The organism is Planctomycetaceae bacterium (assembly GCA_041398825.1).
In the GTDB taxonomy this organism is placed as follows: Bacteria; Planctomycetota; Planctomycetia; order Planctomycetales; family Planctomycetaceae; genus F1-80-MAGs062.
Window position 1 is genome coordinate 57672 of sequence record JAWKTX010000018.1, and the last position, 57671, is coordinate 115342.

Annotated in this window: 40 protein-coding genes and 1 tRNA gene (2 of these 41 cut by a window edge); 20 read left to right on the forward strand and 21 right to left on the reverse strand. The window is 54.4% G+C overall.

Annotation, left to right across the window (positions count from 1 at the left end):
* Positions 1–725, reverse strand: the start of a protein-coding gene (locus R3C20_23765) for a sulfatase (protein MEZ6043526.1). The gene continues 841 nt to the left of window position 1, outside the view; only the first 725 of its 1566 coding nucleotides appear in the window; the start codon lies at positions 723–725; the stop codon falls past the left edge of the window.
* 280 nt (positions 726–1005) lie between these two features.
* Here R3C20_23765 and R3C20_23770 point away from each other — a divergent pair, with 280 nt between their 5' ends.
* From R3C20_23770 to R3C20_23790, 5 genes are all read left to right on the forward strand, one after another.
* The gene (locus R3C20_23770; protein ID MEZ6043527.1) at positions 1006–1791 is read left to right on the forward strand and encodes a DUF3365 domain-containing protein; all 786 of its coding nucleotides are present in this window, start codon (positions 1006–1008) and stop codon (positions 1789–1791) included.
* A 30-nt stretch (positions 1792–1821) separates the two neighbouring features.
* A complete protein-coding gene (gene uvsE / locus R3C20_23775; protein MEZ6043528.1) occupies positions 1822–2922 on the forward strand; it encodes a UV DNA damage repair endonuclease UvsE in 1101 nt (366 codons plus the stop codon).
* Positions 2923–3335: 413 nt separating this feature from the next.
* Complete coding sequence (locus R3C20_23780; protein ID MEZ6043529.1) at positions 3336–7766, forward strand: PQQ-binding-like beta-propeller repeat protein; 4431 nt, start codon at positions 3336–3338, stop codon at positions 7764–7766.
* A complete protein-coding gene (locus R3C20_23785; GenBank protein ID MEZ6043530.1) occupies positions 7766–8764 on the forward strand; it encodes a GNAT family N-acetyltransferase in 999 nt (332 codons plus the stop codon). The genes R3C20_23780 and R3C20_23785 overlap by 1 nt, the downstream gene beginning before the upstream one ends.
* 57 nt (positions 8765–8821) lie before the next feature.
* The gene (locus tag R3C20_23790; protein ID MEZ6043531.1) at positions 8822–10252 is read left to right on the forward strand and encodes a DUF1501 domain-containing protein; all 1431 of its coding nucleotides are present in this window, start codon (positions 8822–8824) and stop codon (positions 10250–10252) included.
* 231 nt (positions 10253–10483) lie between these two features.
* Here the strand turns inward: R3C20_23790 and R3C20_23795 are convergent, their stop codons facing one another.
* Together R3C20_23795 and R3C20_23800 are read right to left on the reverse strand one after the other, a co-directional pair.
* The gene (locus R3C20_23795) at positions 10484–11788 is read right to left on the reverse strand and encodes a hypothetical protein (GenBank protein ID MEZ6043532.1); all 1305 of its coding nucleotides are present in this window, start codon (positions 11786–11788) and stop codon (positions 10484–10486) included.
* Between the two features lie 38 nt (positions 11789–11826).
* Positions 11827–12999, reverse strand: coding sequence for an endo-1,4-beta-xylanase (locus R3C20_23800; protein ID MEZ6043533.1), 1173 nt, complete (start codon positions 12997–12999; stop codon positions 11827–11829).
* 513 nt (positions 13000–13512) lie between these two features.
* Here R3C20_23800 and R3C20_23805 point away from each other — a divergent pair.
* Complete coding sequence (locus tag R3C20_23805) at positions 13513–14391, forward strand: phosphoribosylaminoimidazolesuccinocarboxamide synthase (protein ID MEZ6043534.1); 879 nt, start codon at positions 13513–13515, stop codon at positions 14389–14391.
* 285 nt (positions 14392–14676) lie between these two features.
* A complete protein-coding gene (locus R3C20_23810; GenBank protein ID MEZ6043535.1) occupies positions 14677–15672 on the forward strand; it encodes a sugar phosphate isomerase/epimerase in 996 nt (331 codons plus the stop codon).
* 217 nt (positions 15673–15889) lie between these two features.
* Here R3C20_23810 and cysS read toward each other — a convergent pair whose 3' ends face one another.
* The 5 genes from cysS to R3C20_23835 all read right to left on the reverse strand — a co-directional run bounded on the left by cysS (position 15890) and on the right by R3C20_23835 (position 22716).
* Entirely contained in the window at positions 15890–17398 is a 1509-nt protein-coding gene (cysS, locus tag R3C20_23815; protein ID MEZ6043536.1) for a cysteine--tRNA ligase, read from the reverse strand.
* Positions 17399–17762: 364 nt separating this feature from the next.
* Positions 17763–18881, reverse strand: coding sequence for an aminopeptidase (locus R3C20_23820; GenBank protein MEZ6043537.1), 1119 nt, complete (start codon positions 18879–18881; stop codon positions 17763–17765).
* A gap of 90 nt (positions 18882–18971) precedes the next feature.
* On the reverse strand, positions 18972–20579 hold the full coding sequence (locus tag R3C20_23825) for a hypothetical protein (GenBank protein ID MEZ6043538.1): 1608 nt from the start codon (positions 20577–20579) through the stop codon (positions 18972–18974).
* A 134-nt stretch (positions 20580–20713) separates the two neighbouring features.
* The gene (locus R3C20_23830) at positions 20714–21397 is read right to left on the reverse strand and encodes a class I SAM-dependent methyltransferase (GenBank protein MEZ6043539.1); all 684 of its coding nucleotides are present in this window, start codon (positions 21395–21397) and stop codon (positions 20714–20716) included.
* Positions 21398–21474: 77 nt separating this feature from the next.
* Positions 21475–22716 (reverse strand): glycosyltransferase family 2 protein, encoded by a 1242-nt coding sequence (locus R3C20_23835; GenBank protein ID MEZ6043540.1) that lies wholly within the window; start codon positions 22714–22716, stop codon positions 21475–21477.
* Between the two features lie 370 nt (positions 22717–23086).
* Between R3C20_23835 and R3C20_23840 the strand changes: the two genes are divergently transcribed.
* Both R3C20_23840 and R3C20_23845 read left to right on the forward strand, forming a co-directional pair.
* Positions 23087–24283: an MFS domain-containing histidine kinase gene (locus tag R3C20_23840; protein ID MEZ6043541.1), complete on the forward strand. Its 1197-nt coding sequence runs from the start codon at positions 23087–23089 to the stop codon at positions 24281–24283.
* Positions 24280–25017, forward strand: coding sequence for a response regulator transcription factor (locus R3C20_23845; GenBank protein MEZ6043542.1), 738 nt, complete (start codon positions 24280–24282; stop codon positions 25015–25017). The genes R3C20_23840 and R3C20_23845 overlap by 4 nt, the downstream gene beginning before the upstream one ends.
* Before the next feature lie 41 nt (positions 25018–25058).
* On the opposite strand, the gene R3C20_23850 is transcribed toward R3C20_23845, so the two are convergent.
* Positions 25059–25838: a TatD family hydrolase gene (locus tag R3C20_23850; protein MEZ6043543.1), complete on the reverse strand. Its 780-nt coding sequence runs from the start codon at positions 25836–25838 to the stop codon at positions 25059–25061.
* A 353-nt stretch (positions 25839–26191) separates the two neighbouring features.
* On the opposite strand from R3C20_23850, the gene R3C20_23855 reads away from it, so the two are divergent.
* The 9 genes from R3C20_23855 to R3C20_23895 all read left to right on the forward strand — a co-directional run bounded on the left by R3C20_23855 (position 26192) and on the right by R3C20_23895 (position 40209).
* Complete coding sequence (locus tag R3C20_23855) at positions 26192–30019, forward strand: hypothetical protein (GenBank protein ID MEZ6043544.1); 3828 nt, start codon at positions 26192–26194, stop codon at positions 30017–30019.
* A 163-nt stretch (positions 30020–30182) separates the two neighbouring features.
* Positions 30183–31760: a response regulator gene (locus R3C20_23860; protein ID MEZ6043545.1), complete on the forward strand. Its 1578-nt coding sequence runs from the start codon at positions 30183–30185 to the stop codon at positions 31758–31760.
* Positions 31761–31780: 20 nt separating this feature from the next.
* Positions 31781–32566, forward strand: coding sequence for a nickel pincer cofactor biosynthesis protein LarB (larB, locus tag R3C20_23865; GenBank protein ID MEZ6043546.1), 786 nt, complete (start codon positions 31781–31783; stop codon positions 32564–32566).
* A 204-nt stretch (positions 32567–32770) separates the two neighbouring features.
* Positions 32771–34411, forward strand: a complete 1641-nt coding sequence (locus R3C20_23870) for a glycoside hydrolase family 43 protein (GenBank protein ID MEZ6043547.1) — start codon at positions 32771–32773, stop codon at positions 34409–34411.
* Between the two features lie 352 nt (positions 34412–34763).
* Positions 34764–35705 carry a reverse transcriptase family protein gene (locus R3C20_23875; protein ID MEZ6043548.1) on the forward strand — a complete coding sequence of 314 codons (942 nt, stop codon included), beginning with the start codon at positions 34764–34766 and terminating at the stop codon, positions 35703–35705.
* Positions 35706–35769: 64 nt separating this feature from the next.
* Entirely contained in the window at positions 35770–36750 is a 981-nt protein-coding gene (locus tag R3C20_23880) for a DUF3472 domain-containing protein (GenBank protein MEZ6043549.1), read from the forward strand.
* Between the two features lie 257 nt (positions 36751–37007).
* A complete protein-coding gene (sppA, locus tag R3C20_23885) occupies positions 37008–38771 on the forward strand; it encodes a signal peptide peptidase SppA (GenBank protein ID MEZ6043550.1) in 1764 nt (587 codons plus the stop codon).
* An 8-nt stretch (positions 38772–38779) separates the two neighbouring features.
* Positions 38780–39637: a sulfurtransferase gene (locus tag R3C20_23890; GenBank protein MEZ6043551.1), complete on the forward strand. Its 858-nt coding sequence runs from the start codon at positions 38780–38782 to the stop codon at positions 39635–39637.
* The gene (locus tag R3C20_23895) at positions 39634–40209 is read left to right on the forward strand and encodes a 2OG-Fe(II) oxygenase (GenBank protein MEZ6043552.1); all 576 of its coding nucleotides are present in this window, start codon (positions 39634–39636) and stop codon (positions 40207–40209) included. The genes R3C20_23890 and R3C20_23895 overlap by 4 nt, the downstream gene beginning before the upstream one ends.
* A gap of 400 nt (positions 40210–40609) precedes the next feature.
* On the opposite strand, the gene R3C20_23900 is transcribed toward R3C20_23895, so the two are convergent.
* From R3C20_23900 to R3C20_23910, 3 genes are all read right to left on the reverse strand, one after another.
* A complete protein-coding gene (locus R3C20_23900) occupies positions 40610–40975 on the reverse strand; it encodes a DUF2200 domain-containing protein (protein MEZ6043553.1) in 366 nt (121 codons plus the stop codon).
* Between the two features lie 365 nt (positions 40976–41340).
* Entirely contained in the window at positions 41341–42252 is a 912-nt protein-coding gene (locus R3C20_23905) for an SMC-Scp complex subunit ScpB (protein MEZ6043554.1), read from the reverse strand.
* Between the two features lie 27 nt (positions 42253–42279).
* On the reverse strand, positions 42280–44052 hold the full coding sequence (locus R3C20_23910) for a hypothetical protein (protein MEZ6043555.1): 1773 nt from the start codon (positions 44050–44052) through the stop codon (positions 42280–42282).
* Between the two features lie 298 nt (positions 44053–44350).
* Here R3C20_23910 and R3C20_23915 point away from each other — a divergent pair, with 298 nt between their 5' ends.
* The gene (locus R3C20_23915) at positions 44351–44497 is read left to right on the forward strand and encodes a hypothetical protein (protein MEZ6043556.1); all 147 of its coding nucleotides are present in this window, start codon (positions 44351–44353) and stop codon (positions 44495–44497) included.
* Positions 44498–44827: 330 nt separating this feature from the next.
* Here the strand turns inward: R3C20_23915 and R3C20_23920 are convergent.
* Both R3C20_23920 and R3C20_23925 read right to left on the reverse strand, forming a co-directional pair.
* Positions 44828–44901 (reverse strand) — tRNA-Asp (locus tag R3C20_23920).
* A gap of 99 nt (positions 44902–45000) precedes the next feature.
* Positions 45001–47148 carry a hypothetical protein gene (locus tag R3C20_23925; GenBank protein MEZ6043557.1) on the reverse strand — a complete coding sequence of 716 codons (2148 nt, stop codon included), beginning with the start codon at positions 47146–47148 and terminating at the stop codon, positions 45001–45003.
* Positions 47149–47594: 446 nt separating this feature from the next.
* On the opposite strand from R3C20_23925, the gene R3C20_23930 reads away from it, so the two are divergent.
* Complete coding sequence (locus tag R3C20_23930; GenBank protein MEZ6043558.1) at positions 47595–48695, forward strand: CobW family GTP-binding protein; 1101 nt, start codon at positions 47595–47597, stop codon at positions 48693–48695.
* A gap of 176 nt (positions 48696–48871) precedes the next feature.
* Here the strand turns inward: R3C20_23930 and R3C20_23935 are convergent, their stop codons facing one another.
* From R3C20_23935 to R3C20_23965, 7 genes are all read right to left on the reverse strand, one after another.
* A complete protein-coding gene (locus R3C20_23935) occupies positions 48872–50152 on the reverse strand; it encodes an O-acetylhomoserine aminocarboxypropyltransferase/cysteine synthase family protein (protein MEZ6043559.1) in 1281 nt (426 codons plus the stop codon).
* Between the two features lie 311 nt (positions 50153–50463).
* Positions 50464–51369 carry a Spy/CpxP family protein refolding chaperone gene (locus R3C20_23940; GenBank protein ID MEZ6043560.1) on the reverse strand — a complete coding sequence of 302 codons (906 nt, stop codon included), beginning with the start codon at positions 51367–51369 and terminating at the stop codon, positions 50464–50466.
* A gap of 245 nt (positions 51370–51614) precedes the next feature.
* On the reverse strand, positions 51615–52292 hold the full coding sequence (pgsA, locus tag R3C20_23945) for a CDP-diacylglycerol--glycerol-3-phosphate 3-phosphatidyltransferase (GenBank protein MEZ6043561.1): 678 nt from the start codon (positions 52290–52292) through the stop codon (positions 51615–51617).
* 118 nt (positions 52293–52410) lie between these two features.
* A complete protein-coding gene (gene rimO / locus R3C20_23950) occupies positions 52411–53826 on the reverse strand; it encodes a 30S ribosomal protein S12 methylthiotransferase RimO (protein ID MEZ6043562.1) in 1416 nt (471 codons plus the stop codon).
* A gap of 303 nt (positions 53827–54129) precedes the next feature.
* A complete protein-coding gene (locus R3C20_23955; GenBank protein ID MEZ6043563.1) occupies positions 54130–55122 on the reverse strand; it encodes an acyl-CoA desaturase in 993 nt (330 codons plus the stop codon).
* A 103-nt stretch (positions 55123–55225) separates the two neighbouring features.
* Positions 55226–56968, reverse strand: coding sequence for a single-stranded-DNA-specific exonuclease RecJ (gene recJ / locus R3C20_23960; protein MEZ6043564.1), 1743 nt, complete (start codon positions 56966–56968; stop codon positions 55226–55228).
* A gap of 69 nt (positions 56969–57037) precedes the next feature.
* Positions 57038–57671 carry the 3' portion of an amidophosphoribosyltransferase gene (locus R3C20_23965; protein MEZ6043565.1) on the reverse strand. It continues 971 nt past the right edge of the window, so 634 of the gene's 1605 nt are visible here — the last part of the coding sequence; its start codon lies beyond the right edge, outside the window; its stop codon occupies positions 57038–57040.

The window sequence follows — 57671 nt, forward strand, 5'->3', positions numbered from 1 at the left end:
TCGTCCGCGCGTCGGACGGACGAATAGTAATGGGCAAGTTCTTTGTGAACGACAGGGTCATCGAACAGAAAACCGGGAATTGGCGTCTCTTCCGCCGTGAAGACTCGACTGGGGACGTATTCATCCGGAACCGTCTGCCCGCGATTTCCTTCAGCAAAAAAAGGCTTATGCGGATCTGCGATGTTGATCAATAGGCAGAACGGTTTGTTCTGCATGCCAGCTGCCTGAATCCCCTGCCTCGTAGCATCGCCGTAAGATACCGGGTCTTTTGTGTGGCGCTGACGTCCATTCTCTGCCGTATCAAGATTCAAGTCCCACTGATACGGTGAATAGGGTGTTGAGTGTGAGACCTTGTGCCGAATCGCAGTAAAGTAGCCCGCCTGCTTCATCAGGTCGCAGAGAACGGGGTAGCCGGGATTTCGAACCTGGTAAAAGCCCTCGACGCCGTTGTTGTGCGGATAACGCCCGGACCACATAACATTTCGTGACGGCATACAGTTGCCAACCTGCACGTGAGCCATTGTGAACCGAAGACTTTCGGATGCGAGCTTGTCGACATGCGGGCTGGTGTCCGCAAGCCTGCACCCGAAAACCCCGAGCGAATCCGCGCTCATGTCATCGACTGTGATAATCAAAAGGTTCAGACGCTGACTTTGTCCGACAGCGATGCAGGAAAAGAGGAACTGTCCAAGCAGAAAAGCAAGTACGATTCGTGTTGAAAGCATCAGCAAATTTCCTGCGCTTCAGGCAAATGAGGGACGAAAGCCATACGTTGGACGGGCTCTTGATCTGCGGCTTTCCGATCACATTCTGATGGCCAGGTGCCCTTTTCGCCACTCTGCCGGTTAATCCGAAGGATCATTGAGCGGAATTCGAATCATATGGGTGGCATGCATCGAGAATTGTCCTGAGCACAGATGCCCTCTTAGCGAAATCTTTCGTGTCGAGTATCATTCACGGCAGATAGATTCACATCATGGAATTGTGTGCGTGGGACAAAATCAGATGAAACGAGTGCAAAGCGAAATCATGTTGACGGAATCCTCGCCTCTTCGGGGCCAAAGCAGAGTCGTGGTGGCTTTAGCGAACAGCATTCTCCTGTTAGCAATTAGCTGTGGAATAGCAATTGGCTGTGGAACTCGGACGGATACGTCAGGACCCACTGGGGCCCCACAAGCCAGCTCTGAAAGAGATGGGCAAGTCACGACGCCATTCGAACTGCTGACGGAACTGAATGAATCGCAACAGCAACAAAAGGAAATTGCTCTTGCGGCGAAGGATGAATTGTTCAAACGTCTGTCCAATCGCCTGATGGGTGTTCTTCAAAACGATGGAGCCGCGAAGGCAATCGAAGTCTGCCGCGTCGATGCGTCCGCATTTTCGGAACAGGTTGGACATGAGTTTGGGGTAGAAATCGGTCGGACGTCTTTCAAACTCAGGAGCGGTGCAAATCCATCACCAGACTGGGCCAACAAGTTTGTTGAAGACAGAATTGATGAACCTCGTTTTGTGACTTTACCGCAAGACGCCTTTGGAGCGTTCCTGCCGATCATGCTTCAGAAAAAGTGTGAGATTTGCCATGGTCCCGAAGAGCAGATTGCGTCGGATGTCAGGGATGCCCTGAAACTCCATTACCCGAACGACAAAGCAACCGGATTCAGTGAAGGCGATTTGCGTGGATGGTTTTGGATAGAAGTTCCGCGAGACGCCAAACTCCCGTCTCACACATCAGAACAGCCGAAAGCGGAAGCACGAATTCCTCAATCGGGATCACCCACAATAAGGGTATGACGGCAACGAACCACTTCGCCGGGCCTGTGGATGTTGTTACGGATTTTTACTGCCATCATCATCCATGCAGCCATCATCGTCCATGCAGCCATCAGCGTCCGGACTGCCATCAACGTTCAGAATTGCGACCAACGTTCAGAATTGCCATCAATGTCAGAATTGCGACCAGTGACTCGACTGACGCCCGAGGGCGAGCCCAGTTTTGGCGAGCCCCGCTTCGGTCTTTGCTGTATCTTTTCGGAGCAGCCAATTAAGTTTCGGAACACAACGGTCAAGGCCGTGAAGGCGATGAACAGGGATCTGGCTCTGGAAAAACTGTCCGGACTTTGCCTGCACAACGCCGATGCTCTGCAGAAATCACTTCACTTCTGCGCTGAAAATGGCATCGGTTGTTTTCGAATCAACAGTCAGATTCTGCCGGTAAAGACTCATTCCGAATGCGGATACGATATCAGTGAACTTCCGGATGGAAACGAAATCATCCGGCGTTTTCAGGCGTGTGGTGAGTTTGCCGGGACAAATGACATTCGCTTGAGTTTCCATCCCGATCAGTTCGTCGTTCTGAATTCACCGCGCCCGGATGTTGTCGATCGTTCGCTGAGTGAACTCGAGTATCAGGCTGAAGTGGCTGAATGGGTGGGAGCGGATGTGCTGAACATTCACGGCGGCGGAGCCTACGGCAATAAGTCTGAGGCGCTGGGGCGATTTGCCGAATCCCTCAATCGCTTAACAGATCGCGCGAGAAAAAGGCTGACAGTTGAAAACGATGACACGACATACACTCCCGCTGAACTGCTGCCATTATGCCGGGCAGAAGGCATACCGCTTGTCTACGACGTGCATCATCATCGATGTCTTCAGGACGGCCTGACAGTCGAGGTTGCAACAGAAGAAGCCGTCGCCACATGGAATCGTGAGCCAATGTTTCACCTGTCCAGTCCGATGGACGGATGGAATGGGCCAAAACCCGAGCGACATCACGATTTCATTGACTTGAATGATTTTCCGGAATGTTGGCGGCAGAAGAGATTGACGGTCGAAATCGAAGCCAGAGCGAAAGAGCTGGCCGTGCTGAAGTTGATCCGGCAACTTTCTGATGACTCCTCGCATGCGGACGGCGTCATTCTGTGACTGCGTCTGTTGAACGGCTTGCACGTCAGTGAAACGCAAGCCAAGGTCTTCCGCGGCGCATTTCGGAAGCCTGTTCTGACGGGTCATGCAGGGAGCTTGCTTCGGTTGACCTGCAATCTCTGGTGACCGTCGCGAAACCAGCAGAATTTGAAATTTGCAAATCACTGGATGGCAGGCAATTCCACTTTTCACAGCCGGACAATGCGAATACGCTCCATTCGTGCTGCATGACTGGGCCCGCTTTCGGGAATCAGGATTCGTGCGTCGTTTGATCCGGGATCCCTGCGAATCAATCACAGTCATCTCAGCAAACCATTGATGGAACGCAGATGAACAGGCTTTTTCGAACATCTCGACATTTCGCCATTTTATTGTTTGCGGCGAGCATGTTCGGAAGGCAGGAGTTGTGTGCTGTGGCAGCGCAACTCGAGGAAATGAAGTTCGAAGAGCCCACAGCGGCGGCTCATCCGCACGGAGACCTTCAAACGTTGTCCGAGCTCCTGGTGATTGCGAGAGACCGCGACAGGCAATTGCAGGTTCTCGAAGAAAATCTCCAGGCGAATGGCAACAATTCCACCGGGGGGGCCGATCGTCCGTTTCTGGGCCCGGATTCGCTGTCCATTGATTCTGAAACTGGTGAAATCAAGGGACACTACGCCTGGCAGGTACGGCTTCTTCGAAACGCGTCGCCATCTGTGCGTCAGGCATGGGATCGGCGATGGTCGACCAATGCTTCTGTTGCCCTGAACCAGGCTGTCGCTCGACGTGACGCAGGTGCCATCTTATCAGTCGCGCGGAGTTATCCATTAACATCCGCCGGATTTGAAGCAGCACAACTGCTGATGGCACTGTTGATTGAAAAAGGACAGGTGCAGCAGGCATCAATACTGTTGCGTACCTGTGAATCAGTTTACGGTGCAATACCTCCGTTTGAGCGAAGGATGGCAGCCCTTCGACGAGCAATGCAGGAAGTGATGCGGCGTCACGGAAACGGTTCCGCATACGGTCAGCGATACGCAAACGCAGAATTGTTCCCGACTGTATCTGAAACCGATAGTCCACCGTGGCCAGAGCCGGTCTGGACGTGGCGTGGCGACAATCTGCTGTCTTCTGTGCCAGGTATCTCATCCGGGACTCATGTGTCATTTTGTAACTGGCAACCCATCATTTCGGGGGATCGAGTTCTTGTTCGCTCGCCTAAAAAACTGGCCGCGCTGGATCGATCTACAGGTGAGGTGCTGTGGTCGGTCCGATGCGACGTACAGTCAGAAAATACGGAGATGACAACAAGAAGCCGACCGCGCCTCTCGATTGATGAAACAATCCATTTTGATGATCCCCTGATGTCACGAGCGGCCTTCGGAAACTTCACATGCGATGGTCAGTTTGTGTATTTTATCGACGGCTTTGATGCCTCAAATCGCCGTGATCAATACTCCAATTCGCCTCGCAATGCAGATCCGTTTGGTCAACTCAGACTGCAGTTGGGGGGGCAACAGCGATTGCAGTTGATCAATCCTGGTGGGCAGGATTTCCCTTCGGACCTGAATAAGCGCCGCGGCATGGGTATTCGCCTGGTAGCTGTTCAGCTTGATGCAGAACAACGCAGCAACCCGATTGCATGGATTCTGGGCGACCAGAGTTTCCGGTACCGATTCGATTCCGGGGGCACTGAGCATCCAGGCGAAGGAGATCTCCGTGAAAAAGTGGAAGACGACCGACGCGATGCGGTTCAGGCTACAGGAACCGAAGATGTTCATTCCGGAACAGCGACGAATCCGTTCGACGGTCATTCCTTTCTTTCGAGTCCCGTCGGTTACGAGAGTCGGTTGTTCCTGCTGTCGACGTTGAATGCGAATCAGTTGCTGAGTTGCGTTGAACGGACGACTGGGGAGCTCATCTGGCAACAACCGCTGGTGTATCACGAGAGTGAGCCTCTTGCAGGTGTCACCGATATGTCGGCCGCGCAAACGGCATCCTCCCTCCATACGTGGAATGACGACGTCGTCTGCAGTCTCTGGAATGGCATCATTGTTTCCTGTCGACAATCCGACGGGGCGCTGAACTGGGCGACGTGCGTTGTGAATGATGACCTTGGGATAGCGGCAACGCGGCAACGACTGCTGGACGCCGATCAGGATTCGGGGATTGGATTTTTCAGCACGCTGCACGGCGACTTGATGGTGGCTTCCAGTCCCGGTTCAGCGCTGGTTTCGTGCGTGAATGTGGCTGATGGCCATCTACTCTGGCAGGCACCGCGTACGAATTCGCAGACAAAAGGGGCCGATGATCACTATGTCGCAGGAATAACAGACGGCAATGTGGTCCTGGTTGGGAGCCAGCACTGCCGTTCACTCGATCTTCAAAGCGGTATGGAAGTCTGGACGGCAGAAGTCATACCGTCCACGGGGCGCGCGTGGTGCACCGGTGATTTGTGTCTGATTCCGGAATCCAACGGCCGAATTGCTCAGGTTCGTGTTTCCGATGGAACAGTTTATCGTTGCGATCCACGCGTGCTGCCCGGTGGGTTACCACACATCTCCGGTACGGTGACGGGTGATGATCAGTACGTCTACGTGAGCGACACGGTTCAGGTGTCTGCGTTCCTTCGCAATGACGTGTTGCTGCAAAGAATGGAGAAACGGGAAGCTGCTCAGCCAACTCTGACTGACTTTCTGAAGTATGCCCGAAGCCTTGTGCTGGGCGATAAAACGCATGAGGCAATCAGGCTGGCGATTCGTACTTTAGACAGTCAACCTTCAGCTCAGCCCGAAGAGAGTCAACAGCGCGTTCGAGAAGCTCTGGAAACTTTTGCAGCCGAATTAATCCTGTCGACCGCCTATGAGTCTTTCGTGAATCGCGATTCCACATCCGGTCAAACGGATCTGGCCGTTGATGAGGTGATCGGTTACCTGGACTGGCTTCGTCATGTGCGTCTGGCGCGGCAGCACTCCGTTCTGTTTCATTTGCTTGCCGTCGCTTATGGTGTCGAAGAGCTCGATCTGTCCAGGATGCAGAAGAATGGTCGGTGGTTCCGTGACAACGTGACGATGACGGAAAGCTGGCAGATCAGCCCGATGCTGGTCGCGAATGCGATTGAAGGTGATCTGTTCCGGCAACAACAGGAAGCCACTTTCAAGTCATTAGCGCGATCACGACAGAGTTCGGTGGGGCTGCCTGTGACTCCGGCGGATATATCTGTGGCATCGACAATGCTGGCAGATGATGCAGACGCGGCTGAAGAAGTACGGGAATCACTGGCCGACCGAATGCTGCTGCGCGGTGATCTTGCGTCTGCGGAAGTTCTTCTGTTGTCTGAGTCGACAACAGAAGAACCGCAGCATGAAGTCCGTCTGCGCCAACTTCGCTCCTGGCAACCCGCCCTGGAATCCATTCAGAAAGCGAACGGGTTTTCCGAGCAGAATCAACCCGAAGATCAATCGCGTCTGGCAAAATCTTCTCAGGTCACAATTGGTGAAACGCTGCAGTTTCGGACGACCGATGCGATCAGCACTGAGATCGACCAGTCTGTGGGGAGAGCGATGATTCATGGTAGCGTCGAGAACCCGTTTGACCTGCATCGACGCTTTCTGTTCCGAGTCGATCAGTCACAGCTTGTTGTCTCTGGTTACGATCTTACAGATGGAAGCTGTACTGATCGCGTTCATCTTGACATGAAGTATCTGAGCAACGCCTGGAGCACCATATCTCCCCAGAATCCCTCCCTGATTGTTCTTTCAAGTCCCGATTCTGTGGCGGCGATCAGCGTTGTGCGTTCTGGTTCGGCGAAGCTGTTGTGGGATCGACCCATTGACGATCCCGTCCGAGCTTCCTCTCGAATTGAGATCGGTTCGATCGGCCGCGACCATTTGATTGTCCGCTCAGCCTCTCGATTGCATCGCCTGCACCCGCTGACAGGTCAGGTTCTCTGGAGCAACGCGTGCCCTCATTTTGATGGTGGACGGTACATGTTCCGAAATGAACAGATTCTGGGCGATGAAGCCACGACACTTGTCGGCTCGACAGGCGATCGACTTCTAAAACGATACTCAACCGTCGACGGTCGGAGACTTACACCGCTGAAGCTGGATGCCATTGAATTCGAAGGCAGCCTTGTCCTTGGCGGACGGATGCTGTGCCGTCGCGATGGTAGTCACCTTGCACTCATTGATATCACGACACAGCAGGATCTGTTCACGGATCACTCGATTGGTGTCTATGAGACACTTGAACCCGTGATTCGCGCGATTGATCGAAAACGCGCTGTCGCGGTCAGTAATCAGCAGGAGCTGCTGCTGATTGATGTCGAAAAGGCGCAATTGCTGCATCGCATTCCATTCGGTGGCCTGGTGAATACGCGATACATCTTTGGAATGACCGCCTTTCGGCGAAGCGGACGCCTGTTCGTTTGTATTAACGACGAGCAGGAAATAAATCAGCGATTTACCGCGGCCGGACGCCTGGATGATCTTCGTTTGCAATCCGGGACATTGATGTGCATTGATGAAACCACCGGCCGTGTCCTTTGGCATCGCCGAGTCGACCCCTGCGTTGCACCATCAACGCATGATGATCGGTGTCCGTATTTCGTCATGTGGACCTATATGCAGGGCCCACTGCCGGCTTTCAATCAGGGATTTCGAAGCAGACGTATCGAAAGGAAGATGAGACTGCAGGTCGTCAGTATGGAAACCGGGGAATTGCTGGCCGAAGATGCCACGCTGTATCCGGCCAATCCAATTCGCGCCACGTGGGAAGATGACCTGAAACTGCTGAAACTGTACTGCTCCGAATCCATTCTTACGGTTGCAACGAACTCAATCGATGCCCCGGGCTTTCAGTAATGATGGATGACGGAGATCAGACGCCCTGCGATGACAGAGCCCGCCGAAACGATCGAATTCAGATCATTCGAGTCGATCACCTGATGACCACTCTGGCTCGGCTCCGTGGGATCTCAACACCGATTGGCACAGACTTTTCCGGTCTGATTGCTTTGCAGGATGGACGCCCTTCCATTGCGGTCGGCTACAGTTTTGAACCTGACAATACACTTTCGCTGACACTCCCGATCTGGCTGAACAACCACGCCGTGTCCGAACTGAAGGAGCTTATCGGCGAGTGCATCCGAATGGCTTCGGAAGCGGGGCTCAAGGGTGCCCACTGCCTTGCGCCGATTTCTGAATCGTTTCAAATCGAGACGCTCCGTCTTGCCGGATTCAGAAAGGCTGCAACAGTTGTTTCCGTCGCGCGACGTCCTGTTGGAATCCAGTTGAACCACCTCCAGAACCGGGGTGAAAGAGAAACAGATTCAGAGATTGAATGGAACGCTCAACCGCTGTCCCCAAAGATGTTTGCCCAACGAAGCGACGATATTGTTGCGGCTCTTGAAGAAATCCTGTCAAACTCAACAGACCTTCTTCAAATCCCTCGCCCGTCGCCGGATGAACTGGAAGCGGTGTGGGGACAGAAAAATGGAATCGTGGTCACCGGATGCATCGGCAATCACGTTTGTGCTATCGCCTGTGTTTCGCTTAACAACGACCAGTCGTATCTTCGCGGAGAATCGGGCGGAAATACTTTTCCGGCGCCCTTTGCCTGTATTGAGTACATCGGCGTTGTTCCCAAATACCGTCGTCGAAGACTGGGAAGAAGACTGCTGGAAGAATGCGACCGCGTATTTGGTGACTGGATTTCAGAGAACAAATTCGGTTTGCATGTTGGCTCGACGATGGCATTTGTGGACTCTTCCAACGAACCCGCCATGCAGTTCTACGCGCGGTGTGGATTCGTGTCTGTGAATTCTTACAGTTTGTTGTTCATGGACGCTGAAGTGGGATAGCATAGACCACAAGTTACCTGATCGCCTGTTTGTGGCACCGAAGACAGATTGAAACGAATGACCAATCCATCCCTTTTCCCCTGTGGCAGACTGAGTGTCGTTCCGAATCGCCGAGAGATGCTGCGTCGATCCGGCTGTGGTCTGGGAATGCTCGCGCTGGCAGATCTGCTCGGTGGTTCGGCAAAGGCAGAACAGTCTCAGGAAGCCGTCGGCAGTCCGCTACAGCCACGCGAGCCGCATTTCACACCGCAGGCAAAAGCGATTATCTGGCTGTTTATGGAAGGCGCGCCGAGTGCAGTCGACTTGTTTGATCCAAAACCGGAACTCACAAAGAACGACGGCAAACGCGTTGATATCAAAGTGTTCTTCGGTGATCCCGGGCCGCTGATGAAATCGCCATTTCGATTTGATCAATATGGTCAGTCCGGGCAGTGGGTCTGCGAACACTACAGCAACGTTGCCAGACATGTGGACGACATCGCATTTATTAAATCCTGCTACAGCGAATCGGACAATCATGTTCCGGCGCTGTATCAGATCAACACAGGGATTCCCCGCCCCGGGTTCCCATCTGCCGGTTCGTGGATGACCTACGGCCTTGGCAGTGAAAATCAGAATCTTCCGGGTTATGTCGTACTGGAAAACCGTCAGGGCGTGAAGGGGGGGCCTCTTAACTGGGGCAGTGGTTTTCTTCCCTCCAGTTATCAGGGCACTCTGTTTCGATCGCAGGGTTCACCAGTGCTGAATCTGAAACGGCCTGCCGACATCACTGGTTCTGACCAGCGGCGACAGCTCGACCTGATGCGGGAATTCAATCAGAAGCATTTGCAGCACCTTCCGCACGAACGAGATCTGCAGGCACGCATCGAGTCTTTCGAACTTGCATTCCGAATGCAGTCTGAGGCAATGGATGCCGTTGATCTGACGAAGGAAACGGCGGAAACGCAGGAATTATACGGTTTGAATCAGGACCATTCGCGCTACTATGGAAGGAAGTGCCTGATCGCACGGCGACTGATTGAACGCGGTGTGAGGTTTATCCAGGTCTACAGCGACGGCGAATGGGATGCTCACAACAAGCTCACTCAAAACCATATCGGCCATTGCCGCGAAACCGATGTTCCGATCGCTGGTTTGCTGACGGATCTCAAACAGAGAGGTCTTTGGGACGACGTCCTGGTGATATGGGGCGGTGAATTCGGACGGATGCCAGTTTCACAAAGCGGCGATGGCCGTGATCACAATCCCAACGGCTTTCTCACATGGATGGCGGGAGCCGGAATTAAAGGCGGAGTCAGCTACGGTGAGACGGACGAAATTGGCTACAAAGCCGAGGTGAATCCGGTGAGCGTTCATGACCTGCACGCGACAATGCTGCATCTGATGGGAATGGATCACAAGCGACTTACCTGGTTCCACAATGGACGAAACTATCGACTGACCGATGTCGCTGGAAACGTCCTTCAACCAATTCTCCGATCCACTTAATGAATCTGTTCCGATGATGTTGCGGAAAGCCATCCACTCGTAAGACCAGGCAAATGCGCCGGGCATCTTGCCAATTCGGCTCTGGCCGCATTTCATTTCGGTCAGAGCAAGGAGGGCCCGTGACTTTGTGGACAGGATGTATCACGAAGTCTGTTGCAGCTTCCAGACGTTGAAACTGCGTTGCGGCTGCGGCGAACAGTCCGTGAAAATTCGCGGGAACCACGCTGTCGATCAGCGAGCCATCAGCAGAGCAATCGTGACGAATGGATCCCGGATATGTTCGATGATGGCTCCGGACGTGGGGCGGGCGGTGTCAGACAACCAGAATCGCCCCGAAGCCTCATCGACGTGGGCCGTCATGTGAGTTGTTCGCGAATGAGAGTTTCTGTTGATCATCGCTGCCATTTCAGACAATTCGAGTTCACGGCCGGATGGAGTAGTCACACGAAAATGACGATCATCTTCATCAATCATCAGTCTCCATGCCTTTGGTTCCGTTAAGCGTTTGTCATCATAATTCCTGACAACCACAGGTAGTGTTGTTTCCTCTGCCAGCCAGTGGGCCCGGTTGACAATGATCGGGTCGTCAGACAGCACCTGAAGAGGAGTTGAGGTGGCCGGCACCGCCTTCGCAGGAAACCAGCGTCGTACCCATTGACGATAATGCGTTTCGCAATCCACAACGTTGTGATGGCCTGATGTACGGACAGATCTCCCCTGCAACTGGTAATTCAGTGATTCCGGAATCTCAAGAATCAGTTGCTGCCGCGGTGCAGCAGACATTCGACGTGGAATCAGTAAGTTCGCCAGTGAATTATCAGGTTCCGGAGCCGACGCAAGGTGACCAGCCTCATCCGTTTCGTGCCGCAGCACGCGAACAGTGATTCCATGGTCCTTCCACACAACCGGAAGTGGATCTCCGTGCGAATCGAAAGCGTCCAGCCCGGTGTAATCCGGCCCAAAACCAGAACCTGTTACGAAGATTGCCCCGGCGGCAGCTCGCTGCTGGCGGAGTGTTTCGCAGACCGAAGCCGGGGTGCATCGACCCGCATCGATGATATCCAGACCGACTTCACGAAGTATTGCGGTTACCCCCACAAAAATGTCGGGAGAGGACGCTCGGTTGTCGTAACCGACGATGACGAATGCGCTGGCCGCGAACTCCGGGGGGAAGTCCTTTTCGGCATCACTGGATCGGGCGGGCTGCTGGGAAGAGGACACAGGGCCGCCGTTCGCGTCGGCCGTTGTCAACGATTCGGCTAGGACACGAACGATAGGAGCGATCGATTGTCGGGTGAGCTGGTTCAGGTACTGACCGCGAATGCCGTTCTCAGTCCGAATGATTCCCGTGGTTCTCTGAACTCGCACAAAGTGGTTTGTGCGCGTCGTGGAGCCGGAGATCCCCTCATGGTCCGAGCGGGCGTCGCAGAGATCGCATCCCCGCCACCCTGCCGATAGTCTGGCCAGATGGATCGCACGACCGATTGAATCGCCGTTGGGGCAGTTGTATGTCCGATTACCATCGATCGCAGACATGCACCACATCCTTGTCGTTATCTCAGGAGTCGGTCCGACTAAACGCCCCAGTGTGAGCGTCGAGCCTCTTGCAGCATTTCAAGACTCGGCCGATTCGATCCGTCCTTTCGTTTGAGACCTGTTTGGCCATCATCAGAATCCCAGTCTCGCCAGTTGAGGTAGTAGACTCCGGCAACGCGATCCTTGGACAGGCTCATCAGCAACGCCGCCTGTAGCCATTCGGCCTGTTCCGATTCGAAATCGGGGTCATCGCCTTCAAAGCTTCGAGGAACCGTCAGCATGACGTTGATCGGAAGCTGCAATGCCGCCCAGTGGTCCAGCAGTTGAGAGAAGCTCAGACTATCACGTGGCAGTGTCTTTCGAGGCGAATCCTGAATCCGAACGTCCAGGTTGATCTCTGCCAGGTTTACACCGCACCGCCGCAGAGTGTCGGCGAACTGTATCGGTGACAGCCGGTTGCGTGTCTGACTCAGGTACTCTCCCCACGGCTGAATGATGCGCAGGCTGATTTGGACATGTTCATCCACCTGACGTGCTGCTTCGACGGCTCGCACGACCATATTCAATCGTTGTTCTTCATTGAGCTGGCCGACTCCACCACAATTTGCTCCCGCGACAACTTCCCAGTGGCGGATGCGCCCCACATATCGGCCAACGACAGTTTCGACATAGTCGGAGGTGAAGCTCTGAAGATTCACGAGATCGCCGCTCCAGGATTCGAGCCATCCGGGAAACTTCGGCGTCGACAAATCCACGAGCGGGCCTCCCATAATCGACATGCGATGTTCCAGTGCCCATTCGACAAGTGCGTCGGTATGGTCCCAGGTATAGGTCCCGTCACTGGGCTCCAGCTGAGCCCATGGCGTGTCCACCAGTACCGCATTGAACGCCTGCAGAAAAGCCTCCTCATCTTCCGGCACTCGGTCCAGATGGCAACCGAGAAAGACGGGCAGATGGCCCGACCTGGATTTCCGGAATGTCAGCCGCTGTTCGGTGTAATGTCGACATAACAAAACGACCGCTTTTGCGGACATGTCCATCGAAAGCAGGGCTGCCGCTCCTGATGTTTCGGGAGCTTCCGTTCGCAGAACCGCGCTTCGAAATGACCGGTGGGCCTCGTGCATTAACCGATCGAGCTCTTTTGATGTCTGCAACCCGGACGTGGTCCAGGTGAAGTACTGATTGCGAAGCCGGGACAGCTGCCCCCGCAAGTTCCACTTCCAGGTCGTAGGGGCTTGACTGTTCTCGCAGACTGGTCGACTGGACAACCTGAATGTTGCCATCGAAGCCAGGCCAGGGAAGGCGAAGTTGACCGCTTTCCGGCTGCGATCGTTCACAGCGTAACGTGTGGCCGAGCAGAGTCGCCTGGGCAGGTAAGACGCGTCCATCGTACATCAGGAAGTCGATCACAGACAGATCTGACCCGCGCAGCAGCAGGTCAGGTCTGGCGACGCGAAATGTCATCACCCCCATGAACTATCCTTCATCCGGGCTCTTGCCCTTCTCTCCGCAGTGCTTTGTGTTGCTCCCAACCCGTCATCAGTGTCGCTTCCTTTTTTCGACAGCGGGAAGTCTACGATGATGTTGACCAATTGTTCAAACGGTTCCGGGGGTCTAGAATCGCAACTCATGCGAGTCCGCTCAGAAAGCCGATTGGGGCGATGAATCGGTCGCCAGATCGACCCCTCTCCTGCCATTGCGCCTTTTCCTCCGGAATATTGTTGATGACGAACGTCCTGTTGCAGAGTGAATTGCCCGGAATTCCAGTGCGCCGAGGGAAAGTACGCGATGTGTACGACTTTGGTGATCAGCTGCTTTTTGTTGCGACCGACCGAATCAGTGCGTTCGACTACATTCTGCCCAATGGCATCCCCCGCAAAGGTGAGGTGCTCACCCGAATCAGCCGGTTTTGGTTCGATTTGCTGAATGTTCCGAATCACTACGTATCTGACGACCTCCAGTCCCTTCCACTGCCCGAGGGGGTTGATGCGTCGACTCTGGCCGGACGAAGTATGATCGTCCGGAAAACGGACGTCGTGCCGATCGAATGCGTCGTGCGAGGATATTTATCCGGGTCCGGATGGAAGGAATATCAAAAGCAGGGGACAGTTTGTGAACAGAATCTGATTCCCGGATTGCTGGAAAGCAGCCAGTTGCCCGAACCTGTTTTCACGCCAGCCACCAAAGCCGAATCCGGGCATGACGAGAACATCAGTTTTGATCGAATGCAGTCCATCGTTGGGGCGGACCTTGCCAATCGATTGAGGGAATTAAGCCTGCAGATCTACGAAAAAGGCGCTCAACACGCGATAAGTCGAGGCATCATCATTGCGGATACCAAGTTTGAATTCGGGCTGCTGGACGGCGAGATCATACTGATCGACGAAGTTATGACGCCCGATAGCTCCCGGTTCTGGCCTCAGGAGTCGTGGCAACCTGGAATCAATCCGCCGTCGTTCGATAAGCAGTTTGTCCGCAACTGGCTGGAACAGTCAGGCTGGGACAAGAATAGTCCTCCACCGTCGCTGCCGGAGGATGTCATTACCCGAACCGCCGAAAAATACGCAGAGGCCTTCGAGAAGATTACAGGCACGGCATTCTGACAGGTACGGCATTCTGGCAGAGAGCCATCCTGACGACGACGGTTTCGTCTCGGCAGCGTATTGAATACAGGGCGTCGAATACTGCTGCGAACGGCTCGATCCGTTTGATGCAGCACGTCCGTCGAAAACGGTGGCGGTAATGCCGCAGGGGGGATGCTGAGAAATTCAACGTCTTCGCATGACGTCCGGCGGATTGACAATCAACCGAACGCCACGTAGCTTCCCTTTTCAACGCACTGTTGTTCCTCCACCCTATTCATTTCACATCCACTGGAGATCACGATCATGGGACGCCCGGTCACTTTGTTTACAGGTCAATGGGCCGATCTGCCACTCGAAGAACTATGCAAAAAAGCTCGCGAGTTCGGCTACGACGGGCTGGAACTGGCCTGTTGGGGCGACCACTTTGAAGTTGATAAGGCTCTCTCCGACGATTCGTACTGCGCTCACAAACGTGAACTGCTGGAAAAGCACGAACTGAAACTTTTTGCGATTTCCAATCACCTCGTTGGCCAGGCTGTTCTGGACAATATTGATGCTCGCCACAAGACCATTCTTCCTGACTATGTCTGGGGAGATGGAGACCCGGCTGGCGTAAACGAACGTGCCATCGAAGAAATGAAGAACACAGCCCGCGCAGCCCAGAAACTTGGCGTGAGCATTGTGAATGGTTTTACAGGTTCCAGCATTTGGCACCTGATTTACGACTTCCCCCCGACACCAAAGTCAATGTACGACAAAGGATTTGAACTGCTGGCAGAACGCTGGAATCCGATCCTGGATGTCTTCCAGGAATGCGGTATCAAGTTTGCGCTGGAGGTTCATCCAACCGAGATTGCATTCGATATCTACTCGGCAGAACGAGCGCTGGAGGCATTGAATCACCGTGAGGAATTCGGATTCAACTTTGATCCAAGTCACCTGATCTGGCAGGGAGTGGATCCAGTGGAATTCATCCGATACTTTCCTGACCGCATCTACCACGTCCACATGAAGGATGCGTCTGTGACTCTCAATGGCCGGACCGGTATTCTGGGAAGTCACCTGTCGTTCGGGGACCAGCGTCGCGGTTGGGACTTCCGGAGCGTTGGTCGCGGCGGGGTTCGTTTCGAGGAGATCATTCGTGCGTTGAATGCTGTCAAGTACAGCGGACCATTGTCGGTCGAATGGGAAGACAGCGGAATGGATCGCGACCATGGCGCCGCAGAAGCAGCTCAGTTCTGTAAGAACGTTGACTTCCAGCCGTCCGGCAGAGCGTTTGACGCCGCGTTCAGCGAGTAGACGCAACGACGTCACCGATTTGCACTTCGGAATCGCAGCCTGCTGAATGCACCGATGTCTTTGGAAAGCGTTGAGACCGTCCTGGTCGGCATGAAGCTGAAGCTGCGAGAAACATGAAGCTGAAGCTGCGAGAAACTGAGTCCAATGAAGCCCGGCACACGAGCCGGGCTTCATTTTTTTACGCCTGCCATGTCAGGTCGGAGCCAACTGATCATGGTCATGCCAGTCGTTTGGTGGCAACCGTGCCCTCGGGGCTGGTTTTCACATCATACCCGGCAGAATTGATCTCCCCGCGAATCGAATCGGCCGATGCGTAGTCTTTAGCCGCTCGGGCGGCATCGAGTTTCTGGCAGAGCTCCGCAATTCTCGCATCTTCGCCGGTCGACTCTTCTGAACCCCCTGCACCGTCCAGGGGGGCAACTGCCAGGACTTCGTTGATTCGATTCAGCACACCGAGTGCCTGCGCCGGGTCGTCGGGTGTTGACGCAGCCCAGGGCAACACGGCTCCCAGTGCGCCAGCAATATTCAGGTCGTCAGCGAGAGCTTCGGCGAATTCTTTCAGGACGGGGTGTGTGAAATCGACGTCAGCGGCCTTTCCACCGCATGCGGCTTCGAGGCGGCTCCGGAAATCCGTCAACCGTTTCACGGCTCCCGCAGAATCCTGCAGACCTTTCTTCGTGAAGTTCATGTTGGCCCGATAGTGTGATTTGATCAGTTCCAGCCGCAGCACCGCGGGATGAACTTTGATGCCTGTTGCCCGGCCTTCCAGCACGTCGCGAACGGTCCAGAAGTTGCCTTTGCTCTTCGACATCTTTTCCCCTTCGACCATCAGGAAGCGTGCATGCATCCAGAAACGCGCGAAGGAATCGGCGCCAGTTGCTCCTCGTGACTGGGCAATTTCACATTCGTGGTGAGGAAAGATCAGATCTTCACCACCCGTGTGAATATCGATCACATCACGTCCGAGCCGCTTGCGTGCCATGCACGAACATTCGATGTGCCAACCCGGATAACCAGTGCCCCAGGGCGAATCCCACTTCATGATGTGATGACTGTCCGCCTTCCACAGCATGAAGTCCGCCGGATGCCGCTTATTGGCCTGGTCTTCATCGTTGATGCGACCGCTCGCGTTGGTGAGGAGTCGATCCAGTGTATTTCCGCTGAGCTTGCCGTAGTCCGGGAAGCTTTCCACGCTGTAATACACAACACCATCGGGGCCGACGTAGGCGTGCCCCTTCTTGATGAGCTCGCCGATCATGTCCTGCATGGTGTCGATGTTTTCGGTGGCTTTCAGAATATTATCCCGTTCTGATGCGACTTTGACACCAAGAGTCTGAGCATCCTGAAGAAAGGCTTTCATGTAGTAATCGGCGACCTGGTATGGGTCATCAGGATTCTCGACTGCACCCTCAGCGACTTTGCCGGATTTCTTGTCCGCCTTCATTCTCTTGGCGGCGGCTTCCATTTTGTCTTCTCCGCCACCGTCCGCATTACTGTCGTCAGTCATGTGTCCAACGTCCGTGATATTCATCACGTGATGGACGGAATGACCAAAAAACTCAAGCGTTCGTCGGATGATGTCAGCGAACAGAAACGACCGAAAATTTCCGATGTGCGCGAAGTCATAAACCGTCGGGCCACAGCTGTACATACGGATGCAGTCTGCATCGACCGGCTGAAAAGTCTCGGTGTTGTTCGTTAGCGTGTTGTAAAAACGGATTTCCATAACATCCACTCAAAGCTGACCCCGGGGCTGCGTGACATGAACGCACTGACTATCAAACCCATGACAGTCTTGATTGCCCAAAGGTTGCATCACCAGGATGCAGTTTTCTGAAACAGTGTCCTATTCCCGAGTTCGTCCATCGTCGATGGCACGCAGTTGAGAATAATGGATCGCGAATCTCGTGTGCAGTCCGAATAACGACCGCGTTTGCCTGTCTCACCATTTCTCACAGGACTACCACCGGGCAGGCTGCAAAATTCGGCAGATTCAGCCTTCCTGCCGTCTCTGGCGGTCGGTCCGGAAGGCACGCGCAGGTCGGATTGGCGGTGGCAGCTTCCGTCGGTGAGTTCAAAGATGTCGGGGATCAGGCCAAACCGGTGTTCAGCGGTTGTAGTTCTGGCGGAACAAACAGACCGTTGTCTCGAATGAGCTCATCATCGAACCAGATTTGACCACCGCCATAATCCGGGCGCTGGATCAGAACCAGGTCCCAATGGACGCAGCTTCGGTTTCCATTGTCGGCCTCGTCGTAGGCGTTTCCGGGAGTAAAGTGGAAGGATCCCCCAATCTTCTCGTCAAACAGGGTGTCCAGCATCGGATGAAGGATGTGATTGTTGGTTCCGATTGCGAATTCACCGATGTACCGAGCTCCCTCGTCGGAATCCAGGATTTCGTTCAGGCGATCGGTCGCGTTTTGAGAAGTCGCTTTGGTGATACGTCCGTCCTGAAACTCGAAGCGAATTCCATCAAACACAGTACCCTGGTATCGGGACGCTGTATTGAATTGAATCGTTCCATTGACGCTGTCTTTGACAGGTGCCGTAAAGCATTCTCCATCCGGAATATTACATTCCCCGGCACACGGAACGGCAGGAATCCCTTTGATGGAGAACGACAAGTCAGTACCGGGAGCCGTGATTCTGACTCGATCTGCAGCTTCCATCCGCGCCTTCAATGGCTGCAGGTCAGCCGCCATTTTTGCATAGTCCGCCGTGCAGACATTGAAATAAAAATCCTCGAACTGCTCGCAACTCTGGTTCGCAGCCTGTGCCATGGAGGGCGTTGGGTAACGCAGAACAACCCAGCGAGTCCTGGGGACGCGAAGGCTGATGTGCACCGGCTGCCACCAATGTTTCTGATACAGACTCATCTTCTCAGAGGGAACATCAGCGAACTCATTGGAATTGGCCGATCCCCGAATTCCAATGTACGCGTCCATTTCCTTCATCACAGACGCTTCGAACTTCCCTGACAGCGACATGCTGGATTCCGTTGCACCGCGGTACAAACTTCGCAAGACGGCGTTCGACTTCGTCGAAACAACAGGAATTGCGCCCAGCCGATAGACTTCTTCAACAAGTCGACAGACCAATGCTGGCTCAGGAAGGTCAAATGCTTCGATCAGAATCTTTTCACCTGTTTGTAGCCGACAACTGTGGTGAATAAGCGTCTGTGCCAGCTTATCTATGCGATGGTCCTGCATCGGATGTGCCTTCGAGCGGTTCGCGAAATCCAGTGAATTCTCTGTTCAGGTTCTACCTGCAGTCCGAAGGTTAAGGCACATCCTTCGGGTTCACAATACTGGGTTCGAATGTGAACCCGGGATTGCCCGGGTGAGACGATTCTCTGGTTCAGAATCCGGCCTCAGATACCACACGTGCCGCCCAGCAAAATACCTGAGTAATGCGGTGTTCGCGTCCGTGCCCATGTCTCGAGCCCAGACGATTTTCGATGCATCGATGTCAGCTCTGTTGTAGACCCATTCTTCATGTGGAGAATGGCCGGTGGCATACTGCACCACCACCAGATGTTGACCGTCCCTGGCATTCAGAGAATCGGCAACTTCCTGGCGATCGTATTGCCAGCCCTTGTGATCGCCGACCACCAGACGCAGCACGGCAACCCCAAACAGAATCGATTGCAGGAGAATTGCCAGGGCCGACACATTTGGTACCCGGGGCGAAGGTAACTCAACCTCAAGCCTGCGAAGGCCTGCAACACCCAGAAGAAAAAAGACTGGCAGCACAGGGGACAGGTAGTGGGAATACAACCATACGGCCATCGACGATCCGAACAGCAACAAACCCAGTGAACTCAGCAGGACAATCAGCTGCCCTCGAGAAAGCCCCGTGCCGAAACTGGATGTTCCAGAGGCACCCGCTTCCGCATTTCGATGCCCGTCGCCGGTCGAACGCCCAGTGGAACTGTGGCGGCGCACACTGTAGAGAATCAACAGCCCGAGCACTGGCGAGAGTAGTACCATCATCGCCATTGAAAAGTAGTGAAATTTTACACGCAGGAATGACGCCAGAGAACGCTGAGCCTGCCAGGCATTGGTCTCCCAGTCTGTGTGAAATTCCTTCAGCATCTCGTGGCGATATTCAGGAGCTGGCTGGGGTGGTTGCTGGAAAACAAACAGCGGCCCTGTCATGTACATTTTCGAATGGAACGCATACGGCAGATTCAACATGTTGCCAGTCACGTACTTGTTGTACGTCGCCATCCCCAAAAGAACGAGAATCAGCAATAGAGAGCCCGGAATCAGCTGAATGCCCCGTGACATACTCAGGCAAATCGGTTGGCGGCGAAACAGGGTATGGGCAACGCTGATCAAAACAGGAAGGCTCACCAGCAATCCCTCGAAGGGGCGGCTGTTCGCGAGAATTGCAAGGCCTGCCGCTGCCAGCACACCTGATTTCCATGTGAACTGCTCGCCCCAGAGTTTCCATCCGCCCAACAGTAATGCCGCTCCCACAACCGCCGGAGCACCGCCCATATACGTCTGTCCCCAGGACAACATCAATCCGGAATGCGTCAGGGCGAGGCAGCCCCCGATGATGGACCAGCGACGATCAAACCAGACGTGCAGCATCCAGACAATTGACGCAACAGCGGCGCTTGTAGAGAGCCAGACTCCGGCCAGTGGCGTACCCAACAGGATCTGTCCCAAGGCAAGAAATAATCCCTGAGCGGGCGGATACTTGGACGCATAACTCGGCTGTTGAAGAACATGCATCGTTTCAAAATGCGGCCACATCGGATGCGTTGCATTTGTGCAGCGGCCGCCAGCGTAGGTGTCGGCGGCAAGCAAATAGCTGAATTCATCATGTAACGTGGGAACAGGCCATTTGAGCCACGAGATCCCAGCGCTAAGCATGAAGGTAACGACAAGGAATGCCACCGCCGTTTTCGCTTGTCTGTCGGATACTCCGAACCGCGAATCCAACGGCAATTCGGACACGTGACTGGCGTACGGTGCAGTCGCTGATGCTTCGAATGCATCGTCAGTGACAGGTTCCTGCATCATGTTGCTGATCACGCACGCCGAATGCCGGCAAATCGAAGTTTCCCCCAGGTAATTCGCTGAGACGCGGGCTCAAAATACCGGTGCAGCAAGTTCAGGATCGTATCCGCGTGGCTCAGCCATTGGCTGTACGTTTCAAGCTCGTGCTCGGTCATGGTCGCGAAGGCATCCAGCTTGTCCGACATCATACGCATCAGGGATCGATTGGAAATGAAGTGGACGGTCTGCAGAAACGCCGTCTTCCAGGGTTCGATCACGAAAAACTGTCCGTTTGGTCGAAGGACGCGATGCACTTCCGACAAGACACTTTGGAGGTCGCCTGGCAGTTCAGGTAAATGATGCAGTCCGCCCTGCACAATAAGGATGTCTCTGGAGCAGTCATCGAAGGGAAGTTTGCGACAGTCGGCAACGTAGCATTTCGCTGGTCCGTCGTACTGCTCCAGCAGCTTTGCGGAAAGATCAACCCCTTCCAGTCGCTCAAACCCAAACTCCTGCAATGCGCGAAGGCCGTTTCCCCGACCGCAGAAGATTTCGACGATCTGCTTCTCGCGGTCCCAGGTCTCGGCGCCGAATGCTCGCAGACGCTGAACAAATTTGCGAATCTCCTGCTCAGGTGTTTCAAATCGTCGATAGGCCGCTTCCCATTCGGAATCGCAGCAGACCTGAGCATCGGTGGTTTCAATCAGTGTGGCCATGGGGAGAGATTTCAAAGCGGGAGAACAGCGGAGACTGATGAGTTGACAAGGAAAGCGGACATCGAGCGGGAGGCAGATTAATTTTGCCTGACCGAATCTGAAACGCCCTTTCCGCGGCGTGCCAGGGAAAGCAGTCCGCACATAAATGTTGAAATGAGTGTTTGGTAGCCCAGTGCCATCAGTGTGACAGCGGGAATGACCCACCGCATGGTGCTGGCGTGATCCAGTGGACCGAATCCGGTGTTCTTCCAGTGAACGATGCGGGTGGCCAGAAGGATGGTGCCCACAACGGCCATCGCCCCTCCAAACAGGATGCCGCGTTCCGGTCGTGCCAGCCGGATGATTCGGTCCATCGATTCATTCCGTGGCAGCATGCCTTCGGAGACTGCGAACATCCGAGCAAAGACGCCAAAGTACAGGGACTGTGCTCCCATCAGGATGGCCAGACTGGCAACCAGAAGAGAATGCACACCCAGTGTGGCCCCAAAGATCGAAACCCCCGGAAGTGCCAGGGAATAGCCCAGCACACCCAGAGCAATCAAGAGCAGGCCGGGAACCGCGAAGAACCAGCGCGGGCTGTAAATCAGGAAGAAGCGAAGCGTTCGCCAGCCGTCCCGAAACGTCTTCAGATGTGGCGCATGTGCCTTGCGGCCGTCCGGATGTAAAGTGATGGGGATCTCATCGATCTGCCGTCCAAAACGAGCGGTCTTGATCACCATCTCCGTGGCGAACTCCATGCCTGTGCAGCGAAGATTCAAATCGTCATACAGATTTCTTGTGAATCCACGAAGCCCACAGTAGACATCGTTAATCGGAGCGCGAAACAGAAAACGAACCAGTTGTGTGAGCATCGGATTTCCCGGCCACCGATGCAAAGCTGGCATCGCTCCCGGAAGAATTGTTCCACCGCCCTTCGGAAGGCGGCATCCCTGGACCAGTTCTGCGCCAGCTCGCAGACGCTCGACAAAACGAGGAATGTCGCCGAAGTCGTAGCTGTCGTCGGCGTCGCCCATGATGACGTATTTGCCGAGGGATGCTTCAATCCCCCCCATGAGCGCGCTACCGTAGCCTTTATCACTCACGTTCACGACCCGCGCACCGGCCTGAAGCGCAATCAACTGCGAACCGTCCGTACTGCCATTGTCTGCAATCACAATTTCGGCTTCGATATCGATGCTTCGTATCGCCGCCTGAGCTTTCAGGATGCAGATTTCCAGCGTATCTGCTTCGTTCAGGCATGGCATCACGACCGACAGTTCGACGGGACGTGCGACCGTGGAGGTCCCTCGTGGAAAGGTTCGAATGGCAGCCTGAATCATGGTTTACCTTTTGCAACGAGTCGGCCCAAATTGCGTTACTGTCAATATTCCTCCCGTTTGCCTGTGCTAACCCGAGTTTTACGGCGAGGTGATTGGGAAGCCCCGACTGGCGATGCAGTTGCGCAGTCTTTGCGGGCTGAAGCAGATATTCAGAGACATCACTGGATGCCGGTCGTGCGCGCGTTCACGGTTGAATGTCCTGGCTGGATCGATTCTTCCGACTCTTCAGAGACGGCCACTTCAACCCGGCAGTGCTGGTGGATTCTGCCGGGATTGCTATTGTTCAGTAATTGTGGCCGTCTCTCTGAGACCGCGTTTTGCCTGCTCACCTTTTTCACGTGTCGTCAGCGTGCGACAGCGGGTTGTTTTCGTGGCCGACTTCCGACGCAAGCGTCGACATCTGCGACTCCCCATCTGGACCAGTGTTGTCCTGATGACGGTGAACCTTGCGCTGATGATCATTCTGATTGTTCAGCTCGCCCAGCAGAGTCTTTGGATGGCTTTGACGCTGGGAACTGTGGGGATGGGAATCAGTCTCTTTGGGATTTCGTTCTATTCGTTTCTGACGATCAAAGAGATTCAGCTCAATCGAAGACAATCAAATTTCGTCGACAGTGTGACTCACGAACTAAAGACACCCATTGCTGCTTTGCGGCTTTATCTTGACACGCTGATTCTGCGCGACCCCGGGCCGGAGGACCGACAGGATTTTTATGCCACGATGGATCGTGAGCTGGGCCGTCTGGATCGGCTCATTAATCAATTGCTGGAGGTCGGGCGTCTTGACGCAATCGGTGACCAGACCGAAGCGGAACTGGTCAGCCTTCCGCAACTGCTGCAGCACTGTGCGGAAACTGCATCACTGAATCACAAGGTGGACATGAACGAAGTGTTTCAGATGGAGATCACGCCGATTTCGGTGATGTCTCGACGGCTATTGCTGGAGATGATCTTTGGCAATCTGCTGGACAACGCCGTGAAGTATGGTGGAACTCCGCCACGAGTTTTTGTTTCTGCATTTCCACGCGGGGCTGATCGAGTGGTCATTCGCATTCGGGATAATGGTCCGGGCGTTCCGGAAGATCATCGCCGCCGCATCTTTCAGATGTTCTTTCGCGGCAATGACGAATTGCAGCGGACAAAGACTGGAACCGGGCTGGGACTCTACATCGTAAAAACGCTGGTCGGAATCCTGAAGGGCCGCATCTCGGTACTGGATGTCAGCACTCAGGAGGCCACTGGAAGCATCTTCGAAGTCATCCTTCCTGGTCGGCAAGTGAGTGCGCCGACTCCTGAATTGTCGACGGCAGACAGCCTGCGGGCTCGCGTGGCACAGCTGGCACTGGCGGGCCGCCACGCCCTGGAAGTCGTATCATGGAAATCTGCGGACGCTGTGGATTCGAACAGGAAGGGGGCATCCAGCGATGAAATTTCTGCAGCAAAAGAAGATAATCAATCGCAGAAGTCGATCGGGGCAACCGCAATTGGTGACCGGGATTCTCATCCAGGTCTTGCGGAAGGTGCGACCCGGTCGCAGACCGTGAAAGAATCAGAGGGTTCAGTATGAGGATCCTGGTTGTTGAAGATGAGGATGCGATCGCGAAAGGGTTGAAGTTCAACTTCGAGCGGGAAGGCTATCAGGTCGATACCGTCTCCAACGGAATGTCTGCACTCGAACTTTACGAATCTGCCCAGCCACCCATCGATCTGGTTGTTCTGGATTTGATGTTGCCTCAGATGAGCGGCTACGAGACCTGCCGCGCGCTTCGGCGTCTGGACGTGGATATTCCTGTGCTCGCTCTGACGGCGCGAACCCTGTCGGAAGACAAGGCACAGGCGTTTGACTGCGGAGTGGATCAGTATCTGACGAAACCATTTTCGCTGCCGGAATTGCTGAGCCGTGTTCGGAATCTTCTGGATCGTCATCGAAGAATTGTGCAGCGGAATGTTGCTGTGAGAGCAACCGAAGATGTGGTTCGATTCGGAGATGTGACCGTCGACTTTGGTCGCTTCGAACTCCGGCGCGGTTCTGAAGTGCACGCTTTGACGACACGGGAGCAGGAATTGCTTCGCTATTTCCTGGAACATGACGGAGCCGTGCTTTCGAGGGCACGTCTGCAGTCTGAGGTCTGGAAGGATTCGGCTGATATTTCAAGTCGGTCCATTGATAATTTTGTGATGCGTCTTCGGCGGATGATTGAATCCGATTCTTCCTCGCCCAGGCATCTGCTGTCCATTCGGGGCACTGGTTACCGTTTTCTGCGTGATCCTTCGCCTGATGTGGGTGCTGACGAATCCTGACGGAATTTCGGCATCGACTCCGGCGATCCGTTCTTCGTACTTCACGCCAGCCCGAAGATTTGCGTTGCGTTGGCTGTTGTCCGCGCTGCAAGTTCTTCCAGAGAGAGTCCGTGAACTTCTGCCAGGCATTCTGCCGTGAATTTTACGTAAGCTGGTTCGTTCCGTTTGCCTCGGAACGCCTGCGGCGCGAGGTAGGGCGAATCCGTTTCAACCAGCAGACGATCCAGCGGTATTGTTCGTGCCACTTCGCGCATCGCATCATTCTTCCTGAATGTCACCATACCGGCGAATGAGATGGACATTCCCATTTCGATGCATTCCGCAGCCATTTCTGCATCTCCACAGAACGCATGCATGAGGCCGTTCAGTGGACCATTTTCAAAGTCTTCGCGAAGTATCTCCATCACTTCCGGCTCAGCCTCGCGGCAATGGACGACGAACGGCTTTCCTGCATTACGAGAAAGCTGCAGATGACGACGAAAATAATCGCGCTGGACTTCCAGCGGTGAATCGTCCCAGTACTTGTCGAGCCCCGTTTCACCGATGCCCACAACGCGCGGATGCTGCGCCAGATCCAGAATTTTTTCCCAGTCGCCAGGTTTGACCTCGTGCGTGTAGTTCGGATGAATACCGACAACGGCAGAAATCGCGGCATGCTGATTACTAAGTACGATCGCGGCCTGACTTGATTCGACCGTTGTTCCGATCGTGACCATCTTCACGATACCGGCGTCATTGGCTCGTCGAATCACATCGTCAATTTCCCGCTGAAAAGTTTCCGAATCCAGGTGGCAGTGCGTGTCGATCAGTTGAATAGACATGGAACCGTTTCGTGTGAGCCCTGATCCGGGCGACAGCCACTCACATCCAGTGACTGGTGAAAGTGCCTCGCGCGAATCGGAGATAAATGGCAAGAGAACCAGAGGCTGCCGGACGGCCGCATTGGTGCCCGAGCCGAACTGGTGCCTGAACAGTGTAGAAATACTTTTTGCCGCGAAACAATGCCGCGGGGACAAAAGTGCTGATGACTCGTGGGAACTGGCGAATTCCTTGATAGCCACCACTGGGTGGACTCTGCGTGTCCGGATATCATCCTGCGGCCTTTGCTGGTCATGCGAGGGTGCTGTCCGATTGGCAGAGACGAATTTATGATGATTTCGGTTTGGAAACAGAAATGGACGAGACATCCAGACTCAATGAACTGCGGCGTGCACTGACAGAGTGTGACGCGACCGCATTTCTTGTGGAGCCTCGGGTGATTCGACGAGTCATCCGTGATCGGCATGGATACGCCCGATTATCGACGTCCATTCCACACACCGAATCGCAGGTGGTCTCTGACAGCGATCTCCGGGCCCTCACCCATCCCGATGAATTGGGACTGCAGACTTTTCAGACACTACCGTCGACCGCCCTTCTGATTGCTCAGCCGGAAGAGGGTGAACTTGATCACTGGCCCATCCAGGAGCTTCTGCAACTGATCTGGCGACGACTTTTTCACGGAACCATCGACCGGGAGTTGCTTCAGAAGACGCGAGGTCCATTGAATCGAGGTGAGGTACAAAATCGGATTGCTGCGATCGGACAGGTGGAATTTGACGAGGCACATTTCGTACTGAAATCAGAGCACCGACTGGTCGACAGCCAGTCTCGCATCGAAGGCTACTGTGAATTTGCCGCGATTTATCTCGAGCTTCAGCGATTCGCGCCCGACCTGCTGCCCGTTTGGTTTCCATCACTGGATGGGCGCATCCACGTCAATGAAGTCATCGCCAACGATCTGGATGCAGATGCCATTTTCAGGGCGACTCAATTGGTCGGTGCTCCTTCACCGGATCTGACCCCTCGCCAGATTCGGGACGAAGAACGGCTGACAAGCACACGGCAGGACTGGTCACTTGGAGTTGGATCCAGTCCTTCGGATCGCGCGTATCTGAGGCAAATGAAACGACGTGACCGGGCCCTGGAACGTGGCAACACAGTCGGGGCAATGACCTGCGCTATGCAGGCGGCCGAACGGGCCACGACCGAGGAAAAGCGAACGTCTGCCCATCAAAAGGCACGCCTGGATATTGAACAACTGATTCTGCGACTGCGTGCAGCGCTTCAGTTCGATGAAGCGGAAGTCGAAGACTGGCGTGCATCGATCTGGGAACTGGCAACCAATTCAATTCATGGTTTCTGGAACGCTGATAAACGCCTTTTGTTCGATCTGCAGAAAGTCTGTCTCGATCATGAACGCGTGATTTACCGAGTGGACCTTGTCAAATGGCTTGTCAGCCGTGGCAGCCGCCCTTTGCGGAGGTCACTGACGACGATCCGCGAAGTGATGATGGCAAAACACCTCGCCAGCTCAGCCTCCCGTCTGGTGAACGTTCGACTGAGCGGTTCGGAGCGGGAACGCCTCTACGGGCTGCTGCATGAGGCCGCTCATCTGGCCGAAGAGCAAATGCGTGAACGCATGCGTCCAGCCGTTCGGCAAACACTGATCGGTGTTGGTCTGCAGCCGGACAACCTCCCTGATCAGGTGGCATTCGATAAGCTGATCGAAGACTCACTCGATTGTGTGGCAGAACGCGGCTATCTGACGATGGGTTACCTGCGAGACAGCATTAGTCGAAACGACTTGAAGCTGCCGGACCTGAAATATGCGAGCGAACTGATTCGCGGCGACCATCTTCTGCGAGCCGATGACCAGCTCGACGTGTCAATGGACGGAGTCTATCGGCGCGGCGAGTTCTATCTGCGTTGGCTGCAGATCACCAGTTCCATGTTTTTTGGAACGCCCATGGGACGATTCGCAACTCTGTTCCTGATCATCCCGTTCGGTGGGGCCAAGATCATCGTTGTGGGTGTCGAGCACATAATCCATCTTTTCACTGGAAAAGGACGTCATCAGGCTGGAGCACCCTCTGACGCAGCCGATCCAGCCGAACCCTTGCAGGGTGACGAGGATTCCGGGGCCGGGTCCGATTCTGATGCAGCTGAACCTGCCGCTGAAGTGCAGGAGGCATCAGTAAGAATCCCCGCAAATGACGCGTCCCCGGACGCCTTCGGTGGGAACAGCCGATCGGCCGAAGTGATGGGGGCCACTTCGAGCGAACTTGTCGGAAAGAGCCAAACGGAGAATTCCAGTCTGCAGACGTCGCGTACAGAGGCGACGATTTCGGACGACAATGACGCGTCCAGCGTCGTGGGGACATCAGGAGAGCGACCGGATCCGGAATTTGCATCTCGGTTTCGATTAGATGGGGCTGACCTGGATGTCGATCAAGCTATTCCCACGGTCCTGGTTCAGGAGGCTTCTTCAGATCCGGTGCGAGATGTTATTGCCAAAGAGGTCTCCTCGCTTTCGCTGGTCCTGGCGGTTGGGCTGGTCTTGATGGGCCTGATTCATGTACCAACCTTTCGGCAATACACTGTTCGGATTCTGAAACGTGTGTGGAAACTGGTTCATCGAGTGGCAATCGACTGGCCGGCAAGAATTCTGCAGTTGCCGTTCGTTCAGATGCTCTGGCGGAACCGAACATTCGTTCGGATTCGCCGTGTCTTCATCAGTCCGTTTCTGATTTCGCTGGCTTTTTGTCAGTGGCTTCCATGGCTGTTTGGCCTGCAGCCCAGGAACTGGTGGTGGGTGACCGTGATCGGCGCGCTGCTCAGTCTTGCGTTGAACAGCCGACTTGGACGCGATGCGGAAGAGCTGACTGCCGAATGGCTGGCAAATCTCTGGTACAATTTCCATGCCCGAGTTCTGATGGCTGTCATTGACTGGATTATCGACTTCTTCAAGACGTTACTGGGGTTTGTGGAGCGTTTCCTTTATGCGGTGGATGAATGGCTTCGATTCCACAGTGCCGAAAGCTGGTTTACCGTCGTTGCCAAGGCCATTCTGGGTGTCATCTGGTCGTTCGTTTCCTTTCTCATCAGAATCTATGTCAATCTGATGATCGAGCCGACGTTTCATCCGGTGAAACATTTCCCGGTGGTTACCGTGGCTCACAAGATGCTCTTTCCATTTCTTCTGGTGCTCGACCAGATGATGCGGGAATCGTTGACCCCTTATCTGGGTGGACCGCTGGCGTTTTCGGTGACATGGTTCAACATCTTCTTTCTTCCGGGCCTCTTCGGGTTTGCGGTCTGGGAATTGAAGGAAAACTGGCGTTTGTACGACGCCAATCGCGAGCCCAGTCTGACTCCGTCGGCTGTTGGAAGTCATGGCGAAACCGTTCCTCGCCTGATGAAGCCAGGCTTTCATTCAGGGACTCTGCCGAAGCTCTTTCGCCGCATGCGGCGACTGGAACAGAAAGAAGCGTCGATTCGACGTTACAGCCTGCGTCGCGCTGCGCGCGAGCAGCTCGAACATGTTGAAAGAGACGTCCGGCGTTTTGTGGACCGTGAATTCATTCGTCTGCTGGACCTGTGCCCTCCGTGGAAAGACTTTGGGATTGCCTGCAAACATGTTCATGTGGCATCAAACAGTATTCAGGTGCAGATTACCTGCCGTCGTCTTGGGCATATCCCGTTGACGCTGCTGTTTCAGGAACAAAGTGGCTGGGCGGTGGCGACAATCGCCAACACTGGTTGGCTTCGTTTTGCATCCAGCGAACAAACGCTTGTTTTAGAACACGCACTGGAAGGTTTTTATCGCAAAGCGGGCATCGAACTTGTTCGTGAGCAGCTCTGCGAGAACCTGATTGGGGCACACGAATACGACATTAATTCGGTTGGCCTCGCGATCTGGCCCAACCGCTTGTTTCATCGTGAAATCACAGTGGATCTCGATAGAAGCCAAACCCTTCGCCCAACACCGGCAACAGAGGCCGCAACCTATAATCTGCTGCCAATCGATCGACAGAAGGTTGTCTTCAGTGATTCAAAAACGCAGTGGGCAACCTGGAAGGAAATGTGGCAACCCGCAATTCCATCCGGTTCGACAGAAACGCCTTTGGCATCATCGATGCCTGTTCGTATTCGTCTTATTCAACAGGACTGGCGACCGTAGCAGTTCTGAGAATTCATCAGCGCTGAACAAAAATGAACAGGTTGGCATTTCCTTGTTTTCATTACGACGGTTAAATCGCCCTCTCCGTTCAGGGGCATGTGGCAGCAGGGTCTGACCATATTGATCCGGAGTTTGTCTGATTAACAGAATCAGGGAACGAGTTATGGGTCACAGCGACCAATGGCAGCTCGTCGAGATGGGGTTTATCGATAGCCTCCCTGATGGCGTTGCATTCGTAGATAGTGACCTGCGAGTGCAGTGGACCAACAGGCCATTCCTATCGATTCTTGGCCACGCAGATTCGCCGGTCGGACGCACTCTGACTGAGCTGCTGACTTCGCCGGAGTTTCCGGAGATTGATCTGTCGCCGCTGACCAGTGAGGATCCCGGCCAGCCCCAGCACAGGCTCATTCTTCGTGTCGATTCGCGAAAGTGGCTGGGATTACGCTCGCGACCCTGTTCAGCACGGACGCCCGGGCGGGCACAGGAATCAGCATCAGGATCCCAGGTGGATGCGAATTCAGAGGTGATCGATGGCTACGCCGTTACCGTGCGTGATGTCAGCCTTGAGGTCATGGAACGGCAAAAACAGGAGGCGATTTACAGGGCTGGCCTGGAACTCGGCAATCTCTCTCCGGATGAGGTCACCAGCATGTCACACGACGAACGTGTGGATCTGCTGAAAGAGAGTATTCTGGAATTCACTCAGGATATCCTTGGCTACAAGACGTTCGAGATTCGTCAGCTGAATCCTTTCACTCAGGAGTTGTTGCCGCTTCTGGAATTCGGCATGAACCCGGAAGCTGCCGCCCGGCGGCTGTTTGCAAGACCCGAGGAAAACGGTGTCACAGGCTACGTGGCATACACCGGTACGCCCTACCTTTGTAACGATACACTGGTTGACCCACGGTACTTGTGCGGGATCAACGATGCCCACAGCTCTCTGACAGTACCGCTGATGCTGCGGGACATCGTGCTGGGAACATTTAACGTTGAGAGTCCCGGCACACGTGCTTTTGACGAACAGGACCTTGAATTCTTGCTTCTGTTTGGCCGCATTGTTGCCAACGAATTGAATCAGCTTCAACTGCTGGTTGCGGAAAAGGTCACCACCGAAACGCAGAATTCCGACCGCCTTCGACGTGAGATCTCAGATCCCAGCGATATTATCCTGCGCGACGCAACGTGGATTCTGGAACGCTATATTGGACACGATCCCGATGTTTGTGATCGCCTGCATCGCATCGTCGAAGCCACCCGGAAGATCAGCGGTCGAATTGATCATGTGGACGAGGGCGGGCCGTCGACGTCCATGGTCGGTTCTGTGATTGCCAGAGAACCCCGACCGAAACTGCGCCGTAAACGCATTCTTGTGATCGACGGGGACATCGTCGCTCGTGACGACGCCCACACATTGCTGGGTCAGATGGGGTGCTTTGTGGAGGCTGTCCCGAATTGTGAAGACGCCTGCCTGATGGCGCGATCGCATCACTACGACGTGATCCTGACTGACATCAGGCTGCCTGACAAGAACGGCTATGAGTGTTTTCGCCAACTCAGGGATATCAACGCAAATGTTCCAATCATCATGATGACTGGTTTTGGATATGACCCGACGCATTCCATCGTGAATGCTCGAAAAGAAGGATTGAAGTCCGTCTTGTACAAACCCTTCCGCCGTGGCCAACTCCTCGATGAAGTCGAGAAAGCCGTCTCGACACCGCCCCCTCATGATTCATAATGCAGGCCCGCCGCTGAATAATGACAACTGACGATTCGGCTTCGAACAAAATGGAAAGTGTGGCTGCGGATATCGATCTTCAACGGCAGGCACGCTGCGGATTTCCTGAAGTCATCTACGGCGAAGGCAAGACAGCCGACCTGATCGTTCACATCATGAAAACGCAGCAAGCCGCCGGCCAGGCCTGTCTTGCGACACGTGTGACGGAGGAACAGGCGAATGTGGTCCGCGCCGCGTTTCCCGCTACGATCTACAATCCGGTTGCGCGAACGGTGCGGCTGGTCGCACCCGAAGCGATGGCTGGAAACTTTGAAAATCCACCGACGAGTGCTGCCATCGTGCGAAGTACTCCGGGACCGACAGCAAACGCATCAGGGACGGGGTCTCAGAAGGTACTGGTTGTAACGGCGGGAAGCAGTGACATGCCCGTCGCTGAAGAGGCCCTCGAAACACTTCGGTGGATGAATGTGGCCTGCGAGTTGATCGCGGATTGCGGGGTTGCCGGACCACACCGTCTGCAACGTCATGTCGCACGTCTTCAGGGGGCGAGCGTGATAGTCTGCGTTGCCGGAATGGAAGCCGCGTTACCTTCGGTTGTCGGTGGTTTCGTCAGCTGTCCGGTCATTGGTGTTCCGACATCCGTCGGCTACGGGGCTTCCCTTCAGGGGGTGACAGCATTTTTATCGATGCTCACCTGCTGCTCATCAAACGTAACGGTCGTCAATATTGATGCCGGGTTTAAGGGTGGCTACGTTGCCGGTCTTATCGCTTCGCGAATGCAAGCCAGCGCTGCCCCCGAAAATTGATCGCCGTCTGTTTTCTCGCACCGTTTCAACATTCGATCATCGTAAGCTGCACGCCCGCGAATTGCAGGAGCGAACTCGGGATCGATAGAATTGCGTGATTCCACTTTTCCCCGATGTCCGGCGTGAGAATGCCTGCAGAAATGAATTCAGCATGACTGCAGTTCGCGTGGTTTGCCCGGAATATCAACCCAGAAGACAGACTCAATGCAATTTCAACTGCGATGCGGCTTGATCACGCTTTTCACCATCTTCCTCGATGTTCATCCGGCTTCCGGCCAAACGCCTGAAGCGGGACCGCTGCCAACCACCCATTTTGTGAATCCTATTGCGGAAGGTGCTGATCCGTGGGTGACGCGGGATCCGCAAAGCGGGAAGTACCTTTGGTGTCTGAGCGACGGTAATCGAGCGATTGTGATTCACAGAAGTGTTTCGCTGACAACTTTTGGCGAGAAGCATGTCGTCTGGACAGCACCCGAAACCGGTCCGTATTCCCGCGAAGTCTGGGCACCGGAATTACATTTTGTGGAAGGGCGATGGGTGATTTATTTTGCAGCTTCAGATGGGCAGAATAAGAATCACCTCGCCTATGCGTTGCAGTCGAAAACCGATGATCCACTTAGCGAATACGCTCTTCACGGACCATTCGAAACGGGGGATTCAGAGCAAGAGAATCGCTGGGCTATTGATATGACTCTGCTCGAACATCGAGGCCGGAGATACGCTATCTGGTCGGGATGGGATACGGCCACCAGTGACCGACAGTACCTTTACATCGCTCCAATGGCGTCGCCGACCGTTTTGTCAGGGCGAAGGGTAATGCTCTGTGACAATGCGGATTTCCCATGGGAGTTTACAGAAGACGAAGGAAAGGGACGTGGATTGAATGAAGGTCCGGAAGTTTTGAAATCGGCGGATCGGACATTCGTCACCTATTCGTGCGGTGGTTCATGGCTTCCAACCTATAAGCTGGGAATGCTGGAACTGGTTGGCGATGATCCCCTGAACCCAGCGTCATGGAAGAAGTTTGATCAGCCCGTTTTTCAAAGCACTTCCAAAACCTACGGTGTCGGGCATTCGTGTTTCGTCCGTTCGCCGGACAGCAAAGAATTCTGGCACATCTTTCATGCAAAAATGGATCGCAGTGGTGGGTGGCGTCGCGCGGTGTTCGTCCAGCCATTCAGGTTCTCAACCGACGGTTTTCCAGAGTTCGGTCAGCCCGTGACAGCTGGGGAACCATTGATGCGACCGTCCGGTTCTGAAATGCCAATGTTGCAATTGCCATATCAAAGCGACCTGACCACAGATCACAGTTACTTTGGACACCACCAGTTTTACGAACCGCTGGACGGAGGGTTAAAGCTTGGAACGCCACCTGCGGAGCCGGTGAACGTGTACCGAAGCGGCGAAAAGATCCTCCTGAATGCTTTGGTTCCCAACGATTTCACGGCAAGTATCAACATCAACTTTAATGGGAATTCGGAGTCAACGGATGCGGGTCTGCTCTTCAGGACCACAGCTCCCGCTGTGGGGTTTGATGCTCAAAGAGGTTATTTCGTTGGCCTGAAGCCAAAGGAAAACACCGTATTGCTCGGCAAAATGGATGGTCGGCAGTGGAAAGAACTGATTCGAAAGCCGGTGTCTATCGATGTCTCAAAAGAGCAGCGTCTGAGTGTGACCGTCGTTGGAGACGAAATTTCCGTAAAAGTGAATGGCATAGCCGTGCTGTCACAGACCGATTCGGCATATGCATCGGGAACGGTCGGCCTTCGGGTTGTCAATACGACGGCTGTATTCAGTAAATTCAATCTGACGAAACCCATGGCCGTTGATCGTCTGTCTGAGTGACAACGCCTTCCCGAATCTCGCAGTTGTCCATGTCCATCATTTTTGGGTGGTGGTGCTGCTGCTTCGGTGGGCTTGTGGTTTACTGACGCGGATACAGAATTGGGCAACCTGGCAGACACCGATTGACACCGATCGGTAATCCGGAGACAGTAATGTCGGCTCTGGCGGTGCGATGCACAGGCTGATGTTTCGTCAGCCAGGATACTTTGCGTGTCCATCAGAATAAGGTGCAAGTGAGCAGAAGCCTGCTTCTGTCACTTGGGCAGAGCTGACGGGGTGATTCGTCACCCCGTTTTGTTTTCAATCATCGTGAAAAGTTTGCGGGCCGCATAGCAAACCTGAGTATTCAAAAATGGCATGGATCATTGCTGCTGCAGTCGCAATGGCTATCGCAGTCGCCTTTGTACTATTGAAGTCGACGCAGGATTCGAAATCCACGCCTCCCCGGCGTAAGCCCGAGCCATTCACGCTGGCGGATTTGCTTGAACGACTCCAACTTACGGAAGAAGACGCCCGTCAGCTGGAATCGCCGCAATGGCGCAAGGCCTTCATTCCAAAATCCAGTGGCGGAACTCGCCTTCTCGAAATTCCGGATGACGTCACTCTGGCTTTGCAACGCCGAATTCTGCATCGACTTTTGTCCGGGCTCAAAAGTCATCCTGCGGCCATTGGCTTTGAGAACGGCAAAAGCATTGTCGATGCCGCCAGACCTCATTCGGGAAAGCAATTTGTCATCCGAATTGATATCGAACGGTTCTTCGAATCAACACCGGTCACGCGCGTCGAAGAATATTTTCGATTCATCGGCTGGACGGATGATGCGATCAGGCTGCTGACGACGATCACGACCTGCGAAGGTCATTTGCCGCAGGGGGCCGCCACCAGTCCGCGGCTCAGCAATCTGGTTAATATCCGCATGGACCATGCTTTGCAGAACGTGGCGGAGCGATTTCACGGGCACTATACCCGCTATGCAGATGACATTACATTCTCATTTCACTTTCGCAGTGGCCGTAAGGCTCGAGGCATCGTTCAGGTGATACGCCGAATTCTCAGGCAATCCGGTTATCGTATGAATTCGGAAAAGACCCGCATTTTGCGAGCACACCAGCAGCAGCAGGTGATGGGCCTGGTTGTCAACGAAAAGGTCGCCATTCCCCGATCGCGACGCCGCCAGTTGAGAGCGGCCCGTCATCGGGTGCGTCAGGGAAAGCCTGCGACCTTCAGTCCTGAACAGCTGCAGGGATGGACTGCCTTCGAAAAAATGGTAGAAGACCAGGCATCGATAGACTGATTGATGCCAGGGTTCAAAATGTCCTGATTCGATTCTTCGGTTCTCAGTGGAGGATCAATCGGAGATGGCGTCTGAAACTGCAACAATGGTGAGCGAAATGTCTGGATATTTTGGGTCCGGTAATGACAGCCGACCAGAACTTAACGACAGATCAGAATTCATGTTTGGCAAAAGACTGCAATACTCGTTAATGCTCCTCTTCCTTCTGTGCGGCGTAGATGCTTTCGCAGTTGATAAGTCACTGGAAGGCATTGCATGTCGGTCGGTGCATTTGGCATGGGCAGAAGTGCCGGATGCGACAGCTTTCTACAATGAAGCACATGTCCAGCAGTCGGCTGACGGAACATACTTTGCCGTCTGTGGTTTCAGCCGCGGATACTATGGCATCCAGGAATTGTACGACGGTCGCAAGGTGATCATCTTTTCGGTCTGGGATCCCGGCAAACAAAATAACCCAAATGAAGTCGACGAGGCTCAACGTGTCAAGTTGCTGTACAATCATCCGGATGTCACTGTGCGAAGGTTCGGCAATGAAGGCACTGGTGGGCAGAGCTTTCTGAATTTCGACTGGAAGGTCGGGCAGACGTATCGGTTCGCTGTGGCGGCAAGACGTAATACCAATCGAACCGAATACGCTTCGTTCTTTTTTCATCCCGACAAGAAGGAGTGGCTTCATCTTGTCACCTTCAGCACGTTGACTCCGGATACGTTGCTTAAGGGATACTATTCGTTTGTCGAAGACTTTCGTCGAAATCGTGAATCCGCCCAGAAGACTCGTACAGCTTTGTTTTCAAATCCTGCGGTGCGGCAAATCGACGGTCAATGGTCGCCGGTCCGAAAGGCTCGCTTTACAGCGGATTCAAATCCGGCTGTGAATATCAACGCTGGTCTAAGGGATGGTCAGTGTTACCTTTCGACAGGCGGAGAAATCAGCAATACAGACACCCCTTTGAACCACTTCATCACCCGAACGAATGTCGAAACTGTGGTGCCGGAAGGTGTGGAGCAGGTGATCCGTGCGTGGCTGGAAAGTCCGTTGAAGTAGCCAAGGGGGCCCCGGGGCTTCTCATGTTTCCCGATGAATCTGGCGGGTCTTCTGTCATAACGACAGACGCACGACACATTTTGTCTACAATTCGTCGAGCCCCTGGATGGCCGTGTATTAGTCGGCCGACTGCCTCCGGGTTGGAATCGGTCGGCGCACGCTCGCCGTTGAATCACATGGGGCTTACCACCACGTCATCAGGGCGCAACGCCCGATGTTTTCATCAGTGAATGAACCTTCCACCGGAGCTTTTCATCATGCGGCGCGAATGGATGATCGTTTTGTTCTGCCTTTTCTCCGTCGCAATGTTCGTAAATCAGGGTACGAATATTGCCGACGAGAAACGACCCCTTCGAGTTGACTGGGCGGAAATCAAGATCAGTGGTAGTTATCCGGAAACGTCACAAATGCCGGGCTTGTTTGGCGATTTAACGGAGAGCCTCCCCACGATTCTGGATCGCATGGATCAGGCTGCTCGTGATAAATCGCTCAAGGGAGTCTTGCTGCATATTGATGGCGTGGAGATAGGCTGGGCGAAGTTGAACGAGCTTCAGGCAGGCATTCGCAAGATGCGAGAAGCAGGGAAGACTGTTTGGGCCCGAATGAATGATGCGGGGACCAGGGACTACCTGCTGGCGTGTTCGTGCGAACGAATCATCATGCCGGAGTCGTCTACCATCATGATCACCGGGCTGCGTGCCGAAGTGACCTTCTACCGCAATCTGTTTGAAATGCTGGATATCAAAGCCGATATGCTTCGCGTCGGTGCGTACAAGTCCGCAGCGGAACCATATACACGTACCGAAATGAGCGATGAGTTTCGGGCTGAAATGGAAGAAATCCTGGATGCGTTCTACCAGATTATCGTCACACAGATTTCGGAATCGCGAAAGCTCTCTGAAGAGCAGGTCAAGGCAATCATTGACGAGGGTATTCATTCCGCAGGGCGAGCCAAAGAGTTGGGGCTTCTGGATGACATCGCTTATGAGGACGAGTTAGCGGCCCTGATCAGGAATGGGCAGGACATCGATCTGCGCATGCGATCGGACTATCGTAAGAAGAAACCAAATACGGAGCTGGATCTGTTCTCTCTGATGGAGATCCTGGGCGGGGGAAAGAAAGATATGGGCAGCACTCGACCACGCATCGCAGTGGTCTATGCTGAAGGACCCATTACCTCGGGGAATTCACCTACAGGTCTGTTTGGTGAAGCTGGAATCAGTTCTGATAAGCTGGTGCCTTTGATTCAGAAACTTGGCAAAGACGAGAACGTCAAAGCCATCGTTCTGCGCGTCGACAGTCCTGGCGGCAGCGCGCTGGCAAGCGACCTGATCTGGCGAGCACTGGAGGCCACGGAAAAGCCTCTTGTTGTCAGCATGGGTGATGTCGCGGCCAGCGGCGGATATTACATCAGTATGGGAGCTGAAAAGATCTTTGCTGAGCCGGGGACTATTACCGGTTCAATCGGCGTTGTCGGGGGAAAGCTGTCTTTCGAAGGCCTGATGAAAAAGGTCGGCGTGACACAGTCCGTCGTTCAGCGTGGCCGGAACAGCGGGGTGCTAAGCGTCACAGAGGCGTTTACGGAGTCTGGTAAAGAAACCATGCAGCGAATGCTGAACACTATCTACGAGCAATTCACGAGGAAGGCTGCAGCTGGTAGAAAGATGGACTATGAGAAGCTGGAAGCGATGGCACGCGGCCGAGTCTATACCGGCGTCCGAGCGAAAGCGCTTGGATTGGTTGACGAAGTCGGCACGCTCGACGATGCCATCGCCCACGCGAGAGTGATTCTGAACGACACAGAAAAGAAGCTTGAACTGGATACGCTGCCGAAACCCCAAAGCCCGCTGGAAATGCTGCTGGGGCACGCTCGGCATCAGCAGGCTCAACCTGTGGCTCGGGCATTCGCAGAGCTACTTCCGGCGCAGATTCGTCCTGCCATCAGGCATCTCGACGCGCTGAATCAGCTGGCCAAAGAACCTGCACTGACAATCCTGCCATACTCACTACGGATTGAATAGTTAATTCCATGAATCACCCAGTCATTATTTCGACCGAGGAACTTGCTGCGCAGTCCGGCAACTCCAATTTGGCAATCGTCGATTGCCGTTTCAAGCTTGGGGTTCCGGACTATGGCAGAGAAGCCTACCTGGCGGAACATATTCCCGGGGCTGTCTATGCTCACCTGGACGATGATCTGTCGGGGCCGATCATCGAAGGAGAAACAGGACGCCATCCCCTGCCTGCCGTTGAAATCTTTCAGCAGTTGTTGAGTTCCTGGGGAATCGATTCCGAAACAACAGTCGTAGCGTATGACGACGCATCAAGCGTTTATGCAGGGCGTCTGTGGTGGATGTTGAAATGGATGGGGCATGACAGTGTCTCCGTACTGGATGGCGACTGGCGTAAGTGGAAACGCGAAAACCGACCCGTAAAATCAGGTGAAGAAACGCGGCGACACCGCCCATTTGTCCCCGTGCTTCGACCAGAAATGCAGGTGAGCGTTGATGATGTGGCGGCAAATATCGCTCAGGGACGATGGAAAGTCTTCGACTCGCGTGATGAATCACGTTACGAAGGGCATCCGAATCCACTGGACCCTGTCGCCGGACACATCCCCGGTGCTGTGTCCGCCTGGTTCGCCAGGAACCTGGACTCAGATGGCTGTTTCCTGCCTCCTGAAACTCTGAAGGCTCGCTTCGATCAACTACTCGCCGAAACGCTGCCAGAGGATTCTGTGTTTTACTGCGGTTCGGGTGTGAGTGTTCACAACAATCTGATTGCACTTGCTCTGGCTGGCTTTTCAGAATTGCCCCGCGTTTATATTGGCTCATGGAGCCACTGGATTTCAGACCCCAATCGTCCGGTCGAAACGACACTGCCATGATAGAGGTCGATGAGTCGCAACCCTACATCATCAAGGTGCCAGGGGTGCTATCGGAGGTTGAATGCAACCTCTTGATAGAACGCATCGAGTCGATGGGGCCGACGACGGCGACAGTCAATACGCTCTCGGGAACTCAGGTTAAACCTCGAATTCGTAACAACGACCGAGTCATCTTTGATGATGACAGTCTCGCGGCATTGTTGATGGAACGACTGAGTTCCGACGCTCCCAAAACCTGCCACGGAATGAAACTGGTCGGTGCAAATGAACGATTTCGGTGCTATCGATATCAAAAAGGTATGCGTTTCGCCCCGCATTCCGACGGGGCATTTTACCGTAACGATTTCGAATTCAGCTGTTACACCTGCCTTGTCTATCTCAACAGCAGTTTCAAAGGAGGTGCCACGACATTTGTTACGGAGCCTGAGATTGTTATCCGCCCGGTCACCGGCATGGCATTACTATTTCAGCATCCGATCATCCACGAAGGGAGCGTCGTCGAATCCGGCGTCAAGTATGTCTGCCGAACGGACTTAATGTACCGCTCGCAAGAGAAAACGGCAGACAAGTGACGCGGCAGAAATCGCAACGGTTGCTTGCGATTGACCTGCAGGCCGTTGGGTGGTACCGCTGTCCTTTCAACCCTCCGTCGCACCTTTGCGGGCAAGAACGTCGACGCGCCGGCACTCGATGGGTGGTGTCCGTATTTCGGAATTCTTCGTAGAGGGAGTTTTGATAATATCACTTCTCTGCCAGCCAGGCGTGAGAACGTGGAATGCGTCAGGAAGTTCCGCGTCGAATTCTCGGAGCCTCCGCCAATTTTTCCGACAATTTGCCAGTTGCAAATCGTCCGCATCGACCACAGCGCGAATCGTCCTCGATGTCTGCGATCATTGCACAGCTCTGCCTGGAAAGGCAGGTCTTCTGTTTCACGCAGTGAACAGCATATTGTTTGCTGGCAGCATTTTCCGATCATTCCGATCGCAGAATCTTCTCCATCGGTCTTCCTTTCGCCAACTCGTCCACCAGTTTGTCCATGTATCTGACTTTCTGCGTTAATTCATTCTCGATTTCTTCAACGCGGTAACCGCAGATGACGCCTGTGATCAAGTGTGCGTTGGGGTTCAGTTTCGCTGCCCCAAAGAATTGTTCAAACGTGACTTTGTTTTCGATTTGCTTCTGGAGCTTCTTTTCGGTGAAACCGGTGAGCCATCGAATCACCTGGTGAAGCTCATCCTTGCTTCGCCCTTTCTTTTCAACTTTCGCAATGTAATGCGGATATACCGATGAAAATGTCATCCCGGCAATTCGTTCATCATGACTTTTTCTGCTGTCCATCATTGTGCCTCGCTCAGACTGGAGACTGTCCCGTAACTGAACCACACTTTACATCGTCCCGACATAAGTGTCGCGTTCAACGATCGGCATTTGAACCGCGATACGGGGTTGATCTCATAGAATTGTTATCCACTGCAGCGATCATTCATCAGTGGATGTCGAATCGCGCCCTCGACGAATTCGGGCATGAATGTCGACTGAAGGTTGGCACAACGCGTCCCCTTCCGTTCGACGTTTTGAACTCGAAACGGTGGATGTTTGGAAAACGGTGAGTTTCCTATGGGACCTGAACAGTCCATCGCCGTGATTGATGGGAGATTCACGGTAGCGGCTGAAATCTTCAGCAGAAAAAAGACCAGGGAGAACTACTTGAAACTGAAGATATCCGCTGTCGGAAGGTCTTTGATCGTCCGCAGGCCGAACAACTGCAGAAACCGTTCCGTGGTGACGTAGCTGACATCGGTTCGCTTGTCCCCGGTACGCTGCAATTCAACCAGTTGAAGCCGAAGCAATTGACGAAGAAGTGACATACAGTTCGGGCGGTCAATCTGAGTCATTTCTTCCTTGGTTAAAGGCTGGTTGTAAGCAACGTAGGCCAGCACTTCCAGAACTTCAGGCGAAAGTTTGACTTCCCGCGGGCCTATGCCAAAGGCTCGCAGACTGACGTCATGAAACTGCTCCCTCAGCTCCAGGCGAAATCCGCCTTCGTGCAATCGGATTTCGTATGGTCGATTCTGACGTAAGTAGGTCTGGTTGAGTGAATCCACCAGCGAAACAGCCACTCGGGCATCAACATCCTGACCAATCAATGACGCCAGTTTCCGGGCGGTGAGGGCCACGTCACCACCGACAAACAGTGCCGCCTCAATCACCTGCCCTGGTGTGACGCGGCGAAGACCTTCGACCAGTAACTTGTCATCGGAATCAACATCGCCCTCATTGCGGGATGCGAGTTCTTCTGCCAACTGCTGACCCACCGAAAGGCCGCTGGTGTTGGCATCATCATCCGATGTATGGTTTTGATCTTCAGCGAAGTCATTCAGCGCAGAACCAACCTGACGCTCGGCTTCGTCCAGAGCCTGCAGGGCCTGCCGGTATGCAAGTTCAATGTCTCCGGGGTCATCAGCGTCGACCCCGGGATCTGATTCCTGTAAGCCCGGTTCGGTGGAAGGCTGAGGCCTGTCGACCACGGACCATTCGGCGCCCGTGTCATCAGTGAGTTGCGGCGTCACTTCATCAGGAGTGGCAACAACCTCCGGATCTTCGCTGTCGGACATCTGATTCTCCGAGCAATGAACGACTGCTTATTCGAAGTTTTCTTTCGAGAATGCCGCGGCCATTTTCCCGGCAAACCGCAGAATGCCTGTCTCCATCGTCAGATCGATGTTTACGACACTATCTGCGACTTTGACGTCGAACACGACCATGTCGTCATTGCCTTTCATCGCATCAATGGCACGCAGGCGTGTTCGCTCCATGGCACGGCGAGCTTCTTTTTCTTCCGGGGTCTTTCCTTCATCAGTTCCGGTCTTTGCGACTTCCTGGAAGTGCTGAACCCAGGGCAGTCCACGAAGTTCGATGTGAGCCACAACGCCATTCCTGGCTGGTTCCCCAAGAGACTCAATGACGGACTTTAGGGTTGCCGAGGCATCCGGACCTGAGGCAAGCCAGACATGGTTGTCTGCAACACCAACCAGCAGAGCTTGATTTGCGCCAAAAAAGCGGTCGACAATTCCGATGTAACCTTCGGCGAGCTGCACCCTGTGAATCACGACCTTGCCCACCGTCTCAACATTGGTTTCAACTGTATTGCCGTTGCCCGCATCCTTAAGCAGCGGCAAAAGCTCATTCAGGCGAGTTGCATTTGGCGCTGAAAGACAGGCCACCGTGTTGAACTTACCGTCTCCCACAGGCGATGACTCAACCATGGCATTGATGTATCCGGTGGCGATTCCGTCTTTCGTAAGATTCATCAGCCCGTCCAGCAATTGACGAGTTGCTGTGCGCTGTGCGTCATTGAGGTCTTTGTCCGCTTCAATACGACTGTCCAGGTCCTTCTTGATCAGGTCCAGTGTTTCGTTGGCATGGCCCTGACGCATCTTGTCCAGTGGATGGTTCACTCGGACAGACAACGCACTGTCTTTCAGGGGGGCGATTCCATCGAATGCATCCGGCTGCGTATCAAATTCTGCGATGGTTTCTGCCAGATCGGTGCCGGGGATGGCTTTCGCAGTTAGTCCCAACGCGGCCTTGTGATCGCTTCGATCCACATTGAGTGTCGCCCGAATTTCCGAGGCCTGTACCATCAGTCGCTGCAGCTCATTCAGCTGATGCTGCATCAGAGCCTGTCTGAGCTCAAATTCTGTTGTTGATTCAGCCGGACGCTTCTGGATTGTGTCCATTGTTACCCGACGGAGCTCTGCAAAAGCAGTGACTCGTTTTTCCATGTCTTCAGATGTTTGTGCTGAGTTGACCAGTTCGGCTGCCATTGCGCCGTTGTCGCCCAGCAGATTTTCCACATCTTTCAAAGGGTCACCTGCCTTCATCATCAACTGACGAAGGATAGGAAGGTTGCTGGTACTGGTGGTCAGGGTCAGAACCGCATACTTGAGATCCGGAATGACGCGCATCCAGCCTCCATCGGTTTCGGGTCCTTCAACCACCTGAACGCTGTAAAGAGTTCTTTCCTGCGGATCGCGAACCGTCGAATAGCCCAGCGCATCCAGGTTGTCGCGGAATTCATCGCCCAGCGAAGACTTACCTTCCGGGGGGGCAAGCGGAATCCATATCAGGTAACCCGTCGGGGTCATGCCAGTCAGCACATCAACTCGTACGGGACGGCCTCCATCGATTCCGATCTGGAACATATCGATGTAGTCGTTGAGATTCACCCATTGTTCCTGCTCGGTCTCGTTTGTTAAATCGATGATCGATTTGAGATCAGCCTTGAGGGAATCAAATCCCGGGTGCAGCACTGTTACCCTTGGGTGGTGTGGTTCCTGTGAGAAACTACGCTCTGGTGACAGAACTGTGATGCTCGTCACGACAAGGGCAGCGACAAAAGACAACTTCTTCATACTGTTCATTAAAACCACCAGTTCGAAAGGGAATCAGACTGGATGTGAGTGATGGACGAGCCCTGCTGACAAGCACTCCAGTCGCCTGCGATACAGGGAAGTTGGCGCAGATTGTATGCGATTGTGGCAAGACAGGTAAATACACGCTTGGGGCGCCAACCGGGTCTCTCTGAAATCTCGCAACCGGGAGCCGGACGACGATCAACTTTGCCCCCGCCGTGATCGTCTGTAACGCTAACGGATATCAAGTGTTTCGGCAAATGTTGAGGGCGACTGATGTCAATTCGCAGGAGCCCGTATGAGTAATGCGTTGTACTTCAAGACACAGAGTGTTGAAGGACTGAATCTGGTCGCCAACCTCGAAGAGGAATTCAGTAGTGTCCGACATATCCGAAAGCAGGGGCAGCGGCCTTTCGTTGAGCGTGGCCCGCACGCCTATTCCTGAACAATTCACTGAGATTTGCAGGGATTCGCTGGGCTCTACGCCGGTTGGTGCGTGAAACCGACGAATCAGACGGGCGATTGTTGGCTGAATGTCACTGAAGCGAACGGGAAGCTGACATTTCGTTTCAGTTGGCGAGTCGCCTGAAACAGAAATCCACGGACCAGCCAGTCGGATTCGGTGAATGATCATACCGAAAGGGCCTTCACTCACACAAGAATGCGCCGGCGAGACATGTCCGGCACGGGAATGGCGAATGTGGAATCAACCGGTTTTCCAAACCGGTAAACGAAAAAAGCGACCAGCACCGTTTGATGCTGGTCGCTCTGTAAGCGAGGTCGACGGGACTTGAACCCGCGGCCTCCAACGTGACAGGCTGGCGCTCTAACCAACTGAGCTACGACCCCTCGCTTTCGCGGAGACTATCTGAACCTCTCATGAGTTTCAAGTTCCGACACGGCTGAATTTCGGCAGTTCCCGGACAGATCTTTGGGTAATTGTCCGGATTACCGCCGCGAGCCGCGACCTTCTCGATCGCGATCTCCGCCTCTTTCGTTTCCGCCGCCATTCTCCCGATTTCGGGGTGGTCGATCGCCCCGAGGGGAACGCTCTTCGCGGGGCTTGCGTTCAGGCCGTTCGTCTCGAGCTGGTCGTTCGTCCCGGACTGGTCGTTCATCTCGAGCCGGCCGTTCACTCCGCTCCGATCGTTCTCCACGTCCGGAACGCTCCCTGGAAGCTCGATCATCTCGTGCCGGGCGGTCGTCTCGTGGGGGTCTTGGGCTTCGTGGCGGTCGTTCGACGCGTTCCTGTCGATCATCTCCTGTCGGGCGATCATCGCGTCCGGGTCTGTTACCCCTCGGCGGTCGAGCTTCTCGAGAAGGCCGTTCACCGCGAGGCGGACGATCATCTCTGGAATGTCGATCGGGCCCGCGGCCGGAGCGGCTTCCCCCGGAAGAGCGGTCTCCCGGGCCTCGTCCTCGGCTGGACCTTCGATTGTAATCATCTGCTGACGGATGCTTGATTGAAAGGCACCCAATAGCTTCCTCCCAGGACGGGACGTCGGCAAATTCCGGAGCCACATGCTGCACTCCCGAATTTCCCCGGCCTGATCTTCGTCGTGGGCGTGGACGCTCATCAGACTCTTCGTCTCGATCATCCTCGAAGTCGTCGTCATCGTCCTCGGCCGATCGACCACGCGCCGGTCGAGTATCTTCACGAGATTCACGATCGCCTCGGCCGCGTCCTCGACCGCGAGCCCCGCGGCGTCCACGAGGTGGAGCTTTTTCTTCGACCTCAGTATCGTCGTCCTCTTCAATCTCTCCGAAAATCAAGTCGTCATCGTCGTCATCAAAGTCGTCGACTGCAGGACCGCGGTTCGAAGCTCCGACTTTGTCGGCGGGTTTTTCGACACTTTCGCTATCACGATCTCCGCGACCGCGGCCTCGACCACGTCTTCCTCTGCGGCCCCGGCGGCCTGATCGTTCAGGTTTGTCTTCTGCTTCAACAACTGTTTCTTCGTCTTCTTCGTCGTCATCCTGAACAACCGGAGTGATGGGACGACGTTGTGCTCGTTCACTGCTGGCTGAAACGCTGACAAAATCTTCCTGATCTTCTTCGAAAATAATGTCTCCGAGATCGTCATCTGCGTCATCAGACGACGCCCCTTCGTCTCGACTGCGTTCCCCTCGTCGACGACGCCCGCGCCCGCGACCGCCGCGTCGACGACCTCGGCGTTTCTTTCCGTCGGTCTCTTCGGTGTCATCGGCTGAAACCTCAACTCTTTCGACGGACTCGTCTTCGTCTTCCTCATCGTCGACTTTGACAGCGGAAGAGGGTTTCTCGGAATCGTCCCATACCCAGCGGTCGAGCTCGTTCCAGTAAGCATCATCACCTTTGTCGGCTTTGGCCGAATGTTCGCCCGGCTTCGGTTCGCTGCGGTCGGAACGAGCGGGTCCCTCGCTTCGAGATCCACGGTTTGGCGCGTTTCGCTCTGCTTCTGCCTTATGTCGTGGAGGCGATGGACGACGTTCCGCTGCGACCTTCGAAGGTTCCGCGTCGTCATCATCGAAGACGATGTCGTCATCGTCTGGTTCTTCTTCGTCTTCCAGATCCTCATCGTCCACGTCTACATCGTCGTCCTCTTCTTCTTCGTCCAGCTCGTCCTCATCGTCGTCTTCTTCGTCCTCCTCCTCATCATCATCATCATCATCATCTACCAAATCGATGTCGTCGTCGTCCTCTTCTTCTTCGTCTAGCTCGTCCTCATCTTCATCTTCTTCGTCGTCCTCATCCTCTTCTTCGTCCTCGTCGTCATCGAATTCGAAGTCTTCGTCGGCGACTTCCTCATCGTCTTCGTCTTCGTCGAAATCCTCGTCGTCGTCCTCGGAGAAAACAATCAGGTCTTCGATATCTTCCTCGAATTCCAGCGAGGATGCAGGCTCGTCATCCCGGACATCGTCGTCCTGCCGGGATGAGACTGCGGAGGATCCCTGAGCATTGGCGTTCGAGGCGACGACGTCGTCGTACTCGTCAAACAACAGTTCGCCGCCAACATCTGCAACACTGTCCTGCTGCTGCAGCCAGTTGTACTGGCTGGCCAGGGAAGACGGTTTTTCGCCGATTGGGCTGTTTTTCTCTTCGTCCGACTTGGTCATCGAGTTTTTTCTCTAACAAATTCTCTCATGAGCGTGGGCCACGAGCTGTCCACCGGGGCCGCGCAGAACCGGCCATGAACGCCGTTCAGTTCGCGCTGGAAATGCAACCGGGGATTGAAGCGAAAAGGCTATCCCGTCTGGAGGCAGATTGCAATCGGTGGCGGTATGCGTAACTCCAACAATACCACTCATGCAACTGGATTTTTACGAAATCCATTCTGCCCCCGGGCCAACTCTTCAATTCCACCATTCGAGATTCGGCAATCTGCCAGTGGGGCCGTGAACCTGTGAGCCATTTGGCACGAAACATCCGCAAAGCTTTTGTGTTGCCCCTGTTTTACGCATTCGTTGAATACAGCTATCGTTGCCCAGCCGTTAACTTACGGAAATCATCCACATGATCGAACGATTGCTTGACTCCGGAAAATCCCTGCTCTTGGCCTTCCATGTCCCCTGTCCAGACTCATCTTATTACTGGTTTCCTGGGAGCTGGTAAGACCAGCGCGATTATTTCACTGCTGGAATCGCGACCTGCAAACGAACGCTGGGCGGTCCTGGTGAACGAATATGGCATGGTTTCACTGGATCACATTCTGCTGAACGATCGCAACTGGAATTCAATGGATCCGGGCGAATCCTCCTCGGACGCCGACGAGGGTCTGACAATCGACGAGATGGCTGGCGGCTGTTTTTGCTGTACACTCAGCGATTCGCTGCCTCAAACGCTCATCCGTTTGATCCGTCGTTCTCAGCCCCACCGGCTGATTATCGAGCCAACCGGATCGGGACATCCGGCCTCAGTCATTGACTTACTGCGTTCCGGTCGCATGGCGACACTGGTTGACCTGCGTTCGACCATTTGCCTGATTGATCCCCGCGATTACGAAAACCCGAGGATTACAAATTCCGAAGTCTTCCGTGATCAAATCCAAATGGCAGATATCGCCGTGATCAACTTCACCGATAAGTGCGCCCCGGACCAGATCCGCCGCTGCCGCGACTTCATCGCGGCTCAGGATCCGCCAAAACTCGTCATTTCTGAAACATCAATGGGGAAACTGGACCCTGCCTGGCTGGATGTCGACGGGACGGTCATTCGAGATCCTTATTTCCAGAACGCCCACAATCGGTCACCAATTTCTCCTCAAATCAAACAACACTCCCACCGCCGGGAACCTGAATCCATTGACGATTCCAATGATTTCGCTTCACGCAAAATCACCGAAGCGAAGCCCGGGCTCGGTACCCCGCTCCATTTCCAAAACAGTGGACTCGGGCAGAATGGCGCAGGATGGATCTTTCACCCGGGGGAAATCTTCCTGCGGGAGGCAATCTGCGAAGTGCTGGAAGGCTTGCAGCCGCTGCTGCGATTGAAGGCGATTTTGCATCTCGACGATGACTGGTGGGCGATTCAGCGCCGAGCGAACGATTTTTCGATGACCCGATCGGCCTATCGTCGGGACAGCCGCATTGAAGTCATTTGCGAATCAGATGCGATTGACTTCCAGAAACTTGACCAGGATCTGCGAAACTGCATTGTGAAGTAACAATGCAGTCGCGGATCCCTGTGCGATTGTCCCACCAGTGGCACCCCCACATGAATGATGCGCTGGAAGCCACCAACGCAGCATCCGAAACCGCAGGTGCACAGCGAATTGCGAGGGCAGACTGCGCCTGCCACACTGGCTGACACAGTTTTCGCAGCGGAACGGATTGGAAATGCTTACGCAGTGGCTGCCCTGAGGGCATGGTCAAGGTCGGCCTTGATATCATCAATGTGTTCCAGGCCAATGCTCAGTCGAATCATTTCCGGCGGAATACCACCTGACTTTTGCTGATCCTCGGTCATTTGCGAATGTGTTGTCGTCGCAGGGTGGATCGCAAGGCTCTTCGCATCCCCAACGTTCGCCAAATGTGAAAACAGATTCAGGGATTCGATGAATCTGCTACCCGCTGCCGCACCGCCCCTGATGCCGAAGACAACCATCGAGCCGCCATGCCCGCCAAGGTAGGTTTTTGCCTTTTCATGATTGCTGTCGCCTGGAAGTCCCGGGTACCGGACCCATTCGACCGATGAATGGTCCTGCAGATACTGAGCGACCGCGAGGGAATTCTGACAATGCCGTTCCATGCGAAGTGGAAGCGTTTCAATCCCCTGAAGAAACATCCACGCGTTGTCCGGGCTGATACATGCCCCCAGATTTCTCAATGGAATGACCCGCATTCGAAGGATGTATGCAAGGGGTGACAAATCACCCAGATCATGAGCCCAGCGGATGCCGTGGTAGCTGCTGTCTGGTTCATTCATCAACGGAAACTTGTCTGACTTCCAGTTAAAGCAGCCGCTGTCGACAACGATGCCTCCAATGCCTGTACCATGGCCGCTCATCCACTTCGTCAGCGAATGAACGACAATATCCGCCCCATATTCGATTGGTCGCTGCAACGCTGGTGTGCTGAATGTGGAATCGACAATCAGAGGAAGTCCATGTTCATGGGCAATTCGGGCGATGGCCTCCAGGTCGCTTACCTCCAGGCCAGGATTGCTGACGGATTCGCAAAACACAGCCTTGGTTTTTTCATTAATCGCCGCGCGGAAATTGTCCGGGTTCGATGGATCAACGAAGCGAGCTTTGATGCCAAATTGCGGCAGGATATCGTTGAACTGCGTGAAGGAACCGCCATACAGGTTATTTGCCGATACAAATTCATCACCGGCCTGCATGATGTTGATCAGACTGTAAAAGATAGCGCTGGTGCCGGATGCCAGGGCCAAAGCGCCAACGCCGCCTTCCAGTTGAGCCACCCGCTGCTCAAGAACATCCTGCGTTGGATTCATGAGTCGCGTATAAATATTCCCCAGTTCCTTCAACGCGAACAGATTAGCCGCGTGCTCTGTATTGTTGAACACATAAGAGCTGGTGCGATAGACCGGTACGGCGCGGGAATTTGTTGTGGGATCAGGAGTGTGTCCTGCATGTAAACAGGCGGTTTCAAACTTCATAGTGGTGAGCTTCTTTAACAGGGTTCGCTGGTTCAATTCTGATCGGACAGAGCCCGGGTCTTCATGTTATCTGAACGGCACTTGTCTGAACGTCTCCGATTACAGCAGGATTGCTGCCAGGTTACAACAATTGCTGCCGGGGCTGTCGCCGTCAATCGTTGAGACTCTGCCCGCAGGCATTAGTCACGTTGAGCCTTTGCGTTCGAAACTACGGGTCGAACCGGGGCGGGATGAAAGTGAAACAGCGGCGTGAATGAAGACATTCACGCCGCTGGCACAGATTCTCAGAGTCTCACATCCAAAACGGATGTTTAGTTATTATCACCTTCAGCAGCTGGTCGGTCACCGCGATTCCGACGGCCTCCGCGTTCTCCATCCTGACCTCCACCGGGAGGGCCTCCCTGACCGCCACGTCCCCCCATCAGCTGGCGCATATCCAGCTCAAAAGCTGCGCCTTTCAGTCCGTCAAGAGTCTTGACCTGATCGGCACTCAGCACGGCCATTGCTGAATCTGTTGCTTCTTTCTGGAGCTTGTCGCCCTCAGCCCGCATCTTTTCAAAGTTTTCGCGCATCGCTTCGCGGTCACCACCGCGCTGAAAGCCACCCTGCATACTGGCCATCATCTCGCGGCGTTTCGCGTTCATCGATTCTTCGATCGCATCGAGTTTTGAGATTTGCTCATCAGAAACACTCAATTGTTTTCGAAGGTCGTCACTCTTCAGCGTTGCAATTAACTGCGTGCGAAGTCGACTCTGCAGCGCAATCTGTTTGAGACGTTCCATTTGTTCCGGCTGCAGCAGCAGAGAGAGAGTTTCGTCAGCCTCTTTGCTGAGCACTTCCATCTTCTTCTGGTTGTCTTTCATCAGCGCATCGCGTTCTTCCTGCGATTTCTCACGCATGCTCCGAAAATCCGGCATCGCTTCCCGGCGTTTCTCGCGATACGCCTCCAGAGCAGCGTCAAGAGTGGCACCGTCAGCTTCTTCGATTTTCAGTTCGTCCCGCACCTGAGGCGACCGCAGAAGGGTGGCGTTGTCAATCAAGAACATACCGCCAAAACCACCACCAAATCCGCCGCCGAATCCGCCACCTGGCGGTCTTCCGCCACCAAATCCCCCCGGACGACCTCCCTGAGGCGGTTGGGCAGAAACGGTGGACGCAACAAACGTTGCCGCCAAACACAACAAACACCCCGTAAACAATACTCGCTTGATGCTCATACGATGACTCCTGACCTGTGCAGTGAAAGTCCACCTGACTTCGGCCCGGAAGTGCCGTAGGGGACCACGACCGGGTTAAACACGTCACCGACCTCTTAGGGTCGCTTAAAAGTGCGATTCTGCACAAACAGATAGTGAATGTTGAGTGCCCAGACCTGGAAAACGATAAAAAAATCAGTCTGCGTATGACGGACCGGTCCGGGGGAATTTGTCGCAACGTCCTGAGAGGCTACGAAGCCTTTGCACTATCTGGCGCTGTTTCGGTTCAACAAGGACGCGGCCCTGGCCACGTAAATCAGTCCACTCCAGATCGTCACGCCTACCGCCAGCCACAAGAGTGCATCTCGGATCGCAACGATATGCCGTGCCAGCGGATCCGGCAGATCGGGTGACAAAGACAGAAGGCTGGCGGTCACAGCAACGCATTGCAAAACCATCTTTGCCTTACCGCTCCAGTTGGCAGAAAAGTCCTTCCCTTCCTTCTCCAGAATGCCACGCAGACTGCTGACAAACATCTCACGGCCGATGATAGCGATCACCATCCACGCCGTGACGCCCGACTCCGGATTGCCCTTCTTCTCCAGGAGAAAGATGAACGATCCGCACACGATGACCTTGTCAACGAAGGGGTCCAGAATCCGGCCAAGAACCGTTACCTGTTTGAATTTACGCGCTAAATAGCCATCGACTGCGTCTGTGGATGCAGCGAAAACGAACAGCAGTGCCGACGTCATCCAGTAGCCCTGCGAAGCAATCAGGCTGAAAAGGACAAATGCCAGCCCTAACCGAATGGTGGTCACGAGGTTTGGCAGATTCAGCGATTCACGACCTATGCCCCCGGTTGCCTGCTGGCCATCGAACGGGATGGACGTCGTTGAGGATTCGACCTGAACCGTTGGAGTGGAATCGGAAGAATCTGACATACGCACAACTTTTCGGGGATGCTGCATTCAAACGCCAAACTGAGCCCAATCGCACCGATGCGAAGCTTCCATTCAATTGAGTGGTCGTTCGCAATCGGGGCTCAGGCTTCAGATACCTCTACTCGGATACGATACCCACCAGATCGTAGTCCTGGCGTTCGATAATCTCTACCGGAATCATGTCCCCGGGAGAAAGTTCACCACCTGTCACGATCACATTCGAATCGATTTCGGGAGCATCGGCGAAGCTTCTTCCGGCCCAAACGCCTTCTTCCAGCTGCTCGTCGATCAGTACATCCAGTTCGTATCCGACCAGCGAGTCTGCATGCTCGAATGCAATTTGCTGCTGGATTTGCATGAGTTCGTCGCAGCGAGCCACCTTGACATCCTCGGGCAGATGTCCATCCAGTCGCTCAGCCGGTGTTCCGGGCTCCAGGGAGTATGTAAAGACCCCCATCCTCTCGAAACGAGTGTCGATCACGAATTGACGCAACTCTTCAAACTGTTCGTCTGTTTCGCCTGGAAAGCCCGCAATGAACGTTGTTCGCAGCACCAGGTTTGGAATTCGGTCTCGCAACTTCGAAACCAGCTCGCGGGTTTGATCACCATTCACGCGCCGCTGCATTCGCTTCAGCACCGGCGAACTAATGTGCTGCAAAGGCATATCCAGATAGGGAAGGATCACCTGTGAATCACGAATAACATCGATCAATTCGTCATGAAAGTTGATCGGATACAAATACATCAGCCGGATCCAGTCGAGTCCATCGACTTTCTCCAGTTGACGCAGCAACTCCGCCAGCCGAACTTCTCCGTAAAGATCCATACCGTAATAAGTCGTGTCTTGTGCGACCAGAATCAGCTCTCGGACACCATCCGCAACCAGTTCCCGGGCTTCCTCAAGAATCATCTCGATTGGCTTCGTCACATGCTTGCCACGCATACCGGGGATTGAGCAAAACGTGCATGTGCGATCACAGCCTTCAGAAATCTTCAGGTAGGCAAAATGGTCAGGCGTGATTCGAAGGCGAGCCCGATCGTCCATTGCAGTAATCGGGGCGGGGCGAAATAACTCACGCTGTTCATTCAGTCCGCCTACAAGTCGGTCCGCCACTTTCGTGATCTCATCCCGCCCAAACACTCCGACAACGTGATCGATTTCCGGCATCTCTTTCAGAAGGCTGCTTTCGCCTTCCAGACGCTGTGGAAGGCATCCCGCGACAATCACACCTTTGGTGCCTCCCTGTTTTTTCAGGTCCAGCATTTCCTGAATGACCGACCGCGACTCTGCGCGGGAACTCTCAATAAAGCCGCAGGTGTTTACGATGACAAAGTCCGAACCTTCTGGTTCCGAAACCAGCGAATATCCATCCAGCGACAAGCTCCCCAGCATCTTTTCGCTGTCGACCAGATTCTTGGGACAGCCCAGACTCACGAAAGCGTAGGTGCCCTTGCTCATCCGCGGATCTCGTGGCGATTCCGATCGCGTTGCGGGGCTGGGGGCGTTGGGATCGACGATGGGAAGTAATGACATGGGCAGAAAGGGCCAAAAGTGTTTCAGGAATGGAAAGCGTCGCCGAAACCAACGAAAGTCCGGCCCTGCTCTACGGTCGATCGGTCTACGGTCGATCGGAAAGAATGCAAAGGCAAATTGCCTTCTCAGATAAGCCGCCGGACAGTTTACCTGTCCAGATCCCATCCGCCAGAACAGAACCCGCTTTTTCGCCACAAGCACCGCAGTCGACCGTCAATTCTCACCACCGGACGGAAAATACCGTTCTGCGCTCGATGCACGCTTCCCCGTACTCAGCGCGATGCCGCTGCCGTTCATTGGCTCTCAATCCCGAATTCCGCCGACAGGAACGCGGGCAAGCTTGCCGCCCAAAGATTTGCTGTTTCGTTCGATTTTCACCGTTTCGGGGCGAGGACTCATACCGGTTACGGCCCTCAACTCCGGACGTTCCGGGAGATCGTCCGGCAGCGTCAGGTTGCGCACCAGTCGCAACGCGTGGAGGCCACACAGAAGCCACCATCCCGGATCGTTCTGACCACGCTTGATGCCCAGTCGAGCGGAATCGGGGAACGCATGATGGTTGTTGTGCCAGGCTTCACCCATCGTCAGGATTCCCAGACCACTCAAATTAAATCCCTGCACCGCCGCACCTTCCACAATCCAGTCCTGTGAACCTGTATTGTGGGCGATGTAGCCAACCAGCCAGTGCCCAACGCTGGAAATCGTGACTCTAACGCAGATTCCCCAGACAACCCACGACCAACCACCAATCAGATACAGCAACGCGGCCACGGGCAACTGGGCCGCGATCCAGTAGCGATCGAGCAGTTTGTAAAAAAGGTCGTTGGCGACGTTTTCTTCCGGACAAAACACGGGTGCGTGCGTTAACTGGCACTCGCAATGCAGATTCCACACTGCATCCTTTATCATTTTGCTTTGATGAATAAAAAACGGATGACAGTCAGATTGCCGTTGCGCCCAGTCGCGAATGTCGTGCATGTAAAGCATCCGCCGGGGACCGCCAAGACCCACAAGCACACCGACATAAACCATGCAATATTCCAGCCACTTCGGGCATTCAAAACTGCGATGAATCAGCAGACGATGCAATCCGACAGAATGGCCGAAACAAAGCGTCGCCGCAGTCAGCAGTCCACTCATTATCGCCGCATCCCATCGAAAGGTCAGTGGCCCCGCGACCAAAGCCAGGACCATCATGGAACCCAGCCAGAGGGACTTCACGGGAGACCAGACGACGCGACCATCGATTGCGTTGGTCGCAGGATCAGCGGCAAGGATTCGAGACGCGCGCGGCATGGTGGTTCTCGTGCAGAGTGAAGACAGGGGCCTGATTCACGATCCGCAGCGGCCGGGCAAGGGTAACCTGGATTCAGCAGGTTTCAAAGGTATTCAAAGCAAATCAGGACGAAGCGTCCTTCCAGTCGATCAGGTGCAGTTCGACGCGATCAAATCCTCGAAACGAATTGATGACTGGTGCGAAACTCAGGCTGAGCGGCCCTTTCGCCGCTTTCAGCTCCTCGGCCCATTCCCCCCTGCCGAAAGCAACCGCCCGCATTTGCGTGCGATGCTGTCGAACTTTAATTGATAAATGCCGGTCTCCTTCGCCGATCGTGCGAGGCGGTTCCGCCAGTTCCACCTTGTTGGCAACAAAACGCGGCAGGGGATTCTTCTCACCAAAAGGTCCAAGCCGGGCTAGTTCCTGCACCGCTCGCAAATTGACTTCCGACAACAAGACCTCAGCATCGATGCGAAGTTCTGTATCTTTCTCGGTTGGGTGAAAATTGAGTTCAGCGTAGTTGGCGAAGGCCGTGCGGAAGGAATCGACCTCACTGGCGCTGAGTTTCACGCCGGCAGCGGCCTTGTGCCCACCAAAGCCGGTCAGGTATTCCTGACACGCGGCCAGGCCCGAATACAGATCGAAGCCAGCGTACGATCTCGCAGAACCCTGCCCGGTCCCGTCATCTCGCAACGAAATCAGCACACTTGGCTTTTCGAATTCTTCTGACACGCGGCTGGCAACGATTCCGATGACACCGGGATGCCAGTCGTGATGTGCGAGGACAAGCGTCTTGTGCGCCTGCCATTCGGGATTTGCTTCCACCTGCTCTTTGGCCTGTTTCAGAATTCGCCGCTCGACTGTCTTTCGATTCTTGTTCAGTTCATCCAGATACTTCGCCAGCATCAGACAGCGTTCGGTGCTGTCGGTCGTGAGCAATTCGACGGCCAGGCGAGCCTGCCCCAGACGCCCGGCGGCATTGATACGCGGACCAATTCCGAAGCCAATATCTTCTGCCGTCAGGACAGGCTTCTCCATCAATCCGCAGACCTGCATAAGTGCACGCAGGCCGGGCGACGCTTTTTCTTTCAGGCTGTTCAGGCCGTAGCGAACGATGACTCGGTTTTCGCCTACCAATGGGACGACGTCCGCAACGGTGCCGATAGCGGTCAGTCCAACGGCAGAGACCAGAAATTCCCGCATCCGTGGGCTGGCTCTTGTTCCATCCCCGAATCGCTGGCAGACAGCCCATGCCAGTTTAAATGCAACACCCACGCCGCATAAATCGCCAAAGGGATACTCAGTTCCGGGCAGACGTGGATGCACCAGCGCGGCGGCATCCGGCAGCGTCTCGCCAATATGATGATGATCCGTAATGATCAGTTCGAGCCCCAGTTGTCGTGCTCGAGCGGCTTCTGCCACGCTGGCAATGCCGCAGTCAACCGATATCAGTAATCGTTCAGGATCTTCTTCGTGCAGCTGTTCGATAGCAGCGGTATTCAGACCGTAGCCTTCATCCAGTCGGCTCGGAATGTAGTAGTCCACGCTGGCCCCGCTGAGTTTCAGGCAGTGCCAAAGCAGACTGGTAGAAGTGACACCATCGACATCGTAGTCGCCATAAATCGTGATGCGGCGGCCAGCCTTGATCGCTGCAACAATTCGATCGGCTGCTTCGTTGACGCCCGGAAGCAGTCCGGGCTCGTGCAAATCGGTCAGACGCGTATTGAGGAACAGCTTTGCCGGATCGGGATCCTGAAACCCACGCGCAATCAGTACCTGTGCAAGCAGCGGGGAGATTTTCAGATGACTGCTCAGCCGCCTGATGCCAGCTTCGTCATGGGGATGGAAATACCACTTCCGTGCCATGGGATCCCTGCGTCTGCTCACAACTACTGAATGAAGACCTCGACCGATGCATTGCTGAACACCGGAGGATTACTGACCGCTTTCCCAGGTACGACGCACTTCACAGGCACTCGTAACGCACACATCCTTGCTGGCATCTTTGATGGCCTGATTGTCTCCAAGAGCCTTCTGATACATGGTTCGCCCAGCCTCCGTCGGGTACTGCGTATTCACGCAGGCCTGACATAACGATTCGGCAGGTAGTCCGACGCAGCGTGCCAGCGCGTCGACGGGCAGGTAGTGCAGAGAATCCGCTCCGATATCGTCGGCAATCGCCTGTTCTTCTTCCCGGGTAATCACGGTGCCCGCCATGAACTTCGGAGCATGGAGCTCTCCGATGGTGGACATGTCGATGCCATAAAAACACGGAGCGATAATCGGAGGACACGCGATTCGGACGTGAATTTCCTTCGCCCTGCCGCGGACCCGCAGCAGCTCTACCAGCTCTTTCAGTGTCGTGGCCCGGACAATCGAATCATCTACCAGCAGCACGCGTTTGCCTTCCAGAACTTCCGGAAGTGGCGTGTACTTCATTCGCACTTTGTCAGCGCGGTTGTTTCCTTCGATGAAAGTTCGGCCGATGTAGCGGTTGCGGATTAAACCTTCCAGGGATGGTACCTTCAGCTCGAATGCCATCGCGTCCGCAGCGGCTTTCGCTGTATCC

Excerpts from the sequence above, each read along its gene's own strand:
- R3C20_23770 (MEZ6043527.1), top strand. The coding sequence starts at position 1,006 with ATGAAACGAGTGCAAAGCGAAATCATGTTGACGGAATCCTCGCCTCTT.
- uvsE (MEZ6043528.1), top strand. The coding sequence starts at position 1,822 with ATGTTGTTACGGATTTTTACTGCCATCATCATCCATGCAGCCATCATC.
- R3C20_23785 (MEZ6043530.1), top strand. The coding sequence starts at position 7,766 with ATGATGGATGACGGAGATCAGACGCCCTGCGATGACAGAGCCCGCCGA.
- R3C20_23790 (MEZ6043531.1), top strand. The coding sequence starts at position 8,822 with ATGACCAATCCATCCCTTTTCCCCTGTGGCAGACTGAGTGTCGTTCCG.
- R3C20_23795 (MEZ6043532.1), bottom strand. The coding sequence starts at position 11,788 with ATGTCTGCGATCGATGGTAATCGGACATACAACTGCCCCAACGGCGAT.
- R3C20_23805 (MEZ6043534.1), top strand. The coding sequence starts at position 13,513 with ATGACGAACGTCCTGTTGCAGAGTGAATTGCCCGGAATTCCAGTGCGC.
- R3C20_23810 (MEZ6043535.1), top strand. The coding sequence starts at position 14,677 with ATGGGACGCCCGGTCACTTTGTTTACAGGTCAATGGGCCGATCTGCCA.
- cysS (MEZ6043536.1), bottom strand. The coding sequence starts at position 17,398 with ATGGAAATCCGTTTTTACAACACGCTAACGAACAACACCGAGACTTTT.
- R3C20_23820 (MEZ6043537.1), bottom strand. The coding sequence starts at position 18,881 with ATGCAGGACCATCGCATAGATAAGCTGGCACAGACGCTTATTCACCAC.
- R3C20_23830 (MEZ6043539.1), bottom strand. The coding sequence starts at position 21,397 with ATGGCCACACTGATTGAAACCACCGATGCTCAGGTCTGCTGCGATTCC.
- R3C20_23835 (MEZ6043540.1), bottom strand. The coding sequence starts at position 22,716 with ATGATTCAGGCTGCCATTCGAACCTTTCCACGAGGGACCTCCACGGTC.
- R3C20_23845 (MEZ6043542.1), top strand. The coding sequence starts at position 24,280 with ATGAGGATCCTGGTTGTTGAAGATGAGGATGCGATCGCGAAAGGGTTG.
- R3C20_23850 (MEZ6043543.1), bottom strand. The coding sequence starts at position 25,838 with ATGTCTATTCAACTGATCGACACGCACTGCCACCTGGATTCGGAAACT.
- R3C20_23855 (MEZ6043544.1), top strand. The coding sequence starts at position 26,192 with ATGGACGAGACATCCAGACTCAATGAACTGCGGCGTGCACTGACAGAG.
- R3C20_23860 (MEZ6043545.1), top strand. The coding sequence starts at position 30,183 with ATGGGTCACAGCGACCAATGGCAGCTCGTCGAGATGGGGTTTATCGAT.
- larB (MEZ6043546.1), top strand. The coding sequence starts at position 31,781 with ATGACAACTGACGATTCGGCTTCGAACAAAATGGAAAGTGTGGCTGCG.
- R3C20_23870 (MEZ6043547.1), top strand. The coding sequence starts at position 32,771 with ATGCAATTTCAACTGCGATGCGGCTTGATCACGCTTTTCACCATCTTC.
- R3C20_23875 (MEZ6043548.1), top strand. The coding sequence starts at position 34,764 with ATGGCATGGATCATTGCTGCTGCAGTCGCAATGGCTATCGCAGTCGCC.
- R3C20_23880 (MEZ6043549.1), top strand. The coding sequence starts at position 35,770 with ATGGCGTCTGAAACTGCAACAATGGTGAGCGAAATGTCTGGATATTTT.
- sppA (MEZ6043550.1), top strand. The coding sequence starts at position 37,008 with ATGCGGCGCGAATGGATGATCGTTTTGTTCTGCCTTTTCTCCGTCGCA.
- R3C20_23890 (MEZ6043551.1), top strand. The coding sequence starts at position 38,780 with ATGAATCACCCAGTCATTATTTCGACCGAGGAACTTGCTGCGCAGTCC.
- R3C20_23895 (MEZ6043552.1), top strand. The coding sequence starts at position 39,634 with ATGATAGAGGTCGATGAGTCGCAACCCTACATCATCAAGGTGCCAGGG.
- R3C20_23900 (MEZ6043553.1), bottom strand. The coding sequence starts at position 40,975 with ATGGACAGCAGAAAAAGTCATGATGAACGAATTGCCGGGATGACATTT.
- R3C20_23905 (MEZ6043554.1), bottom strand. The coding sequence starts at position 42,252 with ATGTCCGACAGCGAAGATCCGGAGGTTGTTGCCACTCCTGATGAAGTG.
- R3C20_23910 (MEZ6043555.1), bottom strand. The coding sequence starts at position 44,052 with ATGAAGAAGTTGTCTTTTGTCGCTGCCCTTGTCGTGACGAGCATCACA.
- R3C20_23915 (MEZ6043556.1), top strand. The coding sequence starts at position 44,351 with ATGAGTAATGCGTTGTACTTCAAGACACAGAGTGTTGAAGGACTGAAT.
- R3C20_23925 (MEZ6043557.1), bottom strand. The coding sequence starts at position 47,148 with ATGACCAAGTCGGACGAAGAGAAAAACAGCCCAATCGGCGAAAAACCG.
- R3C20_23930 (MEZ6043558.1), top strand. The coding sequence starts at position 47,595 with ATGTCCCCTGTCCAGACTCATCTTATTACTGGTTTCCTGGGAGCTGGT.
- R3C20_23935 (MEZ6043559.1), bottom strand. The coding sequence starts at position 50,152 with ATGAAGTTTGAAACCGCCTGTTTACATGCAGGACACACTCCTGATCCC.
- R3C20_23940 (MEZ6043560.1), bottom strand. The coding sequence starts at position 51,369 with ATGAGCATCAAGCGAGTATTGTTTACGGGGTGTTTGTTGTGTTTGGCG.
- pgsA (MEZ6043561.1), bottom strand. The coding sequence starts at position 52,292 with ATGTCAGATTCTTCCGATTCCACTCCAACGGTTCAGGTCGAATCCTCA.
- rimO (MEZ6043562.1), bottom strand. The coding sequence starts at position 53,826 with ATGTCATTACTTCCCATCGTCGATCCCAACGCCCCCAGCCCCGCAACG.
- R3C20_23955 (MEZ6043563.1), bottom strand. The coding sequence starts at position 55,122 with ATGCCGCGCGCGTCTCGAATCCTTGCCGCTGATCCTGCGACCAACGCA.
- recJ (MEZ6043564.1), bottom strand. The coding sequence starts at position 56,968 with ATGGCACGGAAGTGGTATTTCCATCCCCATGACGAAGCTGGCATCAGG.